Below are 47118 nucleotides of genomic sequence, written 5' to 3' on the forward strand. Positions count from 1 at the left end.
GGCAGCCGCTGCCACACAAGCGCCTGCCGCAGGTAGCGAACCGGCTGATCCGGCGAAGGAAAAACTGTATTACGATGCAGCCTTCGACCTGATCAAGGCCAAGGATTTCGACAAGGCCAGCCAGGCTTTCGCCGCATTCCTGCGCAAATACCCGAACAGCCAATACGCGGGCAACGCCCAGTACTGGTTGGGTGAAGTGAACCTGGCCAAAGGCGATCTGCAAGGCGCAGGTCAGGCATTTGCCAAGGTTTCGCAGCTGTACCCCAAGCACCCAAAAGTGCCTGACTCGCTGTACAAGCTCGCTGATGTAGAGCGCCGTCTCGGTCATACCGACCGGGTCAAAGGCATTCTGCAGCAGGTTGTGTCCCAGTATCCGGGCACTTCCGCCGCCCAGTTGGCTCAACGCGATTTGCAGCGCATGTAAGTTTGCTTGACGCGTTTAGAAGAAACCCGCGCTTGTCGCGGGTTTTTTCGTTAGAATTCATGCCCTTTTTATGAAACACGCTTTTTGGGATCTGCGCGTTGGCGAGGTTCCTTGAAGTGCCTGACGGAGGCGGACAGCCTGTTTAGCTGTTACGCCCGTGGCGACTATGCAAGACACATTGAGAATCACCGAAGTTTTCTACTCGTTGCAGGGTGAAACGCGGACTGCCGGGCTGCCCACTGTTTTTGTGCGCCTGACCGGTTGCCCATTGCGTTGCCAATACTGCGACAGCGCCTACGCGTTCACTGGCGGCACCATTCGCACGCTCGATGACATCCTCGAGCAAGTGGCCGGTTTTCGCCCGCGTTATGTCTGTGTCACGGGCGGCGAGCCCCTGGCGCAACCGAATGCCATTCCCTTGCTCAAGCAGTTGTGTGACGCCGGCTACGAAGTGTCGCTGGAAACCAGTGGCGCGCTGGATATCTCGGCGGTCGATCCGCGGGTCAGTCGCGTCGTCGACCTGAAAACCCCGGGTTCGAAAGAAGCACACCGCAACCGCTACGAGAACATTGAGCTGCTCACGCCTAACGATCAGGTAAAGTTTGTCATCTGCTCGCGGGAAGACTACGACTGGGCCGTGTCCAAGCTGATTCAATACGGCCTGGATCAGCGTGCCGGCGAAGTCCTGTTCTCGCCGAGCCACCATGATCTGAACGCGCGCGATCTGGCGGACTGGGTGGTGGCGGACAATCTGCCTGTGCGCCTGCAATTGCAGCTGCATAAATATCTTTGGAATGACGAGCCGGGGCGCTGAAATGACTGAACAACTGAACACTGTCGAAAAACGTGCGGTCATCCTGCTGTCCGGTGGCCTCGACTCCGCGACAGTCGTGGCCATGGCCCGTGCCGAAGGCTACCGCTGCTACACCATGAGCTTCGATTACGGTCAGCGGTCTCACGCAGAATTGCACGCCGCCGCACGTGTCGCCCAAGACTTGGGTGTGGTCGAGCACAAGGTGATCGGCCTGAACCTGAATGGCATCGGCGGCTCGGCGTTGACCGACACTAGTATCGATGTGCCGGAAACACCGGGTGAAGGTATCCCGGTGACTTACGTGCCGGCGCGCAATACCGTGTTTCTGTCCCTGGCGCTGGGCTGGGCCGAAGTGCTGGGCGCGCGTGACATCTTTATCGGCGTTAACGCGGTGGATTACTCCGGTTACCCGGATTGCCGTCCCGAGTTCATCGAAGCCTTCGAGCGCATGGCTAACCTGGCGACCAAGGCCGGGGTAGAAGGGCAGGGCTTCCGTATCCAGGCGCCACTGCAGAACCTGAGCAAGGCGCAGATCGTTCAAGCGGGCGTGAAGCTTGGCGTCGATTACGGACTGACCGTTTCCTGCTATCAGGCAGACGATAATGGCCGCGCCTGCGGTAAATGCGACAGCTGCCGCCTGCGTGCAGAAGGCTTCGCGGCGGCCGGTGTGACTGACCCAACACCTTATTTTTAATTTATTTCAAATTAGGTGTTGAATAGTCCTTAAAAATCAGTATTATACGCGCCACCACACAGCGGGTCGTTAGCTCAGTTGGTAGAGCAGTTGGCTTTTAACCAATTGGTCGTAGGTTCGAATCCCACACGACCCACCATTTTAAAAAATCTGGAAGGCCCACGTAAGTGAGGATTTCCGGGTTTTTTTTTGCCCGCGATTTGAGGTCGGCTCAGTCCGGGTGACGCAGGTCAGAATCATCTTTTGCATCCACGGGATATTCTGTAGCCTTGCGCAGCTTCAACGCTGTCCATGCCTGATGAATACTCACTCTCCCGGCGGTACCCATAAGGGTCCGGAGCCGGGTGTATACTCGACTTTCGCGCGAAAGCGCCTGCAGGTCTTGCGAACATGACGCAGATTTCCGAACGCCTTCTGGTTCAAGCCCACCTCGATGCCAAGCAGCCCAAGCCGCTGACGGCCGAGGAAGAGGCTTATTACCGTACTGCCATCGCTGCCGAGCTCAAGGCTCAGGACGCGGTGCTGGTTGCCCACTTCTATTGCGATCCGGTCATTCAGGCCCTGGCCGAAGAAACCGGTGGTTGCGTCTCCGACTCTCTGGAGATGGCCCGCTTCGGCAATGCCCACCCGGCCAAGACTGTGGTGGTCGCCGGTGTGAAGTTCATGGGCGAAACCGCGAAAATCCTCAACCCTGAAAAACGTGTACTGATGCCGACCCTGGAAGCGACTTGCTCGCTGGACCTGGGTTGCCCGGTGGACGAGTTCTCGGCGTTCTGCGATCAGCATCCGGAACGTACGGTGGTGGTGTATGCCAACACCTCGGCGGCGGTCAAGGCGCGTGCGGACTGGGTGGTGACGTCCAGCTGCGCGCTGGAAATCGTCGAAAGCCTGATGGATAACGGCGAAACCATCATCTGGGCACCAGACAAGCACCTGGGCACTTACATCCAGCGCAAGACCGGTGCCGACATGCTGCTGTGGGACGGTGCCTGCATCGTCCATGAAGAGTTCAAGGCCAAGCAGCTCGAAGACATGAAGGCGCTGTACCCGGATGCGGCCATCCTGGTGCACCCGGAGTCACCAACCGCCGTCATCGAGTTGGCCGACGCGGTGGGTTCCACCAGTCAGCTGATCGCTGCGGCGCAAAGTCTGCCGAACAAGACCCTGATCGTCGCCACCGACCGTGGCATCTTCTACAAGATGCAGCAGCTGTGTCCGGACAAGGTCTTCATCGAAGCGCCAACGGCCGGTAACGGCGCAGCCTGCCGTAGTTGCGCACATTGCCCATGGATGGCGATGAACACGCTTGAGCGCACGCTGAAGAGCTTGCGCGAAGGCACCAACGAGATCTTCGTTGATCCGGCGTTGATTCCGCAGGCGGTGCGGCCGTTGAAGCGGATGCTTGATTTCACGCAGGCGGCGCGGATGAAGTTGGCCGGCAACGCCTGAGGTCTGTCAGTCAAGATGCAAAAACTGTGGGAGCGGGCTTGCTCGCGAAATCGGTGTGTCAGACAACATCAATGTTGAATGATATGCCCTCTTCGCGAGCAAGCCCGCTCCCACATTGATTTGTGTATGGCTGAATCACTTGGTCTTCTTCGGAATCCGTACAAGCTGGGTATTGGAGTAGATGTCATGCCAGCTGCGTTTCTGCTTGTCGAACAGCGACCAGAAGAACCCCAGCCCGAGGCATAGCCAGGACGCGATCGATACCACAAAGCGCAGCAGTGCCTGCCACAGGCTGATGGATGAGCCGTCGGCGTTTTGCACGCGGATGCCCCACACCTGCATGCCCAGCGTCTGCCCCGACCAGATCCAGAACTTGGCAAAGAAACCGAACAGCACGAACAACAGCACCGTTGATAGCAGCGGATCACCGTCCAGCGCGCCAGCGTCGGTCAAGGCGCGCATTTGGCCTTCGCCGATGATCGCCATCTGGATCATCTTGTAAATGCCGCTGGTGACGATCAGCAGGGCGGTGCATAACAGGAAGTCGTAGAACATCGCTGCCAGGCGACGACCCAGGCCGACGGCGGGGAAGTCGCCCTGTGGATATAGAAGGTGTTTCGACATGGCAGCCTCTGAACGGAAAAAGAAGCCATTTTACGGATTTACGCGCACAAAAAAGCCCCTGATATCAGTATCAGGGGCTTTTTCGCTACAGAAGATCAGGCTTCTGCTTGTACTTCGTCAGCCTGCATGCCTTTCTGGCCTTGCACAGCAACGAAAGTCACTTTCTGGCCTTCTTTCAGGCTCTTGAAGCCGTTGCCCTGAATAGCGCGGAAATGTACGAACAGATCCGGACCGCTTTCTGGAGTGATAAAACCAAAACCTTTCTCGTCGTTAAACCACTTGACGGTACCGCTCTGACGTTGGGACATTTCTTATTTCCTTTGACGCAAAAAAATGAATGACAGTCTCCTTCTGGTGAAAGAGTACTGGGGCTGGTTGCAGGAGAGTAAGAAGACGTCGGACGGGATGTAGCTAACTTGTAGGCTACTGCCCAGGTCACGATTCCAAGCGACCCATGCAAACACAGTGAACAAACTCTACGCCAACTACGGGAGAAAAAACAAGCCCTGCGAAGGCCCGTATTTCCTCGGGTTGGTGGCACTAGCGCAGGCTTATTCGATGGAGTTGTTCAGTTGTTTTCGATCGTTATAAGTAACGTTCATAAACGAAACGTTCGCACTGTTTTATGGCGGCTGCGTTACAGATTAGTGCACTGTTAACGCAGCCGCGTTACTTATAGAAACGGTCGATCAACCACGATAGTAGCGTTGTGGAACAAATGGCATTTTGCTTACAAGCAAAGGCACCTTTTTCCCACGAACAATTGCCCAAACCGGCGTATCCAAAGCGATATAAGCGCTGTCGAGGTAACCCATGGCCAAAGGACCGCCGAGGGTCGGACCGAAGCCACCGCTGCACACGCTGCCGATGATTTCGCCGGCTTCGTTGACGATCTCTGCACCTTCGCGCACTGGTGTACGTTCCTGCGGTAACAGCCCAACGCGTTTGCGGCTGACACCGGCTTGCTGCTGGGCGAACACGGTTTCAGCGCCGGGGAAGCCACCGGCCCGCGCGCCATCGGCACGACGAGGCTTGGAAATGGCCCACAGCAGGCTGGCTTCGATTGGGGTGGTTTCGGTGTTCATGTCGTGACCGTAGAGGCACAGACCGGCTTCCAGGCGCAGGGAGTCGCGAGCGCCGAGGCCGATGGCCCCCACTTCCGGTTCAGCCAGCAGGGCGCGAGCCAAGGCTTCGGCATTGGCGGCCGGTACGGAGATTTCGAAACCGTCTTCACCGGTGTAGCCCGAACGGCTGACAAAGCAGTCCACGCCCAACAGCTTCACGCGGGCGAACTGCATAAAGGTCATCTTCGCAACTTCAGGCGCCAGGCGTGCGAGCACGGTGACCGCGGCCGGGCCTTGCAACGCCAGCAATGCGCGTTCTTCGAACAGTGGCTCGATCGTGCACTGGTCGCCGAGGTGCTTGCGCAGGTGCGCCAGGTCCTGATCCTTGCAAGCCGCGTTGACCACCAGGAACAGTTCGTCGTTACCGAGGTTGGCGACCATCAGGTCGTCGAGGATGCCGCCGGTCTCGTTGGTGAACATCGCGTAGCGCTGCATGCCCACCGGCAAATCGATGATGTCCACCGGCACCAGAGTTTCCAGGGCCTTGGCAGCGTTGGCGCCGGTCAGGCGGATCTGGCCCATGTGCGAAACATCGAACAACCCGGCTTGATCACGGGTGTGCTGGTGTTCTTTCATCACGCCCAACGGGTATTGCACCGGCATATCGTAGCCGGCAAACGGCACCATGCGGGCGCCGAGTTCGAGGTGCAGTGCGTGCAACGGGGTTTTCAACAGTTGTTCGGTGGACATATCCAGCTCCTGAAAATAGTGCAGATGCGCGCATCAGCACTCGATAATGTTGACCGCCAAACCGCCACGGGCGGTTTCCTTGTATTTGCTTTTCATATCGGCGCCGGTCTGGCGCATGGTGCGGATGACTTTGTCGAGGGAGACGAAGTGCTGACCGTCGCCGCGCAGGGCCATGCGCACCGCATTGATGGCCTTGACCGAGCCCATGGCATTGCGCTCGATGCAAGGCACTTGCACCAATCCGCCAATCGGGTCGCAGGTCAGGCCGAGGTTGTGTTCCATGCCGATTTCGGCGGCGTTTTCCACCTGCTGCACCGTGCCGCCCAGCACTTCACACAAGGCGCCGGCGGCCATGGAACAGGCGACGCCAACCTCGCCCTGACAGCCGACTTCGGCGCCGGAGATAGAGGCGTTTTCCTTGTACAGAATGCCGATCGCGGCGGCCGTCAGCAGAAAGCGCACGACGCCGTCTTCGTTGGCTCCGGGGATGAAGCGCATGTAGTAATGCAACACCGCCGGGATGATTCCGGCTGCACCATTGGTGGGCGCGGTGACCACGCGTCCGCCGTTGGCGTTTTCTTCGTTGACCGCCAAGGCGTAGAGGTTGACCCAGTCGAGCACCGACAGCGGATCGCGCAGTGACGATTCCGGGTTGTTGCACAGTTGCCGATGCAGCGCTGCAGCCCGGCGTTTGACCTTCAGCCCACCGGGCAAAATGCCTTCGTTGCGACAACCAGCGGCGACGCAGTCTTGCATCACTTGCCAGATCTTCAGCAAACCGGCACGGGTTTCCGCTTCCGGACGCCAGGCACTTTCATTGGTCAGCATCACTTGGCTGATGGACAAGCCATAGGTGGTGCAATGACCGAGCAGGTCCTTGGCGCTTTTGAACGGGAAGGTCAGGGGGGTGGCGTCTTCGACAATGCGGTCGGCACCGGCAGCGTCTTCATCGACCACGAACCCGCCACCAACCGAGTAGTACTCGCGGCTGCGGATTTGCAGGCCAGCGGCATCGAATGCGCGAAAGATCATGCCGTTGGGGTGATAGGCCAACGGTTTGCGAATCATCGCCAGGTGTTCTTTCTCGTTGAACGCAATGCTGTGTTCGCCGAGCAGGTTCAAGCGACCATTGCCGCGAATTTCTTGCAGGCGAGCGGCGACGGTTTCGGTGTCTACGGTATCCGGGTGTTCGCCTTCCAGGCCCAGCAACACAGCCTTGTCGCTGCCGTGGCCTTTGCCGGTGGCGCCGAGCGAGCCGTAGAGCTCGACTTTGACGCAGGTGGTTGCGGCCAGCAGCCCTTCACGGCGCAGACCTTCGGCGAAACGCGCAGCGGCGCGCATCGGGCCGACGGTGTGGGAGCTGGAGGGGCCGATGCCAATCTTGAACAGGTCGAACACGCTTAAAGACATGGTTGTTCTCCGGTTTCTTGTTATAGGTATTGGCAGAATAATGAGACTTGCATAGATCCCTGTGGGAGCGGGCTTGCTCGCGAAAGCGGTGGGTCAGATAACATTGATAGTGACTGATCCACCGCTTTCGCGAGCAAGCCCGCTCCCACAAGGGGATATGCGGTGTTCCTGAGAGGGGCGAGTAAACCCGCCCCTCCATAGATCAAGCGTAGCTTTCGATCGACGGGCAGGCGCAGACCAGGTTGCGATCGCCGAAGACGTTGTCGACGCGACCAACCGGTGGCCAGTACTTGCCTTCGATCAGCGACGCAACCGGGTACACCGCTTGCTCGCGGCTGTACGGGTGAGTCCACTCGCCGACGATTTCTGCGGCGGTGTGTGGCGCGTTTTTCAGCGGGTTGTCGTCCTTGTCCAGCGTGCCGTTTTCCACCGCGCGGATTTCTTCGCGGATGCGGATCATGGCGTCGCAGAAGCGGTCCAGTTCTTCCTTGGATTCGCTTTCGGTCGGCTCGATCATCAACGTGCCGGCCACCGGGAACGACATGGTCGGGGCGTGGAAGCCGAAGTCGATCAGGCGCTTGGCGACGTCATCGACACTGATGCCGCTGCTGTCTTTCAACGGACGCAGGTCGAGGATGCATTCGTGCGCCACCAGACCGTTGCTGCCGGTGTACAGCACTGGGTAATGCTCTTCGAGGCGACGGGAAATGTAGTTGGCATTCAGGATCGCCAGTTGCGAAGCACGCTTGAGACCCGCGCCACCCATCATTCGAATGTACATCCAAGTGATCGGCAGAATGCTCGCGCTGCCGAACGGTGCCGCGCAGACCGCGCCTTCCTTGCGTTCCATCTGGGCGTGGCCCGGCAGGAACGGCGTCAGGTGCGACTTGACGCCAATCGGGCCGACGCCCGGGCCGCCACCGCCGTGTGGGATGCAGAAGGTTTTGTGCAGGTTCAGGTGGGACACGTCGCCGCCGAACTTGCCCGGTGCGCAGAGGCCGACCATGGCGTTCATATTGGCGCCGTCGATGTACACCTGGCCGCCGTTGTCGTGAATGATGCCGCAGATTTCGCGGATGCCTTCTTCGAACACGCCATGGGTCGACGGGTAGGTGATCATCAGTGCAGCGAGATGTTCGCGGTGCTCGATGGCCTTGGCGCGCAGGTCTTCGATGTCGACGTTGCCGCGGGCATCGCACGCGGTCACGACCACGCGCATACCGGCCATGTTAGCGGTGGCCGGGTTGGTGCCGTGAGCGGACGAGGGGATCAGGCAGATGTCGCGACGGTCTTCGCCACGGCTCTGGTGGTAGGCACGGATCGCCAAGAGACCTGCGTATTCACCCTGGGAGCCGGCGTTCGGTTGCAAAGAGATCGAGTCGTAACCGGTGGCGGCGCAGAGCATCGCTTCCAGTTCATCGGTCAGTTGCTGATAGCCGGCGCTTTGCTCGGCCGGAGCGAACGGGTGCAAGGCACCGAATTCAGCCCAGGTCACCGGGATCATTTCGCTGGCGGCGTTGAGTTTCATGGTGCACGAACCCAGCGGGATCATGGTGCGATCCAGGGCCAGGTCCTTGTCGGCGAGCTTGCGCAGGTAGCGCATCAGCTCGGTTTCCGAGTGATAACGGTTGAACACCGGGTGGCTGAGGATCGGCGACTGGCGAACCAGCGCGGCCGGGATGCGGCTTTCGACCGAGGCGGCGAGGGCGGCGAAGTCCGGCAGGGTTTTGCCGTCGGCCAGCACGCTCCACAGGGTTTCAATGTCAGCCTGGCTGGTGGTTTCGTCCAGGGACAGGCCCAGGCGCTCGCCATCGACTACACGCAGGTTGATGCGCTGGGCGCGAGCCTTGTCGTGCAGGGCGGCAGTGCTGGCGCCGGTGGTCAGGGTCAGGGTGTCGAAGAAGTTTTCTTGCTCGACGCTCAGACCCAATGCGCTCAAGCCTTTGGCGAGGATCGCGGTCAGGTGATGAATGCGCTGGGCGATCTGCGTCAGGCCTTTCGGGCCGTGGTACACGGCGTACATGCTGGCGATGTTGGCCAGCAGTACTTGAGCGGTGCAGATGTTGCTGGTGGCTTTCTCGCGGCGGATATGTTGCTCGCGGGTCTGCATGGCCAGGCGCAGGGCCGGCTTGCCGAAACGGTCCACGGAAACGCCGACCAGACGGCCCGGCATGTCGCGCTTGAACGCATCACGGGTGGAGAAGTAGGCCGCGTGCGGACCACCGAAACCCAACGGCACGCCGAAGCGTTGCGCGCTGCCGATGGCCACGTCGGCGCCGAATTCGCCTGGCGGAGTCAGCACGGTCAGGGCCAGCAGGTCAGCCGCGACGGCGACCAGCGCATTAGCCGCGTGGAAACGCTCGGTCAGTTCGCGGTAGTCGAACACGTCACCGTTGCTGGCCGGGTATTGCAGCAAAGCGCCGAAGAATGCGCTGACGTCGCTCAGTTCGCGCTCGTCGCCGACCACCACGTCGATGCCCAACGGCTCGGCACGGGTGCGCAGCACGTCGAGGGTTTGCGGGTGACAATGAACCGAGGCGAAGAACGCGTGGCTGCCTTTGTTCTTGCTCAGGCGTTTGCAGAAGGTCATGGCTTCGGCAGCGGCGGTGGCTTCGTCGAGCAGGGAGGCGTTGGCGATCGGCAGGCCGGTCAGGTCGCTGATCAGGGTCTGGAAGTTCAGCAGCGCTTCGAGACGGCCTTGGGAAATTTCTGGCTGGTACGGGGTGTAAGCGGTGTACCAGGCCGGGTTTTCCAGCAGGTTGCGCAAGATCGGCGACGGCGTATGAGTGCCGTAGTAGCCCTGACCGATGTAGGTCTTGAACAGCTGGTTTTTGCCGGCGATGGATTTGATCAGCGCCAGGGCATCCGCTTCACTCAGGCCGTCTTCCAGGCCGAGGACGCTGGTGCCTTTGATGCTATCGGGAATGACGCTGGCGCTCAGGGCTTCCAGGGAGTCGAAACCGAGGCTGTTGAGCATGGCTTGCTCATCGCCGGCACGCGGGCCGATGTGGCGCGCGATGAATTCGTTGGCAGTGCCGAGATTAATTTGAGTCATGTCAGCGCTCCTCAGGCTTCAGCGTTGGCTTTGATCAGACGGTCGTAAGCGTCTTGATCCAGCAGTTGGCCGACAGCCGAGGCGTCGGTTGGCTTGAAGCGGAAGAACCAGCCTTCGCCCAGCGGATCTTCGTTGACCAGTTCAGGGCTGCTGTCGAGCGCCGGGTTCACTTCCAGCACTTCGCCGTCGAGTGGCATGTACACGCCGCTGGCGGCTTTTACCGATTCCACGGTGGCGGCTTCAGCGCCTTTGTCGTAGGACTGCAGCTCAGGCAGTTGTACGAAAACCACGTCGCCCAGGGCGTTCTGCGCGAAAGCGGTGATGCCGACTGTGACGGTGCCGTCAGCTTCGGTGCGCAGCCATTCGTGATCTTCAGTAAAACGCAACTCGCTCATGGAAACTCCTAAGGGGGCCAGACTCGTCTGGTGGACGCGATTGAATGCTCATGCCGAGGCAGAGCTGAATGGGTATTCCCTTAGCAAAAACACGGCCAATGTTTTTTAATTGTTATAAATCAATGGCTTACTTGTTTTTATGAAAGGCGCCAAATGCATGGCTGTAGCGAAATCGCTACAGTCGACGGCGAAGAAAAAAGCCTAGATGGATCAAAGCCTTGCATGGCGGTGATCAAGAGAGAGTGTATCGATATCATTCCACTGTAGCGCTTTCAGTACAGATGGAGGTCGTTTCTGGAGAGATTTCAGACAGAATACAAGACCTGTGGGAGCGGGCTTGCTCGCGAAAGTGGTAGAGCAGGCAACATTGATGTCGACTGACACTCCGCCTTCGCGAGCAAGCCCGCTCCCACATTTGACCGAGTGATGCTTTAAGGCTTATTGGGTATGCCGTACTTACGCAATCGATGGGCAATCGCGGTGTGGGAAGTTTGCAGGCGGCTGGCCAGTTGGCGGGTCGAGGGGTAGCTGACGTAGAGCTTTTCCAGCAGGGTTTTCTCGAACTCTTCCATGGCCTGTTCGAGGCTGTCGACCTCGCTGTCGCTCTGGCGCGCCACGGAGGTGCCAGCGATGTCGAGGTCGCCGATGTCCACCAGGCTGCTTTCGCAAATCGCCGCGGCGCGGAAGATCACGTTCTGCAATTGCCGCACATTCCCCGGCCAGCGATTGTCTAGCAGCGCCGGATAAGTGCCCGGCGCCAGGCGACAAACCGGGCGCTGGATCTGCGCGCAGGCCTGCTGCATGAAGTAGCGCGCCAGCAGCAGAATGTCCTGACCGCGCTCGCGCAGCGGCGGGACTTCGACATTCAGGACGTTGAGGCGATAAAACAGGTCTTCGCGGAAGGCGCCTTCGCTGACCATTTTTTCCAGATCGCGGTGAGTCGCGCTGAGGATCCGCACATTGACCTTCACTTCGCGATCGCCACCAACCCGTCGGAAGCTGCCATCGTTGAGAAAGCGCAGCAGTTTCGCCTGCAAGTACGGCGACATTTCACCGATCTCGTCGAGAAATACCGTGCCCTGGTTGGCCAGTTCCATCAGCCCCGGTTTGCCGCCCCGTTGCGCGCCGGTGAAGGCCCCGGGGGCATAGCCGAACAGCTCGCTTTCGGCGAGGTTTTCCGGGAGTGCCGCGCAGTTCAAGGCCAGGAACGGCGAGCTGTGGCGAGCGCTGATGGCGTGGCAGGCGCGAGCCACCAGCTCTTTACCGGTGCCGGTTTCGCCCTGGATCAGCAACGGTGCATCGAGGGCTGCGACTCGCTGGGCGCGTGCCTTGAGCGTACGAATGGCCGGGGATTCGCCGAGCAGCGCGTCGAAGCCTTCGGCATGGTCGTGGTGCAGCGCCGAGAGGCGTTCACCCAAGCGGTTCGGTTGATACAGGGTCAGCAGCGCACCGGCGTCGGTGATCGGCGTGGCGTCCAGCAGCAGGGTCTGACCGTTGACGGTGATCTCGCGCAGCGGCAGGCGGAAGCCGTTTTCCAGCAACGTGTCGAGCAGCGCCGGGTCGGCAAACAGCTCGCTGATGCTTTCACCCGCCGGTTCGCGGCCGTACAGGGCGATCAGCGCCGGGTTGGCCAGCAGCACCTTGCCGGCGCTGTCCAGCGCCAGTACCGGGTCGGTCATGGCGGCGAGCAGTGCATCGAGCTGCAAGTGCCGGCGCTGGCCGGGAAGGATGTCGACCACCGTCACCGCTTGCACGCCGCGCACGCTGAACAGCGCGTCGCGCAGTTCTTCGAGCACTGCCGGGCTCAAGGTCGGGGCGTCGATGTAGACGTTGGGCGGGACCATTTCTACCGCATCCAGATTGAGATTGCGCCCACCGAGCAAGGCCAGGACTTCCTGGGTGATGCCGACGCGGTCGATGAAACTGACGTGGATACGCATGGGGCGGTTGGGTTCTGGAATGCGGAGGGTGGCAAGTATGCCTTGGGGCGGGCCAATGGTGAAATCCTGCGCAGGACTTCAGGGCTCCACCGAACCAATGTGGGAGCGGGCTTGCTCGCGAAAGCGGTACAGCAGGCAACATTTATGTCGACTGACACTCCGCCTTCGCGAGCAAGCCCGCTCCCACAGGTACAGCGTTCATCCGGGGGAATAGGGTTATTCGAAGTTCTCGAGGTTTACCGGGTCGCCGGATTTCATATCCAACTTCTGCCGGATGTCTTCAAACATTAAATCGTAATGCTTGTGAACCGAGCCGATCTGGCTGTGTGTCTTGGGAATTCCGTACTTCTCGGCGATTTTCGTCACGTTGTTGGCGAAGTTGTAAGCCTCCTCCTTGGGCAGAAAGAAGGTCTCCGTCATGTCCTTTCCCTGCATGCTGCCGTGCAGGGTGAACAGTATCCCTTTGCCTTTCTTGGGATCCTGCGTGACCTCATAGTCGAGGTGCACGTTGTAGCTGACATCATCCTTGGTCAGCGCGTGACGCTCGATGTGTAATTTGCCCGGCTCGAACGTTGCCATTGACGTCTCTCCTTATAAATAAGTAATGCCAGGTTTCGTCGTGCTGATACGCGTGCCGGCCTTGCCCTGGACGATCGCTTCGATGTCCGAGAGTGAACCGATCACCGCGGTTTTTCCAGTATGGCGGGCGAACTCGCAGGCCGCCTGGACCTTTGGTCCCATGGAGCCAGCCGCGAAGCCGAGTTTTTCCATTTCATCGGGGTGGGCCTGGGCAATGGCTTTCTGGGTGGGTTTGCCGAAGTCGATGAACGCCGCATTGACGTCGGTGGCGATCACCAACAGATCGCTTTCAAGCTGTTCGGCCAGCAGCGCCGAGCACAGGTCTTTGTCGATCACCGCTTCCACGCCCTGCAGTTTGCCACTGGCGCCGTACATTGTCGGGATACCGCCACCGCCCGCGCAAATCACGATGCTGCCTTTTTCCAGCAACCACTTGATCGGGCGGATTTCGAAGATGCGTTTCGGTCTCGGGCTGGCCACTACGCGGCGGAATTTGTCGCCGTCCGGCGCAATCGCCCAGCCTTTCTCGGCAGCGAGTTTTTCTGCTTCGGCCTTGGTATAGACCGGGCCGATGGGTTTGCTGGGGGCCTGGAACGCTGGGTCGTTGGCGTCGACTTCGACCTGGGTCAGCAGGGTGGCGAACGGGACTTCGAAGTCCAGCAGGTTACCCAGTTCCTGTTCGATGATGTAGCCGATCATGCCTTCGGTTTCGGCACCGAGCACGTCCAGCGGGTAAGCGGAAACCTGGGTGTAGGCCGCCGCTTGCAGCGACAGCAGGCCGACCTGCGGACCATTGCCGTGGGCGATCACCAGTTGGTTGCCGGGATGGACCTTGGCGATCTGTTCGGTAGCGATCCGGATGTTGGTGCGCTGGTTGTCCGCGGTCATGGGTTCACCCCGGCGGAGCAGGGCGTTACCGCCCAGAGCAACGACGATACGCATAATGCAGTCCTTCTAAACAGAGGTTGCGGGCGATTCGATCTCCCTGTGGGAACCGGGATTGTGTGGGAGCGGGCTTGCTCGCGAAGGCGTCGTGTCAGTCGACATCAATGTTGCCTGTTACACCGCTTTCGCGAGCAAGCCCGCTCCCACATTGACCGTGTTTCGTCAGGAGTGACCGAGCCGGTCCTTTAAATATCCGCCAGCGCCGACACCAGAATCGCCTTGATGGTGTGCATGCGGTTTTCCGCTTGCTCGAAGGCGATGTTGGCCGGCGATTCGAAGACGTCTTCCGTCACTTCGACGCCGTTGGCCAGATGCGGATAGCGCGCGGCAATGTCTTTGCCGACCTTGGTTTCGCTGTTGTGGAACGCCGGCAGGCAGTGCATGAATTTCACCCGTGGGTTGCCCGAGGCCTTCATCATCTCGGCGTTGACCTGGTAGGGCAGCAGTTGCTCGATGCGTTCGTCCCACGCCTCCACCGGCTCGCCCATCGACACCCAGATGTCGGTGTGGATGAAGTCCACGTCCTTGACCGCTTCCTTCGGGTCTTCGGTGATGGTGATGCGCGCGCCGCTTTCCTCGGCGAAGGCTTTGCACTGATCGATGAAGTCCTGATGTGGCCACAGCGCTTTCGGCGCGGCGATGCGCACGTCCATGCCGAGTTTGGCGCCGATCATCAACAGCGAATTGCCCATGTTGTAGCGGGCATCGCCGAGGTAGGCGTAGCTGATGTCGTGCAGCGGCTTGTCGCTGTGTTCACGCATGGTCAGGGTGTCGGCGATCATTTGCGTCGGGTGGAATTCAGCGGTCAAACCGTTGAACACCGGCACGCCGGCGAACTTGGCCAGTTCTTCGACGATTTCCTGTTCGAAGCCGCGGTACTCGATGGCATCGAACATCCGCCCCAGCACGCGGGCGGTGTCTTTCATGCTTTCCTTGTGGCCGATCTGCGACGACACCGGGTCGATGTAGGTGACGTGGGCGCCCTGGTCATGGGCCGCGACTTCGAAGGCGCAGCGGGTGCGGGTCGAGGTTTTTTCGAAGATCAGCGCGATGTTCTTGCCTTGCAGGTGTGGACGCTCGGTGCCGGTGTACTTGGCGCGCTTGAGGTCACGGGACAGGTCCAGCAGGTAATTGAGCTCGCGAGTGGTGTGGTGCATCAAACTCAGCAGGCTGCGGTTGCGCATGTTGAAAGCCATGATTGGATCTCCTTGGGTATCGGTTATCCCCCGGGCCGCGCTGGATAAGCGGCGGCCAGGGTTTGAAAGTTAATAGTCGATAGGGTCGCGAATGATCGGGCAGGTCATGCAGTGGCCGCCGCCACGCCCGCGACCGAGTTCGCCGGCGGTGATGGTGATGACCTCCACACCGGCCTTGCGCAGCAGGGTGTTGGTGTAGGTGTTGCGGTCATAACCGATCACCACGCCCGGCTCCACGGCCACCACGTTGTTGCCGTCGTCCCATTGCTCACGTTCGGCGGCGAAGGCGTTGCCGCCGGTTTCCACCACGCGCAGCGCTTTGAGGTTGAGGGCCTTGGCCACGGTGTCGAGGAAGCTGGTTTCTTCGCGGCGAACGTCGACGCCGCCCGGCTTGCTTTCGTCGGGGCGCACGCTGAAGGCGACGATCTGGCTCACCACTTCCGGGAAAATGGTCACAAGATCGCGGTCGCAGAAGCTGAACACGGTGTCCAGGTGCATCGCGGCGCGGGACTTCGGCAGGCCGGCGACGATCACCCGCTCGACGGCTTTGTTCTTGAACAGATTGACCGCCAATTGGCCGATGGCCTGGCGGGACGAACGCTCGCCCATGCCGATCAACACCACGCCGTTGCCGATCGGCATCACGTCGCCGCCCTCAAGGGTCGCGCTGCCATGGTCCTGATCCGGGTCGCCGTACCAGATCTGGAAGTCGGCGTTGGTGAACTGCGGGTGGAATTTGTAGATAGCCGTGGTCAGCAGGGTTTCCTGACGGCGCGCCGGCCAGTACATTGGGTTGAGCGTCACGCCGCCGTAGATCCAGCAGGTGGTGTCGCGGGTGAACTGGGTGTTGGGCAGCGGCGGCAGAATGAAGCTGGAGTGACCGAGAAATTCGCGGAACATCTGGATGGTCTTGCCGCCGAAGCTGTCCGGCAGGTCATCGGCGGAGACGCCGCCAATCAGGAACTCGGCAATCTTGCGCGGCTCCAGGCTGCGCAGCCAGGATGCGGTTTCATTGACCAGACCCAAGCCCACCGAATTGGCGGTGATCTTGCGCTCCAGGATCCAGTCCAGCGCTTCAGGAATCGCAACGATGTCGGTCAACAGGTTGTGCATTTCCAGCACGTCGACGTTGCGCTCGCGCATTTTGGTGACGAAGTCGAAATGGTCACGCTTGGCTTGAGCCACCCACAGCACATCGTCGAAAAGCAGTTCATCGCAGTTGTTCGGGGTCAGCCGCTGGTGGGCCAGGCCGGGGGAGCAAACCATGACTTTACGCAGTTTGCCGGCTTCGGAATGGACGCCGTACTTAACTTTTTCGGTGGTCATTACAGTGATCCTCCAGATGACAAATGGGTCAGGTGTTACAGAGTCAGGAAGCCGTCATACAGCCCGTAAGCCGCCACCAGGGCGCCCACGACTACGGCGGCGAAAATCAGCTTCTCGACGTTGGTGAAAACCGGTTTGTTGACTTCAAGCTTGGCTTTGGCGAACAGGATCGCGCCGGGCGCATAGAGCAGGGCGGAGAGCAGCAGGTATTTGACGCCGCCGGCATAGATCAGCCAGACCGCGTAGATCAACGCGATGGCGCCGATGAACAGGTCTTTCCTGCGCTCGGCCGCAGCGTTTTCATAACTCTCGCCGCGCACCGCCAACAGCAGCGCGTACGCCGCCGACCACAGGTACGGCACCAGAATCATCGACGTGGCGAGGTAGATCAGCGACAGGTAAGTGCTGGCCGAGAACAGCGTGATGATCAGGAACAGCTGGACCATGGCGTTGGTCAGCCACAGCGCATTGACCGGCACATGGTTGGCGTTTTCGCGGCGCAAAAAGGCCGGCATGGTGTGGTCCTTGGCGGCGGCGAACATGATCTCCGCACACAGCAACACCCACGACAGCAGCGCACCGAGCAACGAGATGATCAGGCCGACGCTGATCAGCACCGCGCCCCAATGACCGACCACGTGTTCCAGCACCGCGGCCATGGACGGGTTCTGCAGTTTGGCCAGTTCCGGTTGGGTCATGATGCCCAGCGACAGCACGTTCACCAGCACCAGGAACAGCAGTACGGTGATGAAACCGATGACGGTGGCTTTACCCACGTCGCTGCGTTTTTCCGCACGGGCCGAGAAGATGCTCGCGCCTTCGATGCCGATGAACACCCAGACGGTGACCAGCATCATCTTGCGCACCTGGTTCATCACGCTGCCCAGGTCCGGGTTTTTCAGACCCCAGATGTCGGCGGTGAAGATCTCCAGCTTGAAGGCGAAAATCGCGATCAGGACAAACAGCAGCAGCGGCACGATTTTGGCGACGGTGGTCACCAGGTTGATGAACGCTGCTTCCTTGATTCCGCGCAATACCAGGAAATGCACCCCCCAGAGCAGCAGCGACGCACCGATCACAGCCGCAACGGTATTGCCCTCGCCAAAAACGGGAAAGAAGTAGCCGAGGGTACTGAACAACAGAACGAAGTAACCAACGTTACCCAGCCAGGCACTGATCCAGTAACCCCAAGCGGACGAGAAACCCATGTAATCCCCGAAACCGGCCTTGGCGTAGGCGTAAACACCGCCGTCAAGATCTGGCTTGCGATTGGCCAGGGTCTGGAACACGAAGGCCAGGGTCAACATGCCGACTGCGGTGATTGCCCAACCGATAAGAACGGCGCCGACGTCGGCACTGGCGGCCATGTTCTGGGGCAGCGAGAAAATCCCGCCACCGATCATCGAGCCGACCACCAGCGCAACCAGGGCGCCAAGTTTCAGTTTTCCGGGGGATTCAGACATGCATGACTCCAGTGCAGGAGAAAGAGAGAAAACAGATTAATTTCGTTTGCTTTTCAATCATCTGATTTGGATCAATGCATGATCACATTCCATTGTTAATTAATGATTTATGTCGTTTTTATAGGCGTAAGGTTATTGCCGTAAGAGCTCTTTTCCAGAGGCCTCGGCTGACGGTTGGAGGAATAAAGCGCATCGATTGAAGTTTAGACGCTAGTTTGTTTTTATGTTTTGGCAAGTGATGAGTTTTGATTTTGGAGTGATATGGATTTATTCGAACATACAGACAAAACTGCGATTTCCAGTCAGCGCGTTAGCGTGATCAGCTATAAGTAAAAGACAGAGATTAGCGTTAATTGATAAACGTTATTACGCTTTATCTATTTAGTTGAAACCCACAATGTGACGGTCTCGCGGTGATAGTCGCGGCGGGAAATGGAGGCGCAGGAATGCCGCAACCGACGCAAAAGCTTCGCCTGGGTGCGCTGATCGCTTTGGTGGTGGGATCGATGATTGGCGGCGGGATTTTTTCCTTGCCGCAAAACATGGCGGCACGTGCCGATGCCGGGGCGATATTGATTGGTTGGGCGATTACTGCTGTTGGCATGCTGACCCTGGCTTTCGTCTTTCAGACCCTGGCCAATCGCAAGCCGGAACTGGACTCCGGGGTGTATGCCTACGCCAAGGCTGGTTTCGGCGATTACATGGGTTTCTCGTCGGCCTGGGGATACTGGATCAGTGCCTGGCTGGGCAACGTCGGTTATTTCGTCTTGCTGTTCAGCACCCTCGGTTATTTCTTTCCGGCCTTTGGCCAGGGCAACACACCCATCGCCATCGGCTGCGCGTCGGTGCTGCTGTGGGCGGTGCATTTTCTGGTGCTGCGCGGAATCAAGGAAGCGGCGTTCATCAATCAACTGACCACGGTGGCCAAGATCGTGCCGCTGATCATGTTCATCGTCATTGCCGCCGTGGCCTTCAAGGCAGACATCTTCACCCGAGACATCTGGGGTCGCAGCAACCCGAATTTCGGCGGCGTGATGGACCAGGTGCGCAACATGATGCTGGTCACCGTGTTCGTCTTCATCGGCATCGAAGGCGCCAGCGTATATTCGGCGAGGGCGCAGAAACGTTCGGACGTGGGCCGGGCGACGGTCATCGGTTTTATCGGTGTGTTGGCGCTGCTGGTGCTGGTGAACCTGTTGTCGCTCGGCATCATGAGCCAACCGGAATTGGCCACCTTGCAGAACCCGTCGCTGGCGGCAGTGCTGGAACATATCGTCGGCCCTTGGGGCGCGCTGTTGATCAGCATCGGCCTGGCTATTTCGCTATTGGGAGCGTTGCTGTCCTGGGCGCTGCTGTGCGCCGAAATCCTTTTCGCCACCGCTAAAGACAAGACGATGCCAGCCTTCCTGAAAAAAGAGAACGCCAACCATGTGCCGGTCAACGCACTGTGGCTGACCAACGTGATGATCCAGATTTTTCTGCTGATCACGCTGTTTTCCGCCGGTACTTACACCAGCCTGATCTACCTCGCCTCATCGATGATTCTGGTGCCGTATCTGTGGTCGGCGGCGTATGCGGTGTTGTTGAGCGGGCGAGGGGAAACCTATGAGCATGCTTCGGCCGAGCGCACGAAAGACTTGCTGATCGGTGGCATTGCCCTGTGTTATGCGGTTTGGTTGTTGTATGCCGGTGGCGTGAAATACCTGCTGCTCTCGGCGTTGTTGTATGCCCCGGGGGTGATTTTGTTTGCCCAGGCCAAGCGGGAGCAGGGCAAACCGCTGTTTACGTTGATGGAGAAAGGCATTTTCAGCTGTGTGGTTGCCGGGGCGGGGTTGGCGGCCTATGGGTTGTACAGCGGATTGTTGTCTTTGTGAGGTTATTGCTGGCGTATCAACCGCCTTATGACTGGTCGGCGATGCTGGATTTTTTGTCGGCGCGGGCGGTGGTCGGGATGGAAACCGTGGTCGATGGGGTGTACTCGCGCAGCATTGCGTTGAACGGTGTTCACGGTGTGATTTCGGTCAGGCCAGGGGCGGGCGATGTGCTGGAAGTAACGCTGGATTTTCCTGATTCAGCAGCAGTACCGGAGATTGTCGCGCGGCTGCGGCGGATGTTTGATCTGGACGCAGATTTGCCAGCCATTCATCGACAACTGGTGGTTGATCCGTTGATGGCGCGCTTGATTGCCGCGCGCCCTGGGCTGCGAGTACCCGGGGCTTGGGATGGGCTGGAATTGGCCATTCGTGCGGTGTTGGGACAACAGATTACCGTGGTCGCGGCGATCAAGTTGGCCGGGAAACTGGTGGTGCAATATGGACAGCCATTGCAGTCGCCGAGGCCGGGGTTGAGTCATGTGTTTCCTGATGCTGCCACGTTGGCAGCAGCGGATCTGGCAATGTTGGGAATGCCGAAAAGTCGCGGTCGGACCTTGTCCGGCGTGGCTCAGGCGTTGCTGGATGATCCCCGGTTGTTTGAACCGGAACGGCCAGGTGGTGTGGCGCGGTTGCTGGCGTTGCACGGGATTGGTGACTGGACGGCGCAATACATTGCCTTGCGGCAATTGCGGCAGATGGATGCATTTCCGAGTGGGGATGTGGGGTTGATCAACTCGCTGGCGGCGCTGGAAGGTGGGGCGGTGACGGCTCGGGAGTTGTGGGTGAGGGCCGAGGCTTGGCGGCCCTTTCGAGGGTATGCGGCGCAGGTGCTTTGGACATCGCTGAGCCGGCCGGATTGAGCTGAGCTGAGATGTGTAGTGAACCTACGGGCCCCTTCGCGAGCAAGCCCGCTCCCACATGTGATCGCATTCCTCCAGGGAAACCCGGTCAACTGTGGGAGCGGGCTTGCTCGCGAATGGACCCGAACAGTCACCACCACTGCGCGCGATGGGAACCCAATTCCCCGGCTGGCAGCGCCCACTGCAGCGGTGTCCCGGTGATTTTCAGCGGAACCTTCAACCGATGCGCCGGCCCCCAAGGCGTCTGTTCAACCAACATCCCTTGATCGCTTTGATCCTCCGCCCGCAACGCCTCATCGGTCCCCGCACCATGTTCAATCAGCAACCTGGCGGTCCGCGCCAACGACAACCTGGCCGACCCGCCACGTCCCAATAACGTGATCGCCGCAGCCGCCATCAAATACCCGGTGGCATGATCAAGCGCCTGCACCGGCAGCGGTGTCGGCTGGTTCGCTTTCTTCCACTGCATCCCCGCTTCGGCAATCCCGCTGCTCATCTGTACCAAACTGTCGAACCCTCGACGGTTCTGCCATGGGCCGCTCCAGCCATAGGCGTTGAGGCACACATCAATCAGGCCCGGCGCCAGTTTTTGCCGCACGGCTACGCCATAACCCAACTTTTCCAATGCATCGGCGCGGTAGCCGTGGAGCAGGATATCGGCGTCCTTGAGCAGGCATTCGAACGTCATGCGATCAGTCTTGTCGTGCAGGTTCAGGCGCGCACAGCGTTTGCCCAAAGTGACTTCCGGCACCACGCCCGGTTCGTTCCAGGTCGGTGGGTCGATGCGCAAAACATCGGCACCGAGGCCAGCGAGAAAACGGCTGGCGATGGGGCCGGCCAACACGCGGGTCAAATCCAGCACCTTGATGCCCGCCAGTGGTTGCGCCACCGAACCCCGCCACGGCTTTGCATTTTCGCCGCTGTCGGCGCTGAACTGAATCAACGGCTCGGCATTCACCGCCACACCTTGGGGGTGCGCTTGCCATTGCGCCCAGCTGCGCATTTCGGCCGCACAACCACCGGCATCGACTACGGCCTGTTCCAGATCACTTTTCACCCATTGCGCAACCTTGCTCGCCATCGCGACGCGGTCGACACAGGCGCCGAGCACGCTTTCAGCGGCGGCACGATGATGAGGTGCGTTGGTATGCAGGCGGATCCAGCCGTCCTTGGTCGCATAGTCGCCGGCGACCGGATCCCACAACGGTGGAACGCTCCAGCCCACGGGGCGGATCGACGTCGCGAGCCAGAACGACGCCAGGCGGCGGTCGACTTCAAGGGTAGGCAAACGGCCGGTGTGTTGTTGCAGCCATTCACTGACAGCCTGACCGGCAGCGGCAATGCTTGCGCAGGCAAGGTCGGTGACGGCAAACGCCGAGGGCAGGGCGCCGCTCGAGGTGAACGGGATGGGTGTGTGGGGCAAGCCGAGTGCGGCTTGAATGGACGTGAGTAAATCAGTCATCGAAGGCCCTCCGGAGCGAGAGCCCGAGCATAGATCAAAATACCGCTCGATTAGATGAAAACGCCGGTTGCCGGCCGAATACCCAACCCTGTGGGAGCTGGCTTGCCTGCCCCCACAAGGATTTGTGCTTGTTGCTACGCTCGGTACTGGTCACGCTTCATCCACGACCCTGCAGATAGGTCGCGTAATCCGGGATGCGGTGTTCGTGAGCCTGATCCATCAACGGGCTGCTGAGCAGGTAATCGGCGCTGCACTCGTTGCAGGCCACCGGGATGTTCCACACCGCTGCGACTCGCAGCAGCGCCTTGATATCCGGGTCGTGGGGTTGCGGTTCGAACGGGTCCCAGAAGAACACCAGCATGTCGACTCGCTGCTCGGCGATTCGCGCGCCGAGTTGCTGGTCGCCGCCCAGCGGACCGCTGATCATGCTTTCCACCGGCAGGTCGAGGCGTTGTTGCAACAACAACCCCGTCGTGCCGGTGGCGACCAGTTCATGCTGTGCGAGTTTGTCTTTCTGCCGCTCGGCCCAATCCAGCAAAAATACTTTGCAGTGATCGTGGGCAACCAGGGCGATACGCTTGCGCGCCGCCAAGGTTTTTTGCGTAAAGCTGATACCGATCATCGCTTGCTTCTCCCAGGCGTAATGCGCCTGCGACGACGCATTTTTCGGCGTTTTCACATACCTGTAGGAGCTGCCGAAGGCTGCGATCTTTTGATCCTGGCGGTTGTAAGGCCGGCAAAAATCAAGATCAAAAGATCGCAGCCTGCGGCAGCTCCTACGGGGGCCGCGTCGACGTAGCTGTTTATTCTGCGTTGCAGAGCGCCAGGCAGTTATCGAGCATGCGGTTGGAGAAGCCCCACTCGTTGTCGTACCAGGCCAGCACTTTGAGCAGCTTGCCGCTGGACTTGGTGTGGTTGGCGTCGAAAATCGACGACAGCGGGTTGTGGTTGAAGTCGCTGGAAACCAGCGGCAGGGTGTTGTAGCCGAGAATTTTCGAGTGCTGGCTGGCTTGTTTGAGCATCGCGTTGACTTCATCGGCCGACGCTTCACGCTTGAGCTGCACGGTCAGGTCCACCAGCGACACGTTGATCACCGGAACACGCACCGCCATGCCGGTCAGTTTGCCCGCCAGTTCCGGCAGCACCAGGCCGACCGCTTCAGCGGCGCCGGTCTTGCTCGGGATCATGTTCTGGGTGGCGGAGCGGGCGCGGTACGGGTCGGTGTGATAGACGTCGGTCAGGTTCTGGTCGTTGGTGTAGGCATGGATGGTGGTCATCAGACCGCTTTCGATGCCCAGCTCGCGGTGCAGCACCTGGGCCACCGGGGCCAGGCAGTTGGTGGTGCATGAGGCGTTGGAAATGATCTGGTGCGATTGGCGCAGAATGTCGTGGTTAACCCCATAAACCACGGTGGCGTCGGCGCCTTTGGCCGGGGCCGAGATGATCACTTTGCGCGCGCCGGCCGTAATATGCGCGGCGGCTTTGGCACGGTCGGTGAACAGACCGGTGCATTCGAACACGACGTCGACCTTTTCCGCGGCCCAAGGCAGTTCGGCCGGGTTGCGAATGGCGCTGACCGAAATACGGTCGCCGTTGACGGTCAGGCTTTCCTGATCGTGCTGTACATCGGCATCGAATGTGCCGTGAACGGTGTCGTACTTGAGCAGATGAGCATTCATCGAGCTGTCGCCCAGGTCGTTGATCGCTACGATCTGCAGATCCTGACGATAGCCTTGGGTATACAGTGCGCGCAGGACATTACGGCCGATACGGCCAAAACCATTGATTGCAATTCGAAGAGTCATTTACAGCGCCGCCGTCGTTTTGTTGTTGGAATTACAAGATTATTCGCAAAAAAATAGAAAACAAGCCTTTTTAGTGGCAATATTTTGTTTTATCTACAACGAGTGACCTGAATCAACTGGTCCGAATGATCAAGAAAACCGTCTGTCACCCCAATCACAGCGGTGCTTGGTCAGCATAGACAATCAGGTCGCCACATCCGTTAGCCTGGAGTTCTACACATGCATCCCCGCGTCCTTGAGGTCACCGAACGGCTTATCGCCCGCAGCCGCACCACGCGTGAGGCTTACCTTGCATTGATCCGCGGCGCCGCCAGCGACGGCCCGATGCGCGGCAAGCTGCAATGCGCCAACTTCGCCCATGGCGTAGCCGGGTGTGGCAGCGACGACAAGCACAGCCTGCGGATGATGAACTCCGCGAACATCGCGATTGTTTCGTCATATAACGACATGCTCTCGGCGCACCAGCCGTACGAAGTCTTCCCGGAACAGATCAAAAAAGCCCTGCGCGAAATCGGCTCCGTCGGCCAGTTCGCTGGCGGCACCCCCGCGATGTGCGATGGCGTGACCCAAGGCGAGCCGGGCATGGAACTGAGCCTGCCGAGCCGCGAAGTGATCGCGTTGTCCACTGCTGTGGCGCTGTCCCACAACATGTTCGACGGCGCGTTGATGCTCGGCATCTGCGACAAGATCGTGCCGGGCCTGATGATGGGCGCGCTGCGTTTCGGTCATCTGCCAACGATCTTCGTGCCGGGCGGGCCGATGGTGTCGGGCATCTCCAACAAGCAGAAAGCCGATGTGCGTCAGCGCTACGCCGAAGGTAAGGCGACGCGCGAAGAGCTGCTGGAATCGGAGATGAAGTCCTATCACAGCCCCGGCACTTGCACCTTCTACGGCACCGCCAACACCAACCAGTTGCTGATGGAAGTCATGGGCCTGCACTTGCCGGGCGCCTCCTTCGTCAACCCGAACACCCCGTTGCGCGATGCCCTGACCCGCGAAGCAGCGCACCAGGTCACCCGCCTGACCAAGCAGAATGGCGACTTCATGCCGATCGGCGAAATCGTCGACGAGCGTTCGCTGGTCAACTCCATCGTGGCCCTGCACGCCACCGGCGGTTCGACCAACCACACCCTGCACATGCCGGCCATCGCCATGGCCGCGGGCATTCAGTTGACCTGGCAGGACATGGCCGACCTCTCCGAGGTGGTGCCGACCCTGAGCCACGTGTACCCGAACGGCAAAGCCGACATCAACCACTTCCAGGCGGCGGGCGGCATGTCGTTCCTGATCCGCGAACTGCTGGAAGCCGGCCTGCTCCACGAAAACGTCAACACCGTGCTGGGCCACGGCCTGAGCCGTTACACCATGGAACCGTTCCTCGAAAACGGCGAACTGGTCTGGCGCGAAGGTCCGATCGAAAGCCTCGACGAAACCATCCTGCGTCCGGTCGCTCGCGCATTCTCGCCAGAGGGTGGCTTGCGCGTAATGGAAGGCAACCTCGGCCGTGGCGTGATGAAGGTCTCGGCGGTCGCTTTGGAAAACCAGGTAGTCGAAGCACCGGCCATGGTGTTCCAGGATCAACAGGACCTGGCTGATGCGTTCAAGGCCGGTTTGCTCGAGAAGGATTTTGTCGCGGTGATGCGCTTCCAGGGGCCGCGTTCCAATGGCATGCCGGAGCTGCACAAGATGACGCCGTTCCTCGGCGTGTTGCAGGATCGCGGCTTCAAAGTCGCGTTGGTGACTGACGGGCGTATGTCCGGCGCCTCGGGGAAAATCCCGGCGGCGATCCACGTCAGCCCCGAAGCTTATGTGGGTGGCGCTTTGGCGCGGGTGCAAGAGGGCGATATCATCCGCGTCGATGGCGTCAAAGGCACCCTGGAGCTTAAGGTGGACGCCGAAGAATTCGCAGCGCGCGAACCTGCCAAGGGTCTGTTGGGCAACAACATTGGCAGCGGTCGCGAACTGTTTGGTTTCATGCGCATGGCCTTCAGCTCCGCAGAGCAAGGCGCCAGCGCCTTTACTTCTGCCCTGGAGACGCTTAATTGAAACTGGCTTTGGTCGGTGACATCGGTGGCACCAACGCACGTTTCGCGTTGTGGAAAAACCAGCAGCTGGAATCGATCCAGGTGCTGGCGACGGCAGACCACGCCAGCCCGGAGGAGGCGATTGCCCTCTACCTGAGCGGGCTCGGTCTGGCGCCGGGTTCGATCGGTTCGGTGTGCCTGTCGGTGGCGGGCCCTGTGAGTGGCGATGAATTCAAATTCACCAACAATCACTGGCGACTCAGTCGCAAGGGCTTCTGCAAGACTTTGCAGGTGGATCAACTGCTGCTGGTCAACGATTTTTCGGCGATGGCGCTGGGCATGACCCGTTTGCAGCCCGGCGAATTTCGGGTGGTCTGCGAAGGCACGCCGGAACCGTTGCGGCCGGCGGTGGTGATCGGTCCTGGCACTGGCCTGGGCGTGGGCACCTTGCTCGATCTGGGCGAGGGCCGTTTTGCCCCGCTGCCGGGGGAGGGCGGTCACGTCGACCTGCCACTGAGCAGCCCGCGAGAAACCCAGCTGTGGCAACACATCTTCAACGAGATCGGCCATGTCAGCGCTGAAACGGCATTGAGCGGCAGTGGTTTGCCACGGGTCTACCGGGCGATCTGCGCGGTAGACGGTCACACGCCTGTGCTCGACACGCCTGAGGCGATTACAAAGGCCGGGCTGGCGGGTGATCCGATTGCCCTGGAAGTGCTCGAGCAGTTCTGCTGCTGGCTGGGTCGCGTGGCTGGCAACAATGTGCTGACCACCGGGGCACGGGGTGGTGTGTACATCGTCGGCGGGGTGATTCCACGGTTTGCCGATTTCTTCATCGAAAGCGGTTTCGCCCGGTGCTTCGCCGACAAGGGCTGCATGAGCGATTACTTCAAAGGCATTCCGGTGTGGCTGGTGACGGCGCCGTATTCCGGGTTGGTGGGTGCGGGTGTGGCGTTGGAGCAATCCATTCCAGCCTGAAATGCAATCAAATGTGGGAGCGGGCTTGCTCGCGAAAGCGGTCTATCAGTCAACCAAGATGTTGAATGTGATGGCCCCTTCGCGAGCAAGCCCGCTCCCACAGTAGTTCTGCAGTGTTTGTAGATTCGGTGCTTAAGGCATAATCCTCCACAATACAAACAACAAGGACGCCGCCCCGTGAGCTCAGTCAACAAGTCGATTTTGTTGGTCGATGACGATCAAGAGATACGCGAGTTGCTGGACACCTACCTGACCCGCGCCGGTTTCCAGGTCCGTACCACGCCCGATGGTGCAGGGTTTCGTCAGGCCTTGAACGAGGCGCCGAGCGATCTGGTGATTCTCGACGTGATGCTGCCGGACGAAGACGGGTTCAGCCTCTGCCGCTGGATCCGCCAGCACCCGCGCCAGGCCCATGTGCCGATCATCATGCTCACCGCCAGTTCCGACGAGGCCGACCGCGTCATCGGTCTCGAACTGGGCGCCGACGACTACCTCGGCAAACCCTTCAGCCCCCGTGAATTGCAGGCGCGCATCAAAGCCTTGTTGCGCCGCGCGCAGTTCGGTCAGGAGCGTTCCGGCAGTGAAGTGCTGGCCTTCGATGACTGGCGGCTGGACATGGTCAGCCATCGGCTGTTCCACATCGACGGCGAGGAAGTGATTCTCTCGGGCGCCGATTTCGCGCTGCTGAAACTGTTCCTCGATCACCCTCAGGAAATCCTCGATCGCGACACCATCGGCAACGCTACCCGTGGCCGTGACCTGATGCCGCTCGATCGCATCGTCGACATGGCGGTCAGCCGTTTGCGCCAGCGCCTGCGCGATACCGAAAAGCCGCCACGGCTGATCCGTACCGTGCGGGGCAGTGGCTACCAACTGGCAGCCAACGTGGTTGCCGGCAATGGCCACTGAGTTCCTGCGCAAGCTCGCCGGGCGGGTGCCGGTACCGCGCTCGCTGCTCGGGCGCATGTTGCTGCTGACCCTGCTGGCGGTACTGTTCGCCCAGGCGTTGTCGAGCGTCATCTGGGTGTCGCAATTGCGCGCCACGCAGCTCGAAGGCCTGGTCACCAGTGCCCGCAGCCTGGCCCATTCGATGACGGCCAGCGTCAGTTATTTCCGCTCGTTGCCGGTGGCGTTCAGGCCGCTGGTGCTCGATCAGTTACGCAGCATGGGCGGCACCCGGTTCGTGGTGACGCTCAATGACAAACCCTTGGGCATGGAAGTGCTGCCGATCACCCCGCGCAAAGCAGCGGTGCTCAAAGCGGTGGACGAAGTGTTGCGCCAGTCGCTGGGCCAGGACACCGACATCTCGGTGACCTTCGTCAGCCCCGAAGACCTGCGGATTTTCAATGGCGGCCTGAAACTCGATGAGTTGCCGCGCTCCTGGGCGCATTACGCGTTGACCCTGGAGCCGGTGAACCCGCCAGTGCTGGTCACGCAAATCCAGATGGCACCGGGGGAATGGCTGTACATCGCCTCGCTGTTGCCCGAGCCCTACACCAGTCTTGAGGAACAAGGCCTGCCGGCGCAGCAGGTCTGGTTCATCGTGCTCACCAGCGGTTTCTTGCTGCTGTTCATCGGCCTGTTGGTGCACTGGCAGAGCCGACCACTCAAGCGATTGGCGCGGGCGGCGCGGGACATGTCTCTGGGTGCTGAAGTCGAACCGGTGGCCGAGGGTGGCGGCAGTGAAGTGGTGGAAGTGGGCCGCGCCTTCAACGCGATGCGTGAGCGCATCAGCCGTTACCTGACTGAACGCAGCCAGTTGTTCAGCGCGATTTCCCATGACTTGCGCACGCCGATTACCCGGCTGCGATTGCGAGTGGAATTGCTTGAAGACGAAAAACTGCAAGCCAAGTTCGGCCGTGATCTGGATGAGCTGGAGTTGCTGGTAAAGGGCGCGCTGCAATGCGTGAAAGACACCGACATCCACGAAAACATCGAGCCGGTGGATCTCAATCATGTGCTCGACTGCCTGGTGGAACCGTATCTGGCGCCCAACGGCAATGGTCGCGTGACTCAGCATGGCCGGGCGTTGGCGCCGTATCCCGGCAAGCCACTGGCGCTCAAGCGTTGCATCGGCAACCTGATCGACAACGCCTTGAAATATGGGCAGAACGCGCATCTGCACATCGATGACGATGAGAGCGCGTTTGTCCTGCATGTCGACGATGAAGGGCCGGGCGTGCCGGAGCAGCGTCTGGAGCAGGTGTTCGAACCGCACTTCCGCTTGGCCGGACAGCAGCAGGGTTATGGCTTGGGGCTGGGGATTGCGCGCAACATTGCCCATAGCCATGGCGGTGAAGTCAGCCTGCAAAACCTGCGTGAAGGCGGGTTGCGTGTGACGTTGCAGTTGCCGCGTAGTGTTGATTAGCGGCACCGCATTATTGTTCATCGCGGGCAAGCCCGCTCCCACACTGGATTTGTGTACGACGCAGAACCACTGTGGGAGCGGGCTTGCTCGCGAAGGCGTCAGTCCCTTCAATACATCCCTCAAGGCAAATGTCACAACTCGGTGACATAACTCGCCCCCTTCGTTACCTGCCCGCCAACGCCCGTTGTTTAGACTGCCCCCAGTCATAACAACAAAAAAGGTCTTCCCATGGACACCTTCCAACCTGCCTTCAGCAGTTGGCTGAACGCGCCTGCCCATCAGCAATGGCTCGCAGCCGAAGGCCTGCGCCTGCTGGCATTCGCCAAGGCTGCAAAGCTTGCCGAAGGCTTCGGCAATCTCGATGAAAAGGGTCGCCTGGCGGCCAACGCGCAAGCTGAAACCATGAACACCGCGCGTATGACCCACAGCTTCGCCATGGCCCACATCCAGGGCCTGCCGGGTTTCGCCGAGCTGGTGGATCACGGCATCCAGGCCCTCAGCGGGTCGCTGCGTGATGCCGAACACGGTGGCTGGTTCGCCACGCCCGAACACCGCGACGGCAATACCGGCAAAGCCGCTTACCTGCATGCCTTCGTGGCATTGGCTGCGAGTTCTGCGGTGGTCGCCCAGCGCCCCGGCGCACAAGCGCTGCTGGACGATGCAATCCACATCATCGACAGTCATTTCTGGAGCGAGGAGGAGGGCGCCATGCGCGAGTCCTTTAACCGCGACTGGAGCGTCGAGGAAGCCTATCGCGGCGCGAACAGCAACATGCACGCCACCGAAGCCTTTCTCGCCCTGGCCGATGTCACCGAGGACAACCGCTGGCTGCTTCGCGCCCAGCGTATCGTCGAGCGCGTCATTCATGAGCACGCCGCGGCCAATGATTACCTGGTGGTCGAGCATTTCGACCGCGACTGGCAGCCGCTACGCGACTACAACTACGACAACCCGGCTGACGGATTCCGCCCTTACGGCACCACGCCGGGCCATGGTTTTGAATGGGCGCGGCTGTTGCTGCATCTTGAAGCGGCGCGGGTGCAGGCCGGGATACTTACACCGGGCTGGCTGGCAACCGATGCGCAAAAACTCTTCGACCACAATTGCCGTCACGGTTGGGATGTCGACGGCGCGCCGGGGATTGTCTACACCCTCGATTGGGATAACCGTGCGGTGGTTCGCCATCGCTTGCACTGGACTCATTGCGAAGCCAGCGCCGCCGCCAGTGCGCTGCTAAAACGCACCGGTGATGAGCAATACGAGCGCTGGTACCGGCTGTTCTGGGAATTCTGTGACAGTCATTTCATTGACCGTTGCGATGGCAGCTGGCATCACGAACTCGATCCTCTGAACCGTCCGAGCGCCGATATCTGGGCCGGCAAACCCGACCTGTATCACGCCTGGCAAGCCGTTTTGATCCCGCGCCTGCCACTGGCACCGAGCATGGCCAGTGCGCTGGCGCAGTTGTCCCAGAGCGTTGCTGTGTAACCATGTGGTGACATTCGCGCGTCCCTTCGTTACCTGCGAAGGGGCATCCCCTGTTTAGAATCCTATGCAGCGCAAGCACCAGACTTGCATGCATAACAACAAGAAAGGTACTACTAGATGAATGCGATTTCTCGCCTCGCTACTGTCATTTCTCTCGCCTCACTGCTTCCTGTTGCAGCATTTCCCCTCAGTGCCCTTGCCGCCGATGCCAAAGGTTCGGTGGAAGTCGTTCACTGGTGGACGTCTGGTGGTGAAAAAGCAGCCGTCGATGTGCTCAAGGCCCAAGTCGAAAAAGACGGTTTCACCTGGAAGGACGGCGCAGTTGCCGGCGGTGGCGGCTCCACGGCCATGACCGTACTCAAAAGCCGCGCCGTGGCCGGTAACCCGCCGGGCGTTGCCCAGATCAAGGGGCCGGACATCCAGGAGTGGGGCAGCACTGGCCTGCTCAGCACCGACACCCTCAAAGAGGTTTCCAAGTCCGAAGGCTGGGATAACCTGCTGATCAAGAAAGTCTCCGACACCGTGAAATACGAAGGCGATTACGTCGCCGTGCCGGTGAACATCCACCGCGTCAACTGGCTGTGGATCAACCCGGAAGTCTTCAAGAAAGCCGGGATCGACAAAGCGCCAACCACCCTCGAAGAATTCTATGCCGCTGGCGACAAGCTCAAAGCCGCCGGCTTCATCGCACTCGCTCACGGCGGCCAGCCGTGGCAGGACAGCACCGTGTTTGAAGACGTGGTGCTCTCGGTCATGGGCGCAGATGGTTACAAGAAAGCCCTGGTCGACCTGGACCAGAAAACCCTCTCGGGGCCCGAGATGGCCAAGGCCTTTACCGAGTTGAAAAAAGTCACCGGCTACATGGACCCGAACCGCGCCGGTCGTGACTGGAACATCGCTGCCGCCGACGTCATCAACGGCAAGGCCGGCATGCAGATGATGGGCGACTGGGCCAAGAGCGAGTGGACCGCCGCCAAGAAAGTTGCGGGCAAGGACTACCAGTGCGTGCCGTTCCCGGGCACTGAAAAAGCCTTCACCTACAACATCGACTCGATGGCTGTGTTCAAGCTCAAAGCCGATCGCAAAGGCGACATCGCCGCCCAGCAAGACCTGGCCAAGGTCGCTCTGGGTAAAGACTTCCAGAAAGTCTTCAGCATCAACAAAGGCTCGATCCCGGTGCGTACCGACATGCTTAACGACATGAGCGGTCTGGGCTTCGATGCCTGCGCTCAAGCATCCGCCAAGGACTTCCTGGCTGACGAGAAGACCGGCGGCCTGCAACCGAGCATGGCGCACAACATGGCCACGTCCCTGGCCGTGCAGGGCGCGATCTTCGATGTGGTCACCAACTTCATGAACGACAAGAACGCTGACCCGGCCAAGGCCAGCGCGCAACTGGCATCGGCCGTCAAAGCCGCCCAGTAATCCCTGACGCCGCGTGACCCCATGTGGGAGCGGGCTTGCTCGCGAATGCGATCTGACATTCAACACGAATGTCGACTGATACACCGCCTTCGCGAGCAAGCCCGCTCCCACAAGGGATCGCCGTGCCGATTTCATTTCTCTTCACCTGGATTATCCCGATGAGCTCTGTGGCGGTTTTCAGCAAAGCCTCACCGTTCGACGCATTGCAGCGCTGGCTTCCCAAACTGGTTTTGGCGCCAAGCATGCTGATCGTCCTGGTTGGTTTTTACGGTTACATCATCTGGACATTTGTTCTGTCCTTCACCAATTCCAGCTTCATGCCGAGCTACAAGTGGGTCGGCCTGCAGCAATACATCCGCCTGATGGACAACGATCGCTGGTGGGTCGCGAGCAAGAACCTCGCGGTGTTCGGCGGCATGTTCATCGGCATCAGCCTGGTGCTGGGGGTGTTCCTCGCCGTGCTGCTGGATCAGCGCATTCGCAAGGAAGGCTTCATCCGCACCGTTTACCTGTACCCGATGGCGCTCTCGATGATCGTTACTGGTACCGCGTGGAAATGGCTGCTCAACCCAGGCCTGGGCCTGGACAAAATGCTGCGTGACTGGGGCTGGGAAGGCTTCCGTCTCGACTGGCTGGTGGATCAGGATCGCGTGGTGTATTGCCTGGTGATCGCCGCCGTGTGGCAAGCCTCCGGGTTTGTGATGGCGATGTTCCTGGCCGGCCTGCGTGGCGTCGATCAATCGATCATCCGCGCGGCGCAAGTCGACGGGGCGAGCCTGCCGACCATCTACCTGAAGATCGTATTGCCGAGCCTGCGCCCGGTGTTCTTCAGCGCTTTCATGATCCTGGCGCACATCGCGATCAAGAGCTTCGACCTGGTGGCGGCGATGACCGCGGGTGGCCCGGGCTACTCGTCCGACCTGCCGGCGATGTTCATGTATTCCTTCACTTTCAGCCGTGGCCAGATGGGCATTGGTTCGGCGAGCGCCATGATGATGCTCGGCGCGATCCTGGCGATTCTGGTGCCGTACCTGTACTCCGAATTGCGAGGCAAACGCCATGAGTAATCAACTTGGCAAACCGGGCATCAGCTTTAGCCGCATCGCGATCTACGCAACTCTGTTGCTGGCCGCGGCGATCTATTTGATCCCGCTGGTGGTGATGCTGCTGACCAGTTTCAAATCCCCGGAAGACATCCGCACCGGCAACCTGTTGAGCCTGCCGCAAGTGATTGATGGCATCGGCTGGATCAAGGCCTGGGACAGTGTCGGCAGTTACTTCTGGAACTCGGTGAAAATCACCGTGCCGGCGGTACTGATCTCTACGTTCATCGGTGCCATGAACGGTTACGTGCTGTCGATGTGGCGCTTCCGTGGATCGCAACTGTTCTTCGGCCTGTTGTTGTTCGGTTGCTTCCTGCCGTTCCAGACCGTGCTGCTGCCAGCCTCGTTCACCCTCGGCAAGATCGGCCTGGCCAACACCACCACGGGCCTGGTGCTGGTGCACGTGGTCTACGGCCTGGCGTTCACCACGCTGTTCTTCCGTAACTACTACGTGAGCATTCCGGATGCGCTGGTCAAGGCGGCGCGACTGGATGGCGCGGGCTTCTTCACGATTTTCTGGAAGATCCTGCTGCCGATGTCGATCCCGATCGTGATGGTCTGCCTGATCTGGCAGTTCACGCAAATCTGGAATGACTTCCTGTTCGGCGTGGTCTTCGCCAGTGGCGATGCCCAGCCGATTACCGTGGCCCTGAACAACCTGGTCAACACCAGCACCGGGGCCAAGGAATACAACGTTGATATGGCCGCCGCGATGATCGCCGGGCTGCCGACACTGCTGGTCTACATATTCGCTGGCAAGTATTTCCTGCGTGGGCTGACGTCCGGCGCGGTCAAGGGGTAGAACATGGCAACTCTCGAATTACGCAACGTCAACAAGACTTACGGTGCCGGTTTGCCGGACACCCTGAAAAACATCGAACTGAAGATCAATGACGGCGAGTTCCTGATCCTGGTCGGTCCATCGGGCTGTGGTAAGTCCACGCTGATGAACTGCATCGCGGGTCTGGAAAACATCAGCGGTGGCGCGATTCTGGTGGACGACGCCGACATCAGCGGCATGAGCCCGAAAGATCGCGACATCGCCATGGTGTTCCAGTCCTACGCGCTGTACCCGACCATGAGCGTGCGGGACAACATCGCGTTCGGCTTGAAGATTCGCAAAATGCCCACCGCCGAAATCGACGAAGAAGTCGCTCGCGTGGCCAAGCTGCTGCAAATCGAACACCTGCTCAGCCGCAAACCGGGTCAGCTTTCCGGTGGTCAACAACAGCGCGTGGCCATGGGCCGGGCGCTGGCACGGCGGCCGAAGATTTACCTGTTCGACGAACCGCTGTCCAACCTCGACGCCAAGCTGCGGGTCGAGATGCGCACCGAAATGAAACTGATGCACCAGCGTCTGAAAACCACCACGGTCTACGTGACTCACGACCAGATCGAAGCCATGACCTTGGGCGACAAAGTGGCGGTGATGAAGGACGGGATCATTCAGCAGTTCGGCACGCCAAAAGACATCTACAACAACCCGGCCAACCTGTTCGTGGCGAGCTTCATCGGTTCGCCGCCGATGAACTTCATCCCGCTGCGTTTGCAACGCAAGGACGGTCGTCTGGTGGCGCTGCTCGACAGCGGTCAGGCGCGCTGCGAATTGCCGCTGGGCATGCAGGACGCCGGGCTCGAAGACCGCGAAGTGATCCTCGGCATGCGCCCGGAGCAGATCGTGCTGGCGGGCAGCGAGCCGAATGGTTTGCCAACCATTCGCGCCGAAGTGCAGGTCACCGAACCGACCGGTCCCGACACCCTGGTGTTCGTCAACCTCAACGACACCAAAGTCTGCTGCCGCCTGGCACCGGACGTCGCGCCGGCCGTGGGCGAGACCCTGACCCTGCAATTCGATCCATCGAAAGTGCTGTTGTTCGATGCCAAGACCGGTGAACGCCTGGGGGTGGCCGGCCTGCCGAAAACCGAAGCTCACAGCGCCAACGTGGCCAAGTTCAAAGGCAGATAAAGATCAAATGTGGGAGCGGGCTTGCTCGCGAAAGCGGTCTGACATTCAACAGTGATGTCGACTGATACACCGCCTTCGCGAGCAAGCCCGCTCCCACAGGGGGGATTCGCGGTGGATGGGGACATCCGTCGCAATCGATGTAAACCGCGTTAGATAAAAACAGTTAATAACAATAAAACGAGGATGTAGGGATGAAGAAGAAGAACAACGCTCAGCTTATCTGCCAATTGTCAGCGCTTGCGATGATGACGATGGCCGGTAGCGCACACGCGGCTGACGCGTTCAGTGCCGACTCGCAGTGGATGACCGGGGATTGGGGCGGCGAGCGGACCAGGCTGATCGAGCAAGGTATCGACATCAAGGCCGACTACGTTGGTGAAGTGGGCGCCAACCTGCATGGCGGCTACAACGACGACAAGACGGCGCGTTACGCCGACCAGTTTGGCCTGGGCGTGGCGCTGGACCTGGAAAAACTGTGGGGCTGGGATAACACCCAGGCCAAGATCCAGCTCACCAACCGTAACGGTGAGAACATCTCCAATGACCGTGTCGGCGACCCGCGTGCCGGCACCTTGAGTTCCTCCCAGGAAGTCTACGGCCGTGGCCACATGGTCCGTCTGACCCAATTGTGGATCAAGCACCAGTTCCTCGACGGTAAACTGGACGTCAAGGCCGGTTACTTCGGCGAAGGCGAAGACTTCAACACCTTCCCTTGCGAGTTCCAGAACCTGGCATTCTGCGGTTCACAAGCGGGTAACTGGGCGACCAACATCTGGTACAACTGGCCGGTCATGCAGGCAGCGGTTCGCGTGAAGTACAACATCACGCCCGAGTTCTATGCGCAGATCGGCGCGTACAACCAGAACCCGTCGCAACTTGAGCACGGTAACGGCTTCAAGCTCAGCGGCAGTGGTACCGAGGGCACCGTCTTGCCGGTTGAATTGGTCTGGTCGCCGAAGGTCAACAACCTGCCGGGCGAATACCGTGTCGGTTACTACAAGAGCACTGCCAACGCCGATGACGTGCGTAAAGACGACAACGGCGACGATGCGGCAACCAGCGGCAACGCCTATCGCAGTCACGATAGCAAGCACGGCTACTGGTTCGTGGCGCAGCAACAACTCACCACGCATAACGGTGATGCTTCACGCGGTCTGAACATCGCCGCCAACGCCACCTTCCACGACAAGGACACCAACTTCGTCGACAACTACCAGTCGCTGATGTTTGTGTACAAGGGGCCGTTCGATGCGCGTCCTAAAGATGACGTCGGAATCGGTTTCGCCCGTATCCATGTCAACGATGACGTGAAGAAAAACGCCGAGTTGGTCAACGCCGCCAATGGCGTCAGCGACTACAACGATCCGCTGTTCTCGCCACTGCGTTCCACCGAGTACAACTATGAGATCAACTACGGTTTCCACGTTACCAACTGGCTGACCGTCCGTCCTAACCTGCAATACATCACTCACCCGGGCGGTGTGGATGAAGTCGACAACGCTCTGGTGGCCGGTCTGAAAATTCAGTCGGTGTTCTGACGCTGTTGCGATAAGCTCCTCTCTATGTGCGCATATTTGCGGACGGCCATGGCTGTCCGCTTTTTTTTGGGGGGCTGATCAGCCAGGCGGCTGACGATTGCATTGTGGCGAGGGAGCTTGCTCCCGCTCGGCTGCGTAGCAGTCGTAAACGCGGCGAATGCGGTTTGCCTGAAGCACCGCAGTGAATGGTTTTAGGGCCGCTTCGCAGCCCAGCGGGAGCAAGCTCCCTCGCCACAGAGAATTCACTGGCTACAAAAACGCTGTTGTTTTCAGAGGTTGTGAGTACACCCATGATTTTCAGGACCGTGGCACATGCTTGAGCATCCGCTACAACGCTTCTTCAAATCCTTGCGCGAACGTCCGGTGTTTGCGTGGGAGCGCTATCAGATGCGCGATGTGCTGGTGATCGACCATCCGCTGTGTCAGGCGGTGTTCAGCCGGCAGGGCGCGCAGCTGCTGCACTTCCAGCCAAAGGGACAGAAACCCTGGCTGTGGTGCGCGGCGAAATGGCCGCATGTCGGTGCAATTCGCGGCGGCGTGCCGGTGTGCTGGCCGTGGTACGGCCGTCATCCGAGCGAAAACGCCTGGCCGTCCCATGGCTGGGCGCGTTTGCTCGACTGGAAACTGCTCGACAGTAGCGCTGATGACGATGGCGTGCACCTGCACTGGCAGTTACAGCTGTGCGACTGGCAAGTGGACTTGCACGCGCACTTGGGTGAACGCATGGATTTGCACCTGAGCACCGAGCATCAAGACGACATGCCGTGCCAGTTGAGCCAGGCGTTGCACGCCTATTGGCGTATTGGTGATGTGGGCGAGGTAGCGCTGTCTGGGCTCGATGGCGCGCAAGGTTACGACCAGTTGAGCCGCCAGGTTTGTCAGCAGGAAGGCGAGTTGCGGGTTGATGGCGGTTGTCAGCGAGTGTTTCAGCATGACGGCGAATTGCAGCTCAAGGACCACGCCTGGCAGCGGCAATTGTGCATCGACACCGGTGACCGTGCGGACACGGTGGTCTGGCATCCCGGCTCGCGGCCGTTGCTGGGCGTGAGCTGGAACGAGATTTTAGAGTTTGTCTGTGTGGAAGCGGCCAGCGGCGGGACCGACAGCTTGAGCCTGGCACCGGGTGAGCGGGCGCATTTGAGTTTGCAGGCGCGGGTTGGGGTTTAGCTCAAAATCCATGGTGTTGCGGGTATCGCCTTCGCGAGCAAGCCCGCTCCCACAGTGGATCTGCTTTGAACACAAATGCTGTGTCCACTGAAAATCTACTGTGGGAGCGGGCTTGCTCGCGAAGGCGGCTTGTCAGGCGACAAAGAACTCAGATCAGACTAATTGAATTCATCCCCAATCGGATACCGACTGGCATTCAGGCTTTCCTTGATCTTGCGCAAATGCGGCTGGAAATCCACACCCCGGCGCAGGGTCATGCCGGTGGCGAGCACATCGAGCACGGTCAGCTGAATGATCCGTGACGTCATCGGCATATAGATATCAGTGTCTTCCGGCAACGGGATGTTCAGGCTCAAGGTGCTGGCCTTGGCCAGCGGCGAACCCTCGGCCGTCAGGCCCAGCACCGAAGCACCGTTTTCCCGGGCGATGCGCGCCACTTCCACCAGTTCCCGGGTGCGGCCGGTGTAGGAAATGATCACGAACAACTCACCGGTGTGGGCCACCGAGGCAATCATGCGTTGCATCAGCACGTCGGCATGGGCGGTCACCGCCAGGTTGAAGCGGAAGAACTTGTGCTGGGCATCCAGCGCCACCGGGGCCGAGGCGCCGAGGCCGAAGAAGTGGATCTGCCGGGCCTGGATCAACAGGTCGACGGCGCGGCTGATCAGGCTCGGGTCAAGCGCCTGCAACGCACTGTCCAAAGAGGCGATGGCGCTGCCGAAAATCTTTTTTGTATACGCTTCCGGATTGTCATCGGCTTCAACCGCCCGGCTGACATACGCCGCGCCACTGGCCAGGCTCTGGGCCAGCTGCAGTTTCAGTTCCGGGTAGCCGCTGACGCCGAACGAGCGGCAGAAACGGTTGACCGTCGGCTCGCTGACCTTCGAGGCCTGGGCGAGGGCGGCAATGCTGAACCGGGTGGCCTGCTCCGGGTTGAGCAGAATCACTTCGGCGACTTTGCGTTCAGCCTTGTTCAGGTCTTCAAGGCGATTCTGGATCTGTTCCAGTAAATTTCGCACGCGATCCATTTCATGTTCCTTAGGTCAGCAGCGCAAATAAGCGTTCGACTAATGCAAATTGGGCCTTTGATACGGCCCATAACGGTGGCCTATCCTACTGATGGCTCCGACCGACCACCACTCGGAATCTGTATTTTGCGAAAATGTTGTGGTTATTACTACATTTTCCCTTGAGTGATGCCTTGAAAAAAGGTATTTGTAGCTTAACTTGATAAAAGAACAAACATCATGCCTTCGATTACGGTTGAACCTTGCACCTTTGCCTTGTTCGGCGCTCTCGGCGATCTGGCCCTGCGCAAGCTGTTTCCTGCCCTTTATCAACTCGATGGCGCCGGCCTGCTTCATGAGGATACGCGCATTATCGCGCTGGCCCGTGAACCCGGCAGCGAGCAGCAGCATCTGGCATTCATCGCCACTGAACTGCGCCGCTACGTGGGCGCCAAAGAGCTGGATGAAGCGGTGGTCGAGCGCTTCCTGGCCCGTTTGAGCTACCTGCACGTCGACTTCCTCAAGGCTGACGATTACGTCGCCCTGGCCGAGCAGGCCGGCAGTGCCCAGCGGGTGATTGCCTACTTCGCCACCCCGGCGGCGGTGTATGGCGCTATTTGCGAGAACCTGTCGAAGGTCGGCCTGACCGAAAACACCCGCGTGGTGCTGGAAAAACCCATCGGTTCGGACCTGGAATCCTCGCGCAAGGTCAACGACGCCGTGGCGCAGTTCTTCCCGGAGAACCGCACCTACCGCATCGACCACTACCTGGGCAAAGAGACCGTACAAAACCTGATCGCCCTGCGTTTCGCCAACAGTCTGTTCGAAACCCAGTGGAACCAGAATTACATCTCCCACGTGGAAATCACCGTGGCCGAGAAGGTCGGGATCGAAGGCCGTTGGGGCTATTTCGACAAGGCCGGGCAGCTGCGGGACATGATCCAGAATCACCTGCTGCAATTGCTCTGCCTGATCGCCATGGACCCGCCGGCTGACCTGTCCGCCGACAGCATTCGCGATGAGAAAGTCAAAGTCCTCAAGGCGCTGGCGCCGATCAGCCCGGAAGGCCTGACCACTCAAGTGGTGCGCGGCCAGTACATCGCCGGCCACAGCGAAGGCAAATCGGTACCCGGGTATCTGGAGGAGCCTAATTCCAACACCCAGAGCGACACCGAAACCTTCGTCGCCCTGCGTGCCGACATTCGTAACTGGCGCTGGGCCGGCGTGCCGTTTTACCTGCGGACCGGCAAGCGCATGCCGCAAAAGTTGTCGCAGATCGTCATCCACTTCAAGGAACCGTCGCACTACATCTTCGCCCCCGAGCAGCGCTTGCAGATCAGCAACAAACTGATCATCCGCCTGCAACCGGACGAAGGCATTTCCTTGCGCGTGATGACCAAAGAACAAGGCCTGGACAAGGGCATGCAGCTGCGCAGCGGTCCGTTGCAGCTGAATTTTTCCGACACTTATCGCAGCGCGCGGATTCCCGACGCCTACGAGCGGTTGTTACTGGAAGTGATGCGCGGCAATCAGAATTTGTTTGTCCGTAAAGATGAAATCGAAGCCGCGTGGAAGTGGTGTGACCAGTTGATCGCCGGGTGGAAAAAATCCGGCGATGCGCCCAAGCCGTACGCGGCAGGGTCGTGGGGGCCGATGAGCTCCATTGCACTGATCACGCGGGACGGGAGGTCGTGGTATGGCGATATCTGAATTGAAACTGCCTCAGGGCGTTAGCGCTCATGAGTTCAAAAGCCCGGTGTTGCTGGCCGAAGGCCTGGCATTGACGGTGGCCAGGCAACTGAGCGACGCCATTGCCGCACAAGGCGCCGCGACGCTGGTGGTGTCTGGCGGACGCAGCCCGGTGGCGTTTTTCCAGCACCTGGCCAAGCAGAAGCTGGACTGGTCGAAAGTGGTGGTCAGCCTGGCTGACGAGCGCTGGGTGCCGGTGGAACATGCCGACAGCAATGCCGGTCTGCTCAAGCGTTACCTGTTGCAAGGCCCGGCGGCCAAGGCTCAGTTCCTGAGCCTCTACAGTGCCACCGCCAACCTGGAACAGGCCGCCGAGCAGGCTGATCGCTTGCTCGCCGAATTGCCAGCGATCGACGTGCTGGTGCTGGGCATGGGCGACGACGGTCATACCGCGTCGCTGTTCCCCAACAGCCCGAACCTGGCCGATGCCTTGAAAGTCGACGGCACCCGTCGTTGCTGGCCGATGCTGGCGCCGACCGTGCCCCATCAACGCCTGACCATGAGTCGCGCGCTGCTGGCTTCGGCGAAGCACACCGTTCTATCGATTTCCGGTCAGTCCAAGCTGACCACCCTGAATGCCGCACTGGCCGGTGACGATGTCGCCGCCATGCCGATTCGGGCGTTTCTGCAACCAACGTTAGAGATTTACTGGTGCCCATGAACCAAGGATCAGCCGCTATGACAAACACATCCCCGACCGTTTCCATGGCGGACAAAGTTGCCCTGATCGACAGCCTTTGCGCCAAGGCGCGGATTCTGCCGGTGATCACCATCGCGCGTGAACAGGACGTGCTGCCATTGGCCGACGCCCTGGCGGCCGGTGGCCTGACGGCGCTGGAAGTGACCCTGCGTTCGCAGTTCGGCCTCAAGGCGATCCAGATCCTGCGCGAGCAGCGTCCGGAACTGGTGACGGGTGCCGGCACCGTACTGGATCGCAGCATGCTGGCCGCGGCCGAAGCGGCCGGTTCGCAATTCATCGTCACACCGGGCATCACCCGTGACTTGCTTGAAGCCAGTGTCGGCAGCCCGATCCCGCTGTTGCCGGGCATCAGCAATGCCTCCGGCATCATGGAAGGCTATAGCCTGGGTTATCGCCGCTTCAAGCTGTTCCCGGCGGAAGTCAGCGGCGGCGTCGCGGCCATCAAGGCCCTGGGCGGCCCGTTCGGCGAAGTTAAATTTTGCCCGACCGGCGGAGTCAGCCCGGCCAATATCAAGAGCTACATGGCGTTGAAAAACGTGATGTGCGTGGGCGGTAGCTGGATGCTTGACCCCGAGTGGATCAAGAACGGCGACTGGGCCCGCATCCAGGAATGCACCGCCGAGGCGTTGGCGCTGCTGGACTGATTAACCTGATTTACCAAACACTTCGTTGTGTGTTCTACGGCTTTACGGTGCGCTTGGTCGGTGCACCGTTTTTTTTGCCTGAAGTAAAACCCCTGTGGGAGCGGGCTTGCTCGCGAAGGGGCCGTCGCATTCAATGCAGATTTTGACTGTCAGACCGCTTTCGCGAGCAAGTCGGATCGCCGCACCGCCGCTCCCACAGGACATCACGCGATACATAGTTACCGCATCTCGTCGCCCGTCCAGCGTTAACCTGCGTTCATCTTATTGAAGAGAGAACGTCATGGACGACAATACTGCAACGACATCCCCACCTCCGGCTTGCCAACTGTCACCCGAACAGATCGCCGGCCCCTATTTTCGAAACCCGAAACTGATCAGACGCAACATCAGCGAAGGCATGGATGGCATCCCCTTGGTGCTGCGGCTGACGATCGTCGATGCGATGACCGGTCAACCGGTCACCGGGGCGGTGGTCGATATCTGGCATTGCAACGCGCGCGGGGCGTATTCGGGGTGGAGCAAGATCAATCCAGACAAAAAAGTCAGCGTCGGCGATATCGGGTCGATCCCGCGTACCGATGATGATACCTACCTGCGTGGTGGGCAATTCACGGACAAAAAGGGCATCGTCCGGTTTACCACGATCTATCCGGGGTTTTATGCCGGCCGAGCGCTGCACATTCATGTCGCGGTACGCATCACAGCCGGCAACAACTATCTCGAAGAACGCCATGTCGCCTGGGTTGGCCAGCTCTACCTCCCGGACGTAGCGTCGAGATCGGTGCTTGATGCCAGAGAATACGGCGGGCGCACGGTATCAGCGCTGACAAACGATGAAGATTTTCACTACAAACACCGAGGCGGCGAAGCCTCGACCTTGAATGTCCATGCCATCGGTCGAGACTCGAACGACGACGGCTTTTTCGGGCACATGACCATCGGCGTCGACACGTTTGCAGTGTCATCGCAAATCAAGCCCGAGGACTTCGACAAATACACCGTGTGACCTCAGCGCAGTTCAGTCAGCGCCCGTGCCAGCCGATCCATGTCGGCAGCGGTGGTGGTGAGGCCCGGCGTAATGCGGATGCACGGGCCACACGCCGCACCGCTGCGCGTCACGGTAAACAGGTTGTAGTCGTTGAGCAGGCGCTCGACCAGCGCCTGTTGATCGGCATGCCGGGTAAAGCGCATCGAGGTAATGCCACAATACAGGCGCGGGTCATCCGGGGTCATGACTTCAATGCCCGGTAACCCCCGCACGGCATCGACCCATCGGTTACGCAGGTAATTGAGCCGCATGCCCTTGGCGACGGAACCGCCCATGGCGTGATGCTCTTCAAACACCAGCGGCAGGGTCAGCAAGGCCGGAATATTGGGCGTGCTGTAGGGTGTGCGGGCGCGAATGTCGGTGACCGGGAAATGCATCTCGCCCATGTCCGGGTCAATATCGGCCAGGCGCTCGGGGGCGATGTAAATGAAGCCCAGAGTCAGCGGCGCACCGATCCATTTGTGCAAGTTGTAGCCAGCAAAAGCGATGCCCAGTTTCTCGAGATCGAACTCGATCTGACCGAGGGCATGGGCGCCGTCGAGGATCACATCGATCCCGTGTTCCCTGGCGGCAGCGGCAATCGCCTGCACCGGCATGACCAGTCCGGTGCGATGGGTGACGTGGGTCAGCGCCATCAGCTTCAGTCGCGGATAACGCACGAAAGCTTCGCGGTAAGCGGTGAGTAAACTGTCGAAACTCGCGGGGTGGCAGTGTTCGATCTCGATCACTTCCACGCCTCGATAACGTGCCAGCCAACGCATTGCGCCCTTTACCGTGTCGTACTCCAGATCGCTTATCAGCACCTGATCGCCCGGTGCCAGGCGATTGTAGTTGCGGATCAGCGATTGCAGGCCATCCGAAGCGTTGCGGGTGAAGGCAACGGCTTCGGCGGGGGCACCGATCAGCTCGGCCAGTTGCTCACGAATCTTGACGCTTTCGCCCTGTTCGAAGCGCTGTCGCACATGCACCGAGTTGCCGCGGTTGATGAGTTCGATGTTGCGCTGATACTCCTCGACCACGGTGCGCGACATGCGCCCGAAATAACCGTTTTCCAGGTTCAGGGGGCCGGGTTCGACCGCGTAACGGTCGGCAAAGGTCTGCCAAAAGGCTTCATCGCGGGTACGGCGGGTGTTATCGGGCATGAGCAACTCGGTGAGGTAGGGCGGGTCAGTGGCGAGGCGCGGGTTTGCCGTGTTTGGCGCGCAGGGGTTCGAGCAGTTCCGACAAGCCGTTGTGGTCGATTTCCTGCATCAAAGCCAGCAAACCGCCCAGTTCACCGTGGGGGAAACCTTCGCGAGCGAACCAGTTCAGGTACTGGCCGGGCAGGTCAGCGATGATGCGGCCCTTGTATTTGCCGAAGGGCATTTCGCGGGTAATCAGCAGTTCGAGCTTTTCGGGATTCATCATCAGTCATCTTGATTCAAAACAGTCTGGAAAATACAGGCATTCTGCATGCAGGCCAAATGACAGATCATGCAAAAAAAACGGATACAGATTTCTCGTTAAAATCCAACCAATTGAAATATAAGTAAAAAGTCATCAATTCAAAGCTGGCATGCAGGCTGCAACTACTTATTGCATCTTTCATCAACCGCAAGGAATTGAAAAATGACCGACATTAATAAAGAAGCGATCTCTGTACTCAACGACCTGATTGAAACCTGTAAAGACGGTCAGGAAGGGTTCAAGACTTGCGCTGAAGACATCAAGCATCCAGAACTCAAAAACCTGTTCATGCAGCGCTCCGCCGACTGCGCTGCTGCCGCTGCCGAGCTGCAGGCGACTGTGCGCTCCCTCGGTGGTGATCCGGAAACCTCCACCAGTGTCAGTGGCGATATGCACCGTCGCTGGGTCGATGTGAAGGCGATGTTCACCGGCAAGGATGAAGAGGCGGTGCTGAACGAAGCCGAACGCGGTGAAGACCACGCGCTGAAGGCCTACAAGGAAGCACTGGAAAAAATCAACAAAGACAACCTGGTGAGCATTCGTGACATCGTTGAACGCCAGTATCACGGCGTGCAACGCAACCATGATCAGGTGAAAGCCCTGCGTAACCAGGCTCGCGCACGCTCATAAGCGTTTGTCATCGGTCAAAAACGCCAGCCAGTCTGGCGTTTTTTTATGTTCGGGATTTAACACTGGACGGGATATAGATAGCTAGCTAATAATTTGTTATTCAAATCATCACGCCTAACCCGGCTATCGTTAAACCGTCCTTTCAAGAGTGCTTTACGTGCCTATCACTTTGCAGGCCTTATTCGCGCCTGACCGCCGCGCCTTGCAGTTCGCGATCAAGACTTTGATCGGCGGCGGCCTGGCACTGTGGCTGGCGTTGCGCTGGGGGCTGGAGCAACCGTCGTGGGCGTTGATGACGGCATTTATCGTCGCCCAACCGTTGTCCGGGATGGTGGTGCACAAGGGTTTGGCACGGCTGTTGGGTACGCTGGTCGGGACGATCATGTCGGTGGTGTTCATGGGCCTGTTCGCTCAGACGCCCTGGCTGTTTTTGCTGGCGTTGGCGTTGTGGCTCGGGCTGTGTACGGCGAGTTCGACCTTGCTGCGCAGTGCCTGGTCCTATTCCTTCGTGTTGGCCGGTTACACGGTGGCGATCATCGCATTGCCAGCCATTACCCATCCGCTGACAGTGTTCGATCAAGCCGTGGCGCGCTGCACGGAAATCTGCCTGGGCATTCTCTGCGCCACCGCTGCCAGTGCGTTGCTCTGGCCATTGCGGGTCGAACGGCAACTGGCGGACCAGGCCCGGGCAGCCTGGCAAAGCGGCATGAATGCCACGCGTGCAACGTTGGCCGGTGACGCTCAGGCGCGTAAAGGCCTACTGGAAATACTCGGGAAAATCGTCGCGGTCGATGCCCAGCGCGAGCATGCCTGGTTTGAAGGTAGCCTCGGTCGGCAACGAGCGCGGGCCATCAGCGGTTTGAGTCAGAAGCTGTTGATGCTGTTGCGCATCGCCCGTTCGGTACGCCGCCAATGGAATCAATTGGAACTGCTCGAAGCCGAGCAACTGATGCCATGGATGACCGAGGTTCAAGAAGCGATTGGCGCTTGTGATACCGCCCAGTTGCAAGCCTTGCGCCCGAGGTTGCTCGACGCCTCTCACGATGCGCACATCAGTGCTGCGCAAAGTTACTGTCTGGCCCGTTTCACTTTGTTGCTCGATACCGCCATGGCAGCCTGTTCCGCATTGAAAGCGGTGCAGGAGGGGCGTGAAACGGCCGACCCGCCGAGAACCCTGACGCCGCATCGCGACCTGTCATTGGCGCTGGTCTTTGGCGCGCGCAGTGCGCTGGCGTTTCTGGTGGTGTCGGGTTTCTGGCTGGCGACGGCATGGCCTGCGGCGTCGGGCGCTCTGGTGCTGACGTGTGTGGTGTGCAGTCTGTTTGCCAGCCGCGAGAATGGGGCGCAAATCGGCATGAGTTTTCTGCGCGGCATCCTGCTGGCGATTCCATCGGCGTTTATCGTCGGGCAGATTCTGCTGCCGCAATGGAGCGGGTTTGCGCTGCTGTGCATGGGCATGGGCGTGCCGCTGTTTCTCGGCGCGCTGGGCATGGCCAAACCGCAGATCGGCGCCACGGCCACTTCCTTCTGTCTGCACTTTATTGTGCTGGTTTCGCCGCTGAACACGATGAAGTTCGATGTCGCGAATTTCTTCAATAGCGCTCAGGCCATGTTGATCGGTGTCGGCGCTGCCGTATTGGCGTTTCACTTGCTGATCATGCGTAACCCGACATGGCATGGCCGACGCTTACTGGCGGCGACCCTCGCC

General features: G+C 59.7%; 41 protein-coding genes and 1 tRNA gene. 24 read left to right on the forward strand and 18 right to left on the reverse strand.

The window, feature by feature from the left end; genetic code table 11:
• The 5 genes from ybgF to nadA form a co-directional block, all read left to right on the forward strand.
• Positions 1-424: tol-pal system protein YbgF (gene ybgF / locus PMI36_RS12125; RefSeq protein WP_008072912.1), on the forward strand; the 424-nt coding region annotated here is incomplete at its 5' end.
• Between the two features lie 166 nt (positions 425-590).
• The gene (queE, locus tag PMI36_RS12120) at positions 591-1238 is read left to right on the forward strand and encodes a 7-carboxy-7-deazaguanine synthase QueE (protein ID WP_008072914.1); all 648 of its coding nucleotides are present in this window, start codon (positions 591-593) and stop codon (positions 1236-1238) included.
• 1 nt (position 1239) lies between these two features.
• Entirely contained in the window at positions 1240-1932 is a 693-nt protein-coding gene (gene queC / locus PMI36_RS12115) for a 7-cyano-7-deazaguanine synthase QueC (RefSeq protein WP_008072915.1), read from the forward strand.
• A gap of 63 nt (positions 1933-1995) precedes the next feature.
• Positions 1996-2071 (forward strand) — tRNA-Lys (locus PMI36_RS12110).
• 251 nt (positions 2072-2322) lie between these two features.
• The gene (nadA, locus tag PMI36_RS12105) at positions 2323-3381 is read left to right on the forward strand and encodes a quinolinate synthase NadA (RefSeq protein WP_008072916.1); all 1059 of its coding nucleotides are present in this window, start codon (positions 2323-2325) and stop codon (positions 3379-3381) included.
• Positions 3382-3516: 135 nt separating this feature from the next.
• Here the strand turns inward: nadA and PMI36_RS12100 are convergent, their stop codons facing one another.
• From PMI36_RS12100 to arcD (PMI36_RS12045), 12 genes are all read right to left on the reverse strand, one after another.
• Entirely contained in the window at positions 3517-4005 is a 489-nt protein-coding gene (locus PMI36_RS12100) for an RDD family protein (protein ID WP_008072918.1), read from the reverse strand.
• Positions 4006-4100: 95 nt separating this feature from the next.
• On the reverse strand, positions 4101-4313 hold the full coding sequence (locus tag PMI36_RS12095) for a cold-shock protein (protein ID WP_003175786.1): 213 nt from the start codon (positions 4311-4313) through the stop codon (positions 4101-4103).
• Between the two features lie 381 nt (positions 4314-4694).
• A complete protein-coding gene (gene gcvT / locus PMI36_RS12090) occupies positions 4695-5819 on the reverse strand; it encodes a glycine cleavage system aminomethyltransferase GcvT (RefSeq protein ID WP_008072919.1) in 1125 nt (374 codons plus the stop codon).
• A 33-nt stretch (positions 5820-5852) separates the two neighbouring features.
• The gene (locus PMI36_RS12085) at positions 5853-7229 is read right to left on the reverse strand and encodes an L-serine ammonia-lyase (RefSeq protein ID WP_008072921.1); all 1377 of its coding nucleotides are present in this window, start codon (positions 7227-7229) and stop codon (positions 5853-5855) included.
• Positions 7230-7431: 202 nt separating this feature from the next.
• Entirely contained in the window at positions 7432-10284 is a 2853-nt protein-coding gene (gene gcvP / locus PMI36_RS12080; RefSeq protein ID WP_008072923.1) for an aminomethyl-transferring glycine dehydrogenase, read from the reverse strand.
• 11 nt (positions 10285-10295) lie between these two features.
• Entirely contained in the window at positions 10296-10679 is a 384-nt protein-coding gene (gcvH, locus tag PMI36_RS12075) for a glycine cleavage system protein GcvH (RefSeq protein ID WP_007903329.1), read from the reverse strand.
• Between the two features lie 431 nt (positions 10680-11110).
• Positions 11111-12619: a sigma-54-dependent transcriptional regulator gene (locus PMI36_RS12070; RefSeq protein ID WP_008072925.1), complete on the reverse strand. Its 1509-nt coding sequence runs from the start codon at positions 12617-12619 to the stop codon at positions 11111-11113.
• 216 nt (positions 12620-12835) lie between these two features.
• A complete protein-coding gene (locus PMI36_RS12065; RefSeq protein ID WP_008072926.1) occupies positions 12836-13198 on the reverse strand; it encodes a DUF5064 family protein in 363 nt (120 codons plus the stop codon).
• Positions 13199-13210: 12 nt separating this feature from the next.
• Entirely contained in the window at positions 13211-14140 is a 930-nt protein-coding gene (arcC, locus tag PMI36_RS12060; protein ID WP_008072928.1) for a carbamate kinase, read from the reverse strand.
• A gap of 188 nt (positions 14141-14328) precedes the next feature.
• Complete coding sequence (locus PMI36_RS12055) at positions 14329-15339, reverse strand: ornithine carbamoyltransferase (protein WP_007903335.1); 1011 nt, start codon at positions 15337-15339, stop codon at positions 14329-14331.
• 69 nt (positions 15340-15408) lie between these two features.
• On the reverse strand, positions 15409-16665 hold the full coding sequence (gene arcA, locus PMI36_RS12050) for an arginine deiminase (protein WP_007903338.1): 1257 nt from the start codon (positions 16663-16665) through the stop codon (positions 15409-15411).
• A 35-nt stretch (positions 16666-16700) separates the two neighbouring features.
• Positions 16701-18128: an arginine-ornithine antiporter gene (gene arcD / locus PMI36_RS12045; protein ID WP_008072931.1), complete on the reverse strand. Its 1428-nt coding sequence runs from the start codon at positions 18126-18128 to the stop codon at positions 16701-16703.
• Between the two features lie 446 nt (positions 18129-18574).
• Here arcD (PMI36_RS12045) and arcD (PMI36_RS12040) point away from each other — a divergent pair, with 446 nt between their 5' ends.
• The gene (gene arcD / locus PMI36_RS12040; protein ID WP_008072935.1) at positions 18575-20002 is read left to right on the forward strand and encodes an arginine-ornithine antiporter; all 1428 of its coding nucleotides are present in this window, start codon (positions 18575-18577) and stop codon (positions 20000-20002) included.
• A complete protein-coding gene (locus PMI36_RS12035) occupies positions 19999-20862 on the forward strand; it encodes a DNA-3-methyladenine glycosylase family protein (RefSeq protein ID WP_008072937.1) in 864 nt (287 codons plus the stop codon). Before arcD (PMI36_RS12040) ends, PMI36_RS12035 begins: the two co-directional genes overlap by 4 nt.
• 130 nt (positions 20863-20992) lie before the next feature.
• On the opposite strand, the gene PMI36_RS12030 is transcribed toward PMI36_RS12035, so the two are convergent.
• The 3 genes from PMI36_RS12030 to gap all read right to left on the reverse strand — a co-directional run bounded on the left by PMI36_RS12030 (position 20993) and on the right by gap (position 24129).
• Positions 20993-22324, reverse strand: coding sequence for a CoA transferase (locus tag PMI36_RS12030; RefSeq protein WP_008072940.1), 1332 nt, complete (start codon positions 22322-22324; stop codon positions 20993-20995).
• A 157-nt stretch (positions 22325-22481) separates the two neighbouring features.
• Positions 22482-22946, reverse strand: coding sequence for a methylglyoxal synthase (locus PMI36_RS12025; RefSeq protein ID WP_008072943.1), 465 nt, complete (start codon positions 22944-22946; stop codon positions 22482-22484).
• Between the two features lie 181 nt (positions 22947-23127).
• Positions 23128-24129, reverse strand: coding sequence for a type I glyceraldehyde-3-phosphate dehydrogenase (gene gap / locus PMI36_RS12020; RefSeq protein ID WP_008013978.1), 1002 nt, complete (start codon positions 24127-24129; stop codon positions 23128-23130).
• Between the two features lie 219 nt (positions 24130-24348).
• Here gap and edd point away from each other — a divergent pair, with 219 nt between their 5' ends.
• The 11 genes from edd (at position 24349) to PMI36_RS11965 (ending at position 38186) form a co-directional block, all read left to right on the forward strand.
• A complete protein-coding gene (gene edd / locus PMI36_RS12015) occupies positions 24349-26175 on the forward strand; it encodes a phosphogluconate dehydratase (protein WP_008072944.1) in 1827 nt (608 codons plus the stop codon).
• Positions 26172-27131 (forward strand): glucokinase, encoded by a 960-nt coding sequence (locus PMI36_RS12010; protein ID WP_008072947.1) that lies wholly within the window; start codon positions 26172-26174, stop codon positions 27129-27131. The genes edd and PMI36_RS12010 overlap by 4 nt, the downstream gene beginning before the upstream one ends.
• A gap of 177 nt (positions 27132-27308) precedes the next feature.
• A complete protein-coding gene (locus tag PMI36_RS12005) occupies positions 27309-28040 on the forward strand; it encodes a response regulator (RefSeq protein WP_008072948.1) in 732 nt (243 codons plus the stop codon).
• A complete protein-coding gene (locus PMI36_RS12000) occupies positions 28030-29499 on the forward strand; it encodes an ATP-binding protein (protein WP_008072951.1) in 1470 nt (489 codons plus the stop codon). Before PMI36_RS12005 ends, PMI36_RS12000 begins: the two co-directional genes overlap by 11 nt.
• 228 nt (positions 29500-29727) lie before the next feature.
• On the forward strand, positions 29728-30987 hold the full coding sequence (locus tag PMI36_RS11995) for a D-mannose isomerase (RefSeq protein ID WP_008072952.1): 1260 nt from the start codon (positions 29728-29730) through the stop codon (positions 30985-30987).
• Between the two features lie 117 nt (positions 30988-31104).
• The gene (locus PMI36_RS11990) at positions 31105-32412 is read left to right on the forward strand and encodes an ABC transporter substrate-binding protein (RefSeq protein ID WP_008072954.1); all 1308 of its coding nucleotides are present in this window, start codon (positions 31105-31107) and stop codon (positions 32410-32412) included.
• 158 nt (positions 32413-32570) lie between these two features.
• Entirely contained in the window at positions 32571-33479 is a 909-nt protein-coding gene (locus PMI36_RS11985; RefSeq protein ID WP_007902369.1) for a carbohydrate ABC transporter permease, read from the forward strand.
• Positions 33472-34317, forward strand: a complete 846-nt coding sequence (locus tag PMI36_RS11980) for a carbohydrate ABC transporter permease (RefSeq protein WP_008072956.1) — start codon at positions 33472-33474, stop codon at positions 34315-34317. Before PMI36_RS11985 ends, PMI36_RS11980 begins: the two co-directional genes overlap by 8 nt.
• A gap of 3 nt (positions 34318-34320) precedes the next feature.
• Entirely contained in the window at positions 34321-35481 is a 1161-nt protein-coding gene (locus tag PMI36_RS11975; RefSeq protein WP_008072958.1) for an ABC transporter ATP-binding protein, read from the forward strand.
• 191 nt (positions 35482-35672) lie between these two features.
• The gene (locus PMI36_RS11970; protein WP_008072959.1) at positions 35673-37019 is read left to right on the forward strand and encodes a carbohydrate porin; all 1347 of its coding nucleotides are present in this window, start codon (positions 35673-35675) and stop codon (positions 37017-37019) included.
• Positions 37020-37331: 312 nt separating this feature from the next.
• Positions 37332-38186 (forward strand): D-hexose-6-phosphate mutarotase, encoded by an 855-nt coding sequence (locus PMI36_RS11965; protein ID WP_008072960.1) that lies wholly within the window; start codon positions 37332-37334, stop codon positions 38184-38186.
• A 158-nt stretch (positions 38187-38344) separates the two neighbouring features.
• Here PMI36_RS11965 and PMI36_RS11960 read toward each other — a convergent pair whose 3' ends face one another.
• Positions 38345-39205, reverse strand: coding sequence for a MurR/RpiR family transcriptional regulator (locus PMI36_RS11960; RefSeq protein ID WP_177319492.1), 861 nt, complete (start codon positions 39203-39205; stop codon positions 38345-38347).
• 228 nt (positions 39206-39433) lie between these two features.
• Here PMI36_RS11960 and zwf point away from each other — a divergent pair, with 228 nt between their 5' ends.
• The 4 genes from zwf to PMI36_RS11940 all read left to right on the forward strand — a co-directional run bounded on the left by zwf (position 39434) and on the right by PMI36_RS11940 (position 43292).
• A complete protein-coding gene (zwf, locus tag PMI36_RS11955; RefSeq protein WP_008072962.1) occupies positions 39434-40903 on the forward strand; it encodes a glucose-6-phosphate dehydrogenase in 1470 nt (489 codons plus the stop codon).
• Positions 40890-41603 (forward strand): 6-phosphogluconolactonase, encoded by a 714-nt coding sequence (gene pgl / locus PMI36_RS11950; RefSeq protein ID WP_008072963.1) that lies wholly within the window; start codon positions 40890-40892, stop codon positions 41601-41603. Before zwf ends, pgl begins: the two co-directional genes overlap by 14 nt.
• A 17-nt stretch (positions 41604-41620) precedes the next feature.
• Entirely contained in the window at positions 41621-42286 is a 666-nt protein-coding gene (locus tag PMI36_RS11945; protein WP_008072964.1) for a bifunctional 4-hydroxy-2-oxoglutarate aldolase/2-dehydro-3-deoxy-phosphogluconate aldolase, read from the forward strand.
• A 280-nt stretch (positions 42287-42566) separates the two neighbouring features.
• Positions 42567-43292: an intradiol ring-cleavage dioxygenase gene (locus PMI36_RS11940; protein ID WP_008072965.1), complete on the forward strand. Its 726-nt coding sequence runs from the start codon at positions 42567-42569 to the stop codon at positions 43290-43292.
• A gap of 2 nt (positions 43293-43294) precedes the next feature.
• On the opposite strand, the gene PMI36_RS11935 is transcribed toward PMI36_RS11940, so the two are convergent.
• Both PMI36_RS11935 and PMI36_RS11930 read right to left on the reverse strand, forming a co-directional pair.
• Positions 43295-44476, reverse strand: a complete 1182-nt coding sequence (locus PMI36_RS11935) for an aminotransferase class V-fold PLP-dependent enzyme (RefSeq protein ID WP_008072966.1) — start codon at positions 44474-44476, stop codon at positions 43295-43297.
• Between the two features lie 25 nt (positions 44477-44501).
• Positions 44502-44738, reverse strand: a complete 237-nt coding sequence (locus PMI36_RS11930; RefSeq protein ID WP_007949456.1) for a DUF3820 family protein — start codon at positions 44736-44738, stop codon at positions 44502-44504.
• 204 nt (positions 44739-44942) lie between these two features.
• On the opposite strand from PMI36_RS11930, the gene PMI36_RS11925 reads away from it, so the two are divergent.
• Positions 44943-45410: a ferritin-like domain-containing protein gene (locus PMI36_RS11925; protein ID WP_008072967.1), complete on the forward strand. Its 468-nt coding sequence runs from the start codon at positions 44943-44945 to the stop codon at positions 45408-45410.
• Between the two features lie 157 nt (positions 45411-45567).
• The coding region (locus PMI36_RS11920; protein WP_008072968.1) for an FUSC family protein at positions 45568-47118 on the forward strand (1551 nt) is incomplete at its 3' end.

The sequence above is a fragment of the Pseudomonas sp. GM79 genome (genome assembly GCF_000282495.1).
GTDB lineage: Bacteria > Pseudomonadota > Gammaproteobacteria > Pseudomonadales > Pseudomonadaceae > Aquipseudomonas.

Excerpts from the sequence above, each read along its gene's own strand:
- queE (WP_008072914.1), top strand. The coding sequence starts at position 591 with ATGCAAGACACATTGAGAATCACCGAAGTTTTCTACTCGTTGCAGGGT.
- queC (WP_008072915.1), top strand. The coding sequence starts at position 1,240 with ATGACTGAACAACTGAACACTGTCGAAAAACGTGCGGTCATCCTGCTG.
- nadA (WP_008072916.1), top strand. The coding sequence starts at position 2,323 with ATGACGCAGATTTCCGAACGCCTTCTGGTTCAAGCCCACCTCGATGCC.
- PMI36_RS12100 (WP_008072918.1), bottom strand. The coding sequence starts at position 4,005 with ATGTCGAAACACCTTCTATATCCACAGGGCGACTTCCCCGCCGTCGGC.
- PMI36_RS12095 (WP_003175786.1), bottom strand. The coding sequence starts at position 4,313 with ATGTCCCAACGTCAGAGCGGTACCGTCAAGTGGTTTAACGACGAGAAA.
- gcvT (WP_008072919.1), bottom strand. The coding sequence starts at position 5,819 with ATGTCCACCGAACAACTGTTGAAAACCCCGTTGCACGCACTGCACCTC.
- PMI36_RS12085 (WP_008072921.1), bottom strand. The coding sequence starts at position 7,229 with ATGTCTTTAAGCGTGTTCGACCTGTTCAAGATTGGCATCGGCCCCTCC.
- gcvP (WP_008072923.1), bottom strand. The coding sequence starts at position 10,284 with ATGACTCAAATTAATCTCGGCACTGCCAACGAATTCATCGCGCGCCAC.
- gcvH (WP_007903329.1), bottom strand. The coding sequence starts at position 10,679 with ATGAGCGAGTTGCGTTTTACTGAAGATCACGAATGGCTGCGCACCGAA.
- PMI36_RS12070 (WP_008072925.1), bottom strand. The coding sequence starts at position 12,619 with ATGCGTATCCACGTCAGTTTCATCGACCGCGTCGGCATCACCCAGGAA.
- PMI36_RS12065 (WP_008072926.1), bottom strand. The coding sequence starts at position 13,198 with ATGGCAACGTTCGAGCCGGGCAAATTACACATCGAGCGTCACGCGCTG.
- arcC (WP_008072928.1), bottom strand. The coding sequence starts at position 14,140 with ATGCGTATCGTCGTTGCTCTGGGCGGTAACGCCCTGCTCCGCCGGGGT.
- PMI36_RS12055 (WP_007903335.1), bottom strand. The coding sequence starts at position 15,339 with ATGGCTTTCAACATGCGCAACCGCAGCCTGCTGAGTTTGATGCACCAC.
- arcA (WP_007903338.1), bottom strand. The coding sequence starts at position 16,665 with ATGACCACCGAAAAAGTTAAGTACGGCGTCCATTCCGAAGCCGGCAAA.
- arcD (WP_008072931.1), bottom strand. The coding sequence starts at position 18,128 with ATGTCTGAATCCCCCGGAAAACTGAAACTTGGCGCCCTGGTTGCGCTG.
- arcD (WP_008072935.1), top strand. The coding sequence starts at position 18,575 with ATGCCGCAACCGACGCAAAAGCTTCGCCTGGGTGCGCTGATCGCTTTG.
- PMI36_RS12030 (WP_008072940.1), bottom strand. The coding sequence starts at position 22,324 with ATGACTGATTTACTCACGTCCATTCAAGCCGCACTCGGCTTGCCCCAC.
- PMI36_RS12025 (WP_008072943.1), bottom strand. The coding sequence starts at position 22,946 with ATGATCGGTATCAGCTTTACGCAAAAAACCTTGGCGGCGCGCAAGCGT.
- gap (WP_008013978.1), bottom strand. The coding sequence starts at position 24,129 with ATGACTCTTCGAATTGCAATCAATGGTTTTGGCCGTATCGGCCGTAAT.
- edd (WP_008072944.1), top strand. The coding sequence starts at position 24,349 with ATGCATCCCCGCGTCCTTGAGGTCACCGAACGGCTTATCGCCCGCAGC.
- PMI36_RS12000 (WP_008072951.1), top strand. The coding sequence starts at position 28,030 with ATGGCCACTGAGTTCCTGCGCAAGCTCGCCGGGCGGGTGCCGGTACCG.
- PMI36_RS11995 (WP_008072952.1), top strand. The coding sequence starts at position 29,728 with ATGGACACCTTCCAACCTGCCTTCAGCAGTTGGCTGAACGCGCCTGCC.
- PMI36_RS11990 (WP_008072954.1), top strand. The coding sequence starts at position 31,105 with ATGAATGCGATTTCTCGCCTCGCTACTGTCATTTCTCTCGCCTCACTG.
- PMI36_RS11985 (WP_007902369.1), top strand. The coding sequence starts at position 32,571 with ATGAGCTCTGTGGCGGTTTTCAGCAAAGCCTCACCGTTCGACGCATTG.
- PMI36_RS11980 (WP_008072956.1), top strand. The coding sequence starts at position 33,472 with ATGAGTAATCAACTTGGCAAACCGGGCATCAGCTTTAGCCGCATCGCG.
- PMI36_RS11975 (WP_008072958.1), top strand. The coding sequence starts at position 34,321 with ATGGCAACTCTCGAATTACGCAACGTCAACAAGACTTACGGTGCCGGT.
- PMI36_RS11970 (WP_008072959.1), top strand. The coding sequence starts at position 35,673 with ATGAAGAAGAAGAACAACGCTCAGCTTATCTGCCAATTGTCAGCGCTT.
- PMI36_RS11965 (WP_008072960.1), top strand. The coding sequence starts at position 37,332 with ATGCTTGAGCATCCGCTACAACGCTTCTTCAAATCCTTGCGCGAACGT.
- zwf (WP_008072962.1), top strand. The coding sequence starts at position 39,434 with ATGCCTTCGATTACGGTTGAACCTTGCACCTTTGCCTTGTTCGGCGCT.
- pgl (WP_008072963.1), top strand. The coding sequence starts at position 40,890 with ATGGCGATATCTGAATTGAAACTGCCTCAGGGCGTTAGCGCTCATGAG.
- PMI36_RS11945 (WP_008072964.1), top strand. The coding sequence starts at position 41,621 with ATGACAAACACATCCCCGACCGTTTCCATGGCGGACAAAGTTGCCCTG.
- PMI36_RS11940 (WP_008072965.1), top strand. The coding sequence starts at position 42,567 with ATGGACGACAATACTGCAACGACATCCCCACCTCCGGCTTGCCAACTG.
- PMI36_RS11935 (WP_008072966.1), bottom strand. The coding sequence starts at position 44,476 with ATGCCCGATAACACCCGCCGTACCCGCGATGAAGCCTTTTGGCAGACC.
- PMI36_RS11930 (WP_007949456.1), bottom strand. The coding sequence starts at position 44,738 with ATGAATCCCGAAAAGCTCGAACTGCTGATTACCCGCGAAATGCCCTTC.
- PMI36_RS11925 (WP_008072967.1), top strand. The coding sequence starts at position 44,943 with ATGACCGACATTAATAAAGAAGCGATCTCTGTACTCAACGACCTGATT.